The following is a 57389-nucleotide window of genomic DNA, read 5'->3' on the forward strand; positions in this document are numbered from 1 at the left end:
TCGCTTCTACGTGAGCTTCGCCTGCTCCTTTGCTTTCGCCGAGCGTAAACTGATGGAAGGCAACGCCAAAATCATCCGCCTGATCGCCCGCGACGAAGCGCTGCACCTGACCGGCACCCAGCACATGCTGAATCTGCTGCGCTCCGGCGTCGACGACCCGGAAATGGCGGAAATTGCCGAAGAGTGTAAGCAGGAGTGCTACGATCTGTTCGTGCTGGCGGCACAGCAGGAAAAAGAGTGGGCGGATTACCTGTTCCGTGACGGTTCGATGATCGGCCTGAACAAAGATATTCTCTGCCAGTACGTGGAATACATCACCAATATCCGCATGCAGGCGGTGGGTCTCGATCTGCCCTTCCAGACCCGCTCCAACCCGATTCCGTGGATCAACACCTGGCTGGTGTCCGATAACGTGCAGGTTGCGCCGCAGGAAGTGGAAGTCAGCTCCTACCTGGTTGGCCAGATCGACGCCGAAGTCGATGCCGACGATCTGAGCAACTTCCAGCTCTGATGAAACGCATTTTCCTGAAGATTTCTGACACTCGCCTTGAGTGTCAGGATGAACACCCTTCCCTGCTGGCTGCCCTGGAATCACATAATATCGACGTGGAGTATCAGTGCCGCGCCGGCTATTGTGGTTCCTGTCGCACGCGGCTGGTTTCCGGCCAGGTTGACTGGCTGACCGAGCCGCTGGCATTCATCCAGCCGGGAGAGGTTTTGCCCTGCTGCTGCCGGGCGAAAGGCGATATAGAAATCGAGATGTAGTTTTGTCGGGTGGCGCTTCGCTTACCCGACCTACCAAACCGCAGTTCGTAGTTTGTAGGCCAGGTAAGCCACAGTCGCTTGTAGGCCGGGTAAGGCGTAGCCGCCACCCGGCGATTTCAACGTTTATCCTGCAAAAAACTCACCGCCTTATCCGGGATATACGGGTGCACCACCAGTTCGTCGGCCAGGTAGTCACAGTAGCCTGTAGGCCGGGTAAGGCGTAGCCGCCACCCGGCGATTTCAGCGTTTATCCTGCAAAAAACTCACCGCTTTATCCGGGATATACGGGTGCACCACCAGTTCGTCGGCCAGGTAGTCACAGTAGCCTGTAGGCCGGGTAAGGCGTAGCCGCCACCCGGCGATTTCAGCGTTTATCCTGCAAAAAACTCACCGCTTTATCCGGGATATACGGGTGCACCACCAGTTCGTCGGCCAGGTAGTCACAGTAGCCTGTAGGCCGGGTAAGGCGTAGCCGCCACCCGGCGATTTCAGCGTTTATCCTGCAAAAAACTCACCGCTTTATCCGGGATATACGGGTGCACCACCAGTTCGTCGGCCAGGTAGTCACAGTAGCCTGTAGGCCGGGTAAGGCGTAGCCGCCACCCGGCGATTTCAGCGTTTATCCTGCAAAAAACTCACCGCTTTATCCGGGATATACGGCTGCACCACCAGTTCGTCGGCCGGGTAGTCACAGTAGCCTGTAGGCCGGGTAAGGCGTAGCCGCCACCCGGCGATTTCAACGTTTATCCTGCAAAAAACTCACCGCCTTATCCGGGAAATCGGTAAACAGCCCATCGACGTCGGCCTTGTTGTACAGCAGGTCAAACAGCTGATTCACATCGGTGACATAATCAGGCAGCTTGTCTGCACGCACGGTATACGGGTGCACCACCAGACGCTGGCGATGCGCCTCCTTTACCATCGCCGTTAACGTCACGTGGCCCGGCGTTGAACCTCCCGCCACCAGCATAGGGTAGTCCGGACCAATCCCGTCGGCATATTGCGCAATCTGCTTCATCGCGCCGGGCTTAAACATCCAGTCATAGCTGTAGTTAACCCATTGACCGTCCGCCTGACGTTGCCGGGTTTCGTGCCAGTCGGTGTAAGCGATCAGCTGCACCAGCTTCAGGTCCATCCCCATCTTCGGCTCCAGCTCATACTTAATCCGCTTGAGCTCGTTAGCATCAAAGCACTGCAGATAGACCTTATCCTGCTTGCGGGTGTACCCGTATTTCTTCAGCACCTGCAGGACGCTGACGGCGATATCCTTGCCTTCCTGATGGTGGAACCACGGCGCCTTAATTTCCGGGTAGATCCCGATATTTTTCCCCGTTGAGTGGTTCAGCCCCTGAACGAACTCGATCTCCTCTTCAAAAGTATGAATACGGAAGTCCGATTTCCCCATCGGGAAGCGACCGGGGAAGGTCTGTATATTCTTGCCGTCCTTCGGCTCGAAGCCTTCGCTGAACCGCAGCGATTTTATCTCCGCCAGCGTAAAATCGATGGCGTAGAAGCGGCCATCCGGCCGCGCACGCTGCGGGAAACGTTCCGCGACATCGGTCACCCGATCGAGATAGTGGTCATGGAGCACCACCAGCCGATCGTCTTTAGTCATCACCAGATCCTGCTCAAGATAGTCGGCGCCCTGCGCGTAGGCCATCGCCTTTGCCGGCAGCGTATGCTCCGGCAGATAGCCGCTGGCGCCACGGTGGGCGATGACCAGCTTATCCGCGGCGGAGGCGGAAAAGCTCAGAGTCGAACCGGCCAGTAAAATTCCCGTCATTAGCGTCGTGACTACCGTTTTCATGCGCATTCCTTAAGACCGTTTCAGTTGTTGGTGATGGCGTCGTTCACCCAGCATCACGATAACCAGCAGCACAACCGCCAGCACGCTGCCGCCGATCATCACCATGAAGCCGCCGTCCCAGCCGAAGAAGTCAACGGTATAGCCGACGATCGCGCTGGCGGCAACGGAACCGCCGAGATAGCCAAACAGACCGGTAAAGCCCGCGGCGGTGCCCGCCGCTTTTTTCGGCGCCAGCTCCAGGGCATGCAGACCAATCAGCATCACCGGGCCATAGATCAGAAAGCCAATTACAATCATGCAGGCCATATCGATCCCCGGATTACCCGGCGGGTTCAGCCAGTAAACCACGGTGGCTATCGTCACCAGCGTCATAAAGAACACCCCGGTGGCCCCGCGATTGCCCTTAAACACCTTGTCGGACATCCAGCCGCAAATCAGCGTGCCAGGAATCCCCGCATACTCATATAAGAAGTAGGCCCAGGAGGATTTATCCAGAGCAAAGTGCTTCACTTCTTTCAGGTAGGTTGGCGACCAGTCGAGAATGCCGTAGCGCAGCAGATAGACAAAAACGTTCGCCACGGCGATATACCACAGCAGCTTATTCGGCAGGATATACTGCTTAAAGATCTGGCTGGCGGTCAGCTCCTGTTCATGCTTTTCGCTGTAATCATCAGGATAGTCATTTTTGTACTCTTCGATCGGCGGCAGGCCGCAGGACTGTGGCGTATCGCGCATCATCGCGAAGGCGAACACCGCCAGCAGAATCGCGCCGAACGCCGGCATATACAGCGCCGCGTGCCAGTCGTTAAACCACGCCATCCCCAGCAGGAACAGCAGCGGAGGGATCCCGCCCCCGACGTTATGCGCGCAGTTCCATACCGAGACAATGCCGCCGCGTTCTTTCTGCGACCACCAGTGCACCATCGTCCGCCCGCACGGCGGCCAGCCCATCCCCTGGAACCAGCCGCAGAGGAACAGCAGCACGAACATCACCATAATGCTGGAGGTCGCCCAGGGGACAAACCCCATCACCAGCATCACCAGCGCGGCCAGGATCAACCCCGCGGGCAGAAAAATGCGCGGATTCGAGCGATCCGAAACCGACCCCATGATGAATTTCGAAAACCCATAGGCAATCGAAATACCGGAGAGGGCAAAACCCAGATCGCCGCGGGAAAATCCTTGCTCCACCAGATAGGGCATAGCCAGAGCAAAGTTCTTACGCACCAGATAGTAAGCGGCGTATCCAAAGAAAATACCGATAAAAATTTGCCAGCGCAGTCGACGATACAGCGGATCGATTTCCGCCGCGGGCAAACGCGCTTTGTGCGGCGCAGGTTTAAAAATAGTTAACATAGCAGCCTCCGTGGCCATCTCTTCTCTACTGACAGCGATAAGAAAAATCTAATCTAATCACCCACTTCTGATTAAACGGGATGGTAGGCAAAGCTGGCCCTGGATACTGTGAAACATCGCACGCTTTGTTACAAAAATATGACAAAACATTCCATTATGAGCATGAAATCACATAACTCGCTCGAATAACGCGCGAATATGCTCGAAATCAAACAATACGTACTGTTTGTATGGCTAAATGGCGTAAAACGAAAGAAGAAGGACAGGAAGATGGCCGAAACCCGTGAATGCGATGTGATTATCATCGGCGGCGGCGCGACCGGCGCAGGGATCGCGCGAGACTGCGCGCTCCGCGGACTGCAGGTAACGCTGCTGGAGCGTCACGATATTGCCACCGGAGCAACCGGGCGTAATCACGGTCTGCTGCACAGCGGCGCCCGCTATGCCGTCACCGACGGCGAATCGGCCCGCGAGTGCATCAATGAGAACCGGATTCTGCGCCGCATCGCCCGTCACTGCGTTGAAGCGACCAACGGACTCTTTATTACCCTTCCCGAGGACGATCTGGCCTGGCAACGGACCTTCATCAACGCCTGTCAACAGGCGGGGATCGAAACTCAGTCGCTGTCGCCAGCAGAGGCACTGCGTATTGAACCCGCCGTCAATCCGGCCCTGCTTGGCGCCGTACAGGTCCCCGATGGCACCATCGATCCGTTTCGCCTCACGGCAGCCAACATGCTCGATGCCCGGGAGCATGGCGCGACCATTCTGACCGGTTGCGAAATTACCGGTCTCATCCGCCGGGGAGATCGCGTTTGCGGGGTCGAATTTTATGATCATCAACATCGCGAGAAAGGTACGCTGTACGCCGGTGTGGTGGTGAATGCCGCCGGGATCTGGGGGCAGCGGATCGCAGAATATGCCGATCTGCGCATCGCCATGTTCCCGGCCAAGGGATCGCTGCTGATCCTCGACCATCGTATCAACCGGCAGGTCATCAACCGCTGCCGCAAACCCGCCGATGCCGATATTCTGGTGCCCGGTGATACCATTTCGCTGATTGGCACGACGTCGGAACATATCCCTTACGCCGAAATTGATGACAACCGGGTCACAACAGCCGAAGTCGACACGCTGCTGCGGGAAGGAGAAAAACTGGCTCCGGTACTTGGGCGCACTCGCGTGCTGCGCGCCTATTCCGGCGTGCGTCCGCTGGTGGCCAGCGATGATGACCCCAGCGGACGCAGCGTCAGCCGCGGTATCGTTCTGCTCGACCACGCCGAGCGTGATGGCATGGAGGGGTTTATCACCATTACCGGCGGCAAGCTGATGACCTATCGCCTGATGGCGGAGTGGGCCACGGATGCAGTGTGCCGTAAGCTCGACAACCGCGTCCCCTGCTCTACCGCCGACATCCCGCTGCCGGGCTCTACGGAGTCCCCCGAAGCCACGGTAAAAAAAATCATCTCGCTACCCGCGCCGCTGCGCGGTTCCGCCCTCTATCGTCACGGCGACCGCACGCCAGCCTGGCTGGGCGATACCCGCCAGCATCGCAGCTTAATCTGCGAATGCGAGATGGTGACCGCCGGAGAGGTGCAGTACGCGGTGGAAAACTTAGCCGTTACCAGCCTGCTCGATCTACGCCGCCGCACGCGCATCGGCATGGGCACCTGCCAGGGAGAGCTGTGCGCCTGCCGGGCGGCCGGGCTCCTGCAACGGTTTAACATCACCACTCCCGCCCAGTCGCTGGCCCAGCTTTCTGATTTTTTAAACGAGCGCTGGAAAGGCGTGCAGCCTATTGCCTGGGGCGATGCGCTCAGGGAAAGTGAATTCACCCGCTGGGTCTACCTCGGACTGTGCGGCCTGCAACAGGAGTCTCAGGATGAAATTTGATAGCGTGATTATCGGCGGTGGCCTCGCGGGCCTGCTCTGCGGGCTAACGCTTAATCAGCTGGGCCTGCGCTGCGTCATCGTCAGTCGGGGTCAAAGCGCGCTGCACTTTTCCTCCGCTTCACTGGATCTGCTCTGCGCCCTTCCCGATGGCGAGCGGGTCAGCGATGTGGCCCACGGAATCGCCCGCCTGGCGCAACAGCTTCCCGCGCATCCCTACGCGCTGCTGGGCGCCGATCGGGTGATGGCGTACGCCGCGCAAACCGAGGCGCTGCTGGCCGCCAGCGGAATCGCGATGCGTGGCGAGGCCCGCCAGCCGCATGAACGCGTTACGCCGCTGGGCACCCTGCGCCCGACGTGGCTTTCGCCGCCGGAAGTTCCCGTGGCGCCACTGTCCGCACGCAGCGTTGGCGTGGTGGGTATCGGCGGCTTCGCCGACTTCCAGCCGCATCTGGCCGCCGCCTCACTCGCCCGGCAGGGGGTGAAGGCGACGGCAACAGAGATAGACTTACCGATACTGGACGTTCTGCGGGATAATCCGAGCGAATTTCGCGCGGTGAATATCGCCAGAATGCTCGACGAAGAGTGCCATTGGCCCGCGCTCCTCGCCGCGTTGCGTCCGCTGGCACAGGCGCACGATCTGCTGATCATGCCCGCCTGTTTCGGTCTGAATGACGCCGGGCTGTATAGCTGGCTACAGGAACAGCTGCCCTGCCCGCTACGCCTGCTGCCGACGCTGCCGCCTTCGGTTCCCGGCATGCGCCTGCATAACCAGCTTCAGCGTCGTTTTATCCGGACCGGCGGCACCTGGCTGGCTGGCGATGAAGTCACGCGGATCGACCATCAGGAGGGCAACGTCAGCGCAGTCTGGACCCGGCAGCACGGCGATGTTGCGCTACGCCCCCGGTTTACGGTCCTGGCCAGCGGCAGTTTCTTCAGCAATGGATTGATCGCCGATAAAGCGCGCGTTCGGGAGCCGATTCTCGGCCTCGATCTGCAGCAGACCATCCCGCGCGAGAACTGGTATCAGCGCGATTTCTTTGCTTCGCAACCCTGGCAGCGCTTCGGCCTGAAAACCGATGCGATGCTGCGCCCGCTGCTCGACGGCCAGCCGCTGGGCAACCTGTTCGCCATCGGTTCGCTACTGGGCGGTTTTGATGCCATCCAGCTAGGATGCGGCGGCGGCGTTTGCGCGGTCACCGCGCTGCACGTCGCCAGACAGATTCATGACCTTGCCGGAGGCGCGCGATGAACGATACCCGCTTTGAGAGCTGCATTAAATGTACCGTGTGTACCACCAGCTGCCCGGTCAGCCGGGTGAATCCGCGCTATCCGGGCCCGAAACAAGCGGGTCCCGACGGTGAGCGCCTGCGTCTGAAGGACGGGGCGCTGTACGACGAAGCCTTAAAATATTGTATTAACTGCAAGCGCTGCGAAGTCGCCTGTCCCTCTGATGTAAAAATTGGCGATATTATCCAGCGGGCGCGGGCACAGTACAGTCAGCAAAAGCCGACGCTGCGCGATGCTATCCTCAGCCATACCGACCTGATGGGCACCCTCTCCACGCCGTTTGCCCCGCTGGTCAACGCCGCGACGGGGCTCAAACCGGTACGCCGGCTGCTCGATGCGACGCTAAAAATTGACCACCGTCGAACGCTGCCGAAATACGGTTTCGGCACTTTTCGCCGGGCGTACCGTCAGCAGGCGGCCCGCCAGGCGCAGTTCAGCGAGCAGGTGGCGTTCTTTCACGGCTGTTACGTTAACTACAACCATCCGCAGCTCGGCCACGACCTCATCCGCGTGCTGAATGCGATGGGCACCGGCGTCCAGCTGTTAAGCAAAGAAAAATGCTGCGGCGTGTCGCTTATCGCCAACGGCTTTTTTGCCAAAGCCCGCCGCCAGGCGCAGAGCAACGTCGCTGCCATGCGGGAAACCCCGCTGCCGGTGATTGCCACCTCATCAACCTGCACGTTTACCCTGCGCGACGAATATCCGCATCTGCTGGATGTCGATAATCAGGACCTTCGCGACCGGATTGAACTGGCCACCCGCTGGATCTGGCGCCAGCTTGATGCCGGACGCACCCTGCCGTTACGGCCGCTGCCGCTGAAGGTGGTCTATCACACGCCGTGTCATATGGAGAAGATGGGCTGGTCGCTGTATACCCTTGAACTGCTGCGGCTGATCCCGGGTTTACAGCTGGAGGTGCTGGATTCGCAGTGCTGCGGCATCGCCGGCACCTACGGGTTTAAATCGGAAAACTATCCCGCTTCTCAGGCCATCGGCGCTCCGCTGTTCCGGCAAATTGAGGAGAGCGGCGCTGACCTGGTTATCACTGATTGCGAAACCTGCAAATGGCAAATCGAGATGTCCACCAGCAAACGCTGTGAACATCCCATCACTCTACTGGCGCAGGCGCTGGGCGCGCCTGACTGAGGAACATCACTCGATGAACACGCTGTCCACGACGTTAATCCAGCCATGCTCCCCGGCGACCGGCTGACCGTTCAACCAGCGACGCAGCATATTCAGCGCCATCATGGCACAGACTTCCTGGCGAATCGTCAGGCTGTAGCGAGTGGCGCTAAATTTGACCCGCAGCGCATGGGTGCCTTCCGGCGTCGAGAGGACAAAATTCAGGTGATCGGCCTCCTGGCCGCTCACCGCCAGCGCCAGACCCGCGAAATGATTGACCCGCCGTTCTGCGGCCCAGCGGGCGGACTGCGCCAGCGACTCTTCCTGGCAAGGGACCACTTCGCTTGCCAGCAGCGGCGCGCTTGCCCGCGAAAGCTGAAGCGCCAGCAAACCGCCGGTAAACTGCTCACTCAGCGTCAGACTCAGCTGGCGCGCCTGTAAACAACGCGCGATCTGCGCGGGCAGCCCCTCGGTGCCCTCGAAAATCATGCTCTCCCCCGCCACTTTTTTCACTTCCGGCCATATCGCCAGCATCGCTTCGCGCTGCTCTGCCGGACCGGTGAGCTTCAGCTCAATAATCGGCATTGAAGAGCGGTAGCCCATGACCACGCCCGGCGGCAGCGCCAGCGGATCGAGGCTTTGCGCCAGATCGCTTTCCGAGCGGCCAAAAGTCGTCAGACGCAGGCACAGCGGCGGGGCTGGCAGCGGGAAACGCTCACGCAGGCGGGGTAAAATCTCCTGCTCGACCATCACTTTGAATTCCGACGGAACGCCGGGGGTGAAAAACATCAGACAGCGGTTGAGCTGAACGGCAAAACCGCAGGCCGTCCCCACCGGATTGTTGATCATCTCCGCGCTGGCGGGGATCTCCGCCTGCTTACGGTTACTTGCGGCCATCGGGCGACCGCGTTCGGCAAAGAAGCGAGTCATCGTTTCCAGCCACGCTTCGTGCAGAATCAGTCCTTCGCCCTTGGCGGTCGCAGCGGCCAGCGCGCTCAGATCGTCACTGGTCGGCCCCAGGCCGCCGTTGACGATCAGCACATCCGCCTGTTCACTGCGTTCGCGTAACACCGCGACCAGGGAATCAAGGTCGTCACCCACGGTGTTGCGGCGCGTTAACGGTAATCCCTGATTGAAAAAGAAATCGGCCAGCCACGCGGCATTGGTATCGACGATTTGCCCGTGCAACACTTCATCGCCAGTGGACAGCATTTCCACATTTATCATTATTCACTTCACTCCTTGCCTGCCAGATGGCAATACTATAACGCAAGGCGCAGGCGGAGTAGACAGGAATACGGCGCGGGAGACGTTCGCGCCGTGGGGGATTAGAAGCTGGCGCTGACGCCGACGTACGGGCCATCGGCAATCGTGCTGTCTTTGTTGCCGTCTTTCCCTTCGAGGTTCAGATAGCGATAGCCGGCTTCAATGCTCAGAGGGCGCATAATCGTCCAGCTCGCGCCGGCGTTAGCTTCCTGATAGCTCTGAATGCCGCTGGAGAGTGAATCCGGGGAATAGTAGTATTCGCCGAACAGACGGAAACTGTCGCCGATTTTCCACTGCAGGCCGCCGCCGACGGCCGCCGCGTAGCCTTCATTGCCGCTCTTCGGATTGGTGTACACACCCTTACCGCCAACCGTCGCGAGGAATGGCCCCAGCGGAAGATTCAGCCCAAGACCCAAACCCGCCGCGTCGCCGTCATTGTCGCTGTGCATCCAGTTGCCGGTTACTGCCAGACCGGATGACTCAGTTCCGAGACCGACGCCAAGATTGGTGTAGTGCTCGCCAACCTGGCCGGTCACGCTGATGGCATTTGCCGCCGTAGAGCCCAACATCATGCCGGCAAGGCCGAATAAAATGCGCTTTTTCATTTTTACTCTATCCACAAAACAAGAATCAAAAAAGTCCCAAAAACCGCAGAATTGTACTGCCGAATGTTGAGGAATCAATGTATTAAAACGACCTTTACTTTGGTGATTGTAACCAGTTGCTACCGGTAGTATGGTGAAAACAGAGACAATGCAGCTTGCGGTTTAGCGAGACGGCTCGCAAACTTCTCCTCCACACCTTTTTCCTACCGTTTAGTCAAGGAGATCGCCATGCGTCAAAGGACCATCGTCTGCCCGCTGATTCAGAATGAAGGGCACTATCTGCTCTGCAAAATGGCTGACGATCGCGGCGTTTTTCCCGGGCAGTGGGCACTTTCCGGCGGCGGCGTAGAACCGGGCGAACGGATTGAAGAGGCGCTACGTCGGGAGATTGGTGAGGAGCTCGGCGGGGCATTGCGGCTGACGCAGATTACGCCGTGGACCTTCCGCGATGATATTCGGGTCAAAACCTATGCCGACGGCCGTCAGGAAGAAATTTATATGATTTACCTGATTTTTGATTGCTTCAGCGCCAACCGCGAAGTCACCCTTAACGATGAATTTCAGGAGTATGCCTGGGTGAAACCGCAGGATTTGCACCGCTACGACCTGAATGTGGCGACCCGCAAAACGTTAACTCAGAAGGGCCTGCTCTGAACGCCGCGTCGAAGCCAATCCCGGTTAACAGGTCTGGCGGCCTGGCGCCGCATTAACCCAGTCACGTAATGCCCGGCGGGAGATTTTAATCCCGCCGGTTTTCAACGAATCAGGTAACGCCAGCCAGCGTACCGGCTGCTGAAAACGTGCCAGTTTATCCTGGGCCCAGACCGCCAGCGCGGTGACATCGCACTGCGCATCGCACTCCACCACCGCCACCGGACGCTGACCAAACTCCGCATCGTCTAACGGCACGATAAACGCCTGCTGAATCTGCGGATGCGCCAGCAGCACCCGCTCCACCTCTTCAGGCTGAATCCCTTCCCCGCCGCTGAAAAAGAGGTTATCCATCCGCCCAAGCAGCGTCAGTTTGCCCTCCCTGAGCTCGCCGCGATCGCGAGTGGCAAACCAGCCCTGTTCGTTGACCAGCGGCTGCACCCCGCCATCGCGCCAGTAGCCAGCGGCCATGCTGTCGGCACGTAGCCAGACTTCGCCCTCAACGATTTTCAGCGCGCGCCCCGGCAGCGGCTGGCCGACATCCGGCGCGCCATTCGCCTCTTTACCGCATACCGTCGAGGCGAACTCCGTCAGACCATAGCCACACCAGCAGCGAATGCCCCGGGCGCGCGCCTGTTCGGTCAGCGCGACGGGAATCGCCGCACCGCCCAGCAACACCGCCTTCAACGACACATCGGCCTCGCTATTGAGCAACCGCCAGAGCTGAGTGGGCACCAGTGAAGCATGCGTACAGCCTTGCAATGCCTGTTCCAGCGGTTGCCTTTCCCCTACCGTCAGGCGAGCGCCCGCCAGCAGCCAGCGCCAGAGAATACCCTGGCCGGAAACATGAAACAGCGGCAGCGACAGCAGCCAGTCATCATCCGACGCCAGCGGGATCATCGCCAGCACACCTTCGGCGCTGGCAAGATGCGCCCGGCAGCTGTGTACAGCGGCCTTCGGCAACCCCGTAGAACCGGAGGTGAGCGTCATTGACGCCAGACGTTCTTCGCGCCAGAGCAGCGGCGAATCACCCGCCGTCCGTTGCAGCGCCAGCGGTACAAAGTCGAGGGCGAGCGGATCGCCGTTCAGCACCAGCGCATAACGCAGATCGAGGGAGGGTAACAATGCCGCCAGCAGCGAAGGCGGTAGCTGCGGATTGAGGGGAAGCACCCGAGCGCCGCACTGCAGCAGCGCCAGCCATGCCAGCAATGCCGACGGCTGGTTATAGGCTCGCAGCAGCACGCCCTCTCCTTCATTAACCCCCTGGGCGCGGAATCCGCCGGCCAGCGCGTCAACCTCGGCGCACAGCTGCCGCCAGTTCAGGACAACGTCGTTCAGGCGTACCGCCGGGGCCTCGCCACGCAGCCGACGCCAGTGGCGCCATGGCCAGTCGTTAAAGGTCACAGCAGCGGCTCCAGCTCATCACTGTTCAGACAGGGTAACGGGCTGTCAGGCCAGGGGCGAACCAGCTGCGCGCGCATCAATGCCAGCGTATCCAGGCCGGGAAGGGTCTGCGGCGTCAACCAGGCGGCAATCCGCGCCAGCTGCGTCAGTCCAAGGCTTGATTCGATCGATGAGCTGATCACCGCCGTCAGCCCCAGCGCATGAGCCGTGGCAACCTGCTCCCGCACTTTACGCAGGCTACCGGTGAGCGTCGGCTTGATCACCAGCGCACGCAAACCCGGCTCCGCCTGAAAACGAAAATCCGCCTCACGCAGGCTTTCATCCCAGGCAATGGCGATGCCGGTTTCCCGGGCAAAAGCCCGCGAGTCGTCGCGGGTTTTACACGGTTCTTCAAGGAAGGCGATACGGTGGCGGTACTGCGGATGAACATATTTCGCAAACTGCTGCGCTTTGAGCGGCGTCCAGGCGCGGTTGGCGTCCAGACGTAGCTGCAGGTCGGGAATCGCTTCCAGCAGCAGGTTAACCACCATGCCGTCACGCACCGCTTCATACAGCCCGATCTTGACCTTCGCGACCTTGTCACCGGGCAGTGCCGCCAGCCGGGTAAACAGTTCGTCCGGGTCGCCGGTACACAGCGGCACCGCGCGATACTCCGCCTCCTGCGGCAGCTCATCGTTCAGCTCCGCCAGCGCACAGCTGACGCCGAAGGCCACGGAAGGCAGAGACGGCTCGGGCAGGTTCTCGCCCTGCCGCCAGGCTCTCGCCCACGCCACCAGCGCGGACTGCGCCTCCTTCAGCGTTTCCGCGCTAAAGCCCGGCAGAGGCGCAATTTCGCCCCATCCCTGGCGCTCACCCTCCTGCAGGTGAATGAACAGCCCATCGCGAGTTTTTAACCGCCGTTCGCGCAGCACCACGCCCGCGTCCATCGGTACCTGCCAGCGGTAAACCTGCGCCTGACCCATTATGGATTCCGTTTAAATTTGCTGAAGTCCGGCTGACGTTTCTGGTTGAAGGCGTTGCGCCCTTCCTGCCCCTCTTCGGTCATGTAGAACAGCATGGTGGCGTTCCCCGCCAGCTCCTGCAGCCCCGCCTGACCATCGCAATCGGCATTCAGCGCCGCCTTCAGGCAGCGCAGCGCCATCGGGCTGTTTTGCAGCATTTCGCGACACCAGCGGACGGTCTCTTTTTCCAGATCCGCCAGCGGGACCACGGTGTTGACCAGCCCCATGTCCAGCGCCTGCTGCGCATCGTACTGACGGCACAGGAACCAGATTTCGCGTGCCTTTTTCTGTCCGACGATCCGCGCCATGTAGGATGCGCCCCAGCCGCCGTCAAATGAGCCGACTTTCGGGCCGGTCTGGCCGAAGATGGCATTTTCCGCGGCAATCGTCAGATCGCACATCATATGCAGAACGTGACCGCCGCCGATGGAATACCCCGCCACCATCGCCACAATCGGTTTCGGGCAGGTGCGGATCTGGCGCTGGAAATCCAGTACGTTCAGATGGTGGACGCCGGAATCATCCTGATAGCCGCCGTAATCGCCGCGTACCTTCTGGTCGCCGCCGGCGCAGAATGCTTTATCACCTTCGCCGGTGAGGATAATGACGCCGATATTGTCGTCATATCGGGCATCGGACAGCGCCTGAATCATCTCTTTCACGGTCAGCGGGCGGAACGCATTGCGCACCTGCGGGCGGTTAATGGTGATTTTAGCCATCCCGTCCGTCGACTTCTGGTAACGAATGTCGGTGTAGCCTTCGGAGCAATCGTGCCATTCCACAGGGGCGTAGAGCATTGCTTCATCAAGAGAGATCATAGAATGTCCTTTGGTTAACTCGCTAAAAACTGGGCCAGACATGACACCACCGCCGCAGGATTTTCCCGATGCGCGTTATGCCCGGCATGATGAATAATATGTGTCGTGGCGGCGACGTCGCGCGCAATAGCGCGAAACTTCGCATCGCGCTCACCACAAAGATAATGAACAGGGTAGCGCCGGGCGCGGAGTTGCGCGCGCAGGTCGGGCTGTACGGCAAGGGAGGTCGCCTCCAGCATCGCGGCAAGACTGGCGCCGCTGTTGTGGCTGCGCAGCGCAACAAGCGCTTCCCGCTGTGGCGTACTTAAGCTGGCGAAAACCGGCTGCTGGTACCAGTCGGCAAAAACCTGCGCCAGCGGCTCGCGGCGAAAACGCTCCGCCCAGGCGGCATCGCGACAAGCACGCTGGCGGCGTTGGTGCGCATCCTGCAGACCGGGATGCCCCCCCTCGACGACCAGCCCGCACAGCCCGCGCCGCGGCTGACCGGCAAAAAACAGCGCAATACGCCCGCCCAGCGAGTAGCCAATCAACCAGTAGTCCCGGACATGATAGTGTGCCAGCGTTTCCGCCAGCCGCAAACTAACCTCAGCAAACCCGCTGACCCTGACCTCGCGCGAACCACCGTGACCCGGCAGATCAATATACAACCGCGGATAAGCGCTGAACGCGGCACCTACCGTTTGCCACTCCCGGCTGTCGCCGGAAAAACCGTGTAAAAACACCAGCCAGGGATAGCCCGACTGCCCCTTTTCGTACCGGGCGTGCAGACTCATAGTCGGCTGACCTGCGCCAGCAGCTGTTGCAAAGTATGGGTGCCTTCCGTCTCATTCACCACCAGCTCAATCAGCGTGGCGCCAGGAAGCTGCCAGGCGCCAGCCAGCGCCGCTTCCAGAGCCTCCCAGCTGTCCGGACGGTGATAATGAAGGCCAAACATCGCCGCCGCATGGCCGAAATTAACATCCTGCGGCATCAGATAAAACTGCCGCCGTTGATCCTGCGGCGTCGGCAGTAAAGAGAAGATCTGTCCGCCGTTGTTGTTTACCACCATCAGCACCAGCGGCGCAGAGGCCTGACGCAGCAACGCCAGCGAGTTCAGATCGTAGAGCGCGGAAAGATCGCCGACGATCGCCAGGGTCGGGCGGGCGCTGGCTCTCTGGACCCCTGCCGCCGTCGCCAGCAGGCCATCAATACCGCTGGCGCCGCGGTTGCTGTAAACCGGGTATCCCGCCGGCAGCTGCGCCAGGGCATCAATTAACCGAACCACCAGGCTGTTACCGACAAACAGCTGCCCCTGATCCGGAAGATAGCGGCGAATCCGGTGAGCCAGCTGGGCTTCGCCAAATGCCTCGCTGCGGTTGGACGCCGCCTGCCAGGCCTGTCGCGACAGCACAGGGATCGTCGTTGCCCACGGCTGGCGGCTTTCCGCCGGATGCAGATCCAGCCACTGTTCCACCGGGCAAATCAGCCGACGACCGCGGTGATGGGCCGGGTCGAGGCGACCGGGGAGATCGTCCACGACCCAGTATTCTTCCGGTTCACAGGTGGCCTGCCACTGCAGCACGCGTTTACCGGTGAGGCTGCTGCCCAGTTGCACAACGATTTGCGCCTGCTGCAGTTCGCTCACCGCTTTGCCATTCGCCAGCCACAGGTCGGCGCACGGCAGCGGCTGCCCGGTCTGGGAAAGGACATCGCCAATCAGCGGCCAGCCGAGCGTTTTTGCCCACCCGGCAACTTTTTTACCTTCAGCGGCGCTCATGCGGCCCGCGACGACAACGCCCCGCTTTTGCCGCCAGAAAAACCAGTCGCGCTGCTTTTCGCTTTCCAGATGCAGGGACTGGCGCAGCCAGGGTTTATCGCTTTGCCACCACGCGCCGAGCTGCTGCTGCCACTCCACGCCGGTATCATCCATCTCGCCATACAGCGGTTCGGCGAACGGACAGTTGATATGGATACCGCCGGAATGCAGGGCGCCCAGCGCCTGATCAATCGTCGACACCAGCCAGCGCGCGGGCACATCCTGCGACGGGCGCGGCAACGACAGCGTCTGCGAGGGATGAGAGGCAAACATCCCCGGCTGGCGGATAGCCTGATTCGCGCCGCAGTCAATCAGCTCCGGGGGACGATCGGCGGTAAGCAGGATCAGCTTTTCACCGGTCAGGCCCGCCTCAATTAAGGCCGGATAGAGGTTAGCCGTCGCCGTTCCGGACGTGACAATCACCGCCACCGGCTGCCGGCTGGCTTTTGCCAGCCCCAGCGCCAGATGGCCAAGGCCGCGCTCATCGAAATGAGTGTGGGGAATAAACGCGCGGTTTTCCGCCGCAGCCAGCGTAAGAGGTGTCGAGCGCGAGCCCGGCGCAATACAAATATGCTGCACGCCGTGGCGAGTCAATGCTTCGAGGATCACCGCCGCCCAGCGTCGGTTAAATGCGCTTACTGACATGAAATTGTCCGGTATCAAATATTGAGGCTAAGTATAGGTAATACAAAGTAATGGAGTATTGATATGAGTCGTTTATCTACGCTTTTGTCAGTAATAATGAACGCAGCCCCGCCGCCTTATTTTCTATCTCCTGCCACTCCTGGTCAGGATCGGAACCGCTGACAATCCCGGCGCCGGCATACAGCCTGAGCGTGGCGTTTTCGACGAGCGCCGAACGCAGGGCCACACAAAATTCGCTTTGCGCCAGCGCCAGGTAGCCGGCGGAACCGGCGTACCATTCCCGGGTGAAAGGTTCATGGCGGGTAATAAAGGCCAGCGCCGCCCGACGCGGTAATCCTGCGACCGCGGCGGTCGGCTGCAGCTGATGCAGGCAGCGGGTATCATCAGGCCGGTAGAGTTCAGCCCAGATGCAGCGGCGCAGATGCTGTACTTTACGCAGCCGCACCACCTGCGGCGGCAGGACGTCCAGCGAACGGACGTCATCCTGCAGACGCTGGCAGATATCCTCCACCACCAGCATATTCTCGCGCTGGTTTTTATCATCTTTCATCAGCCAGTCGGCCAACAACTGCGCCTGGCGATCGTCGGGATGGCTGGCAACGGTCCCGGCCAGCGCTTCGGTGCGCAGCAGCGTCCCGCGCCGACGCCACAGCCGCTCCGGCGTTGAACCAAAGAATGTCCGCTGCGCGTTAAAAGCCATCATGAAATGAAAACAGCGGTGATTGCTGCGTCGGCTGGCGGCCACGATCGCCAGCGGATCCGGCGGCAGAGCAAACCGGACATCGGTGGCCCGCGCCAGCACCACTTTATCCATCTCCCCTGCGGCAATCGCCTGAGTTGCCTGCTCAATCAACGCATACCATTGCGGATAGTCCGGGGAGTGCTGCTCGCTGAGCACCGGCGGCAGAGTGGCGGGCTGCGCCTGCTCAGGGGTGAGCGCCAGGAGAAATTCCCGGGCCGCGCTGGCCTCTTCGCGCAGCGACGTCTCGCTACTCAGCAGCAGGCGCAGGGTGGCTTTTCCCCCGACCCGACGCCACTCCAGCCGCGGCAAAAATAGCGCCCCTTCCTGCGGGTTAAACGCGTTCAGGCCGCAAATACGTAAATCCGCCAGCCCCTGACGCTGCAAGAAGCCATGAGCCTCGGCCAAAGAGGGGAAGGTTTTGACCGCGCCGAGCGCGGCAAGCTCTTCATCGCCATTGCGCTGCTGCCAGTAAAACTGCGGCCACTGCGCTTGATGACCGCACCACAGAAGGGGGTCAAAAGCGTCATGAAGCGGGAAAGGGATATCGAAAATTCGCGTACCGGACGACGGCGGAAAATCGTCAGACAGGCAGTCACGTAAGCGTTCCAGCGCAGTGGAAACAGACAGCACGCAAACCTCCACAGAATAAAAACCACAGATTATACGGGGTACCGGCGTGAAATTGCAGTACCCATAATGAGGGAGCGGACTTTCCGCATACGGCGGCGGCCAGCCCGGACAGGCTGAAGGGAAAAAAGTATAGATTTTTTAAGCAGTTACGTTAACGACGCTTAACCGGCGACCGCTTCGCGGGCCATGCCGATATGCGCAATACCGTCCTCATCGTAAATGTCGGTCACCGGCTGAAAACCGAAGCTGGCGTAAAAACGTTGCAGGTGCGCCTGGGCGCCGAGATAGATAGCCTTGTGCGGCCAATGACGACGACAGCTGGCCAGCGCCTGCTCCATCAGCTGATAACCCAGTTTCTCGCCGCGCACCGCCGGGCTGACAATGACCCGACCAATCACCACCGGTTCAATATCCTCGTCGCTTTTCAGAATGCGCGCGCAGGCGACCAGCTCATCGCCTCGCCAGCCGAGCAGATGGCGGTTTTCACCAATCAGGTCGTCGCCGTCAATATCCTGATAAGGGCAGTTTTGTTCGACGATAAATACCGCGCAACGCAGTTGCAGCAAAGCGTACAGCTGCGGAACGGTCAGCTCTGCGTGGTGAAGATCCTGCCATGTAATCATTGACTGCTCCTGTATACTTGAGTTTTTTCACCCACGCCCTGAGGACACTGGACGATGGAATTGACATTTTTGGGGACATCCGCAGGCGTGCCGACCCGTGCACGTAATATGACGTCTATCGTGCTGAATTTGCAACAGCCGACGGCAGCGGAGATGTGGTTGTTCGACTGCGGAGAAGGGACCCAGCATCAGTTTCTGCATACCCCGTACCACCCAGGAAAGCTGAATAAGATATTTATTACTCACCTCCACGGCGATCATCTGTTCGGCCTCCCCGGTCTGCTGTGCAGCCGCTCGATGCAGGGTAACTCTCTGCCGCTGACGCTGTACGGTCCGACGGGGCTCAGGGAGTTTGTTGAGACCGCGCTGCGCTTAAGCGGTTCCTGGACCGATTATCCGCTCACCATTATCGAAGTGGGCCCCGGTCTGGTCTTTGATGAAGGGGGCTATCGGGTCAGCGCATATCCGCTGAATCACCCGGTTGAATGCTACGGCTATCGTATCGAAGAGCACCCTCGCCCCGGCACCCTCGATGCCGCGCGGCTGATTGCCGACGGCGTCAGCCCGGGCCCGCTGTTTCAGCGCCTGAAACAGGGAGAAACGGTGGAGCTGGAGGACGGGCGGCGGATCGATGGTCGGCACTATCTCGGCCCGGCGACACCGGGTAAAACGCTGGCGATTTTTGGCGATACGGCCCCCTGCGAGGCGGCGCTTGAGCTGGCGCGCGGCGTTGATCTGATGGTTCATGAAACGACGCTGGAGCAGGCGATGGCGGAAAAAGCCAACAGCCGCGGTCATTCGTCGAGCCAGCAGGCAGCGGCGCTGGCCCGCGATGCCGGCGTCAGGATGTTTATCGCCACCCACTTTAGTTCGCGCTATGACGCCGAAGGCTGTCTGCGCCTGCTGACGGAGTGTCGGGAGGTTTTTCCCCGCACGCTGCTGGCCGAAGACTTTATGGTCTACAGCCTGAGCTAGCCGGGGCAGAGGGCATAAAACAGCACAGCGAGGCAAAAAAATGCCTGCCCGTATCGCTACGGGCAGGCAGGATTGCAGGACCGGCGGTGTGAACCCCGGACCTGGCGATTACATCAGCGGTTTTGCCAGTTGCACAATGCTAATCAGCGGCTGCGGCCAGACGCCGAGCACGAGAACCAGCAGCGCGGAGATCAGCACCACGATACCGCCCGCGCTATACTGCCAGTTCGACGGCGCATCGCGATTCAGTTTATCCGGCGCGCTCAGGTACAGACTCACCGCCACGCGCAGATAGTAGTACAGACCAATCGCCGAACCGATCACCACGGCAGCAACCAGCCACCACAGGTGCGCATGCACACCGACGGCCAGCACGTAGAATTTACCGATAAAGCCCAGCGTCATCGGGATACCCGCCAGCGACAGCATCATCACCGTCATCACCGCCGACAGAATCGGACGGTGCCAGAACAGGCCGCGATAGGAGTACAGCGAGTCGGCATCCGGACCACGGTATGGGCTGGACATCAGGCTGACTACGCCGAACGCGCCGAGGCTGCTGAACAGATAGCCAGCCAGATAGACGCCCACGGCTTCCATCGACATGTCACCGCTCTGCAGGGCAATCAGCGCCACCAGCAGATAGCCAAGGTGCGAGATGGAGGAGTAGCCGAGCAGACGTTTGATATTGGTCTGGCTCAGCGCCATCAGGTTACCGAAGATGATAGAGGCAAAGGCAATCAGGCCCAGCACCACGCGTACCGCTTCACTGTTGCCCACCGGCATGTACAGGAACAGACGCATCACCACGCCGAAGATAGCAATCTTGCTGGCGGTTGCCAGGAAGGTTGATACCGGCGCTGGCGCGCCCTGGTAAACGTCCGGCGTCCACAGGTGAAACGGAACCAGAGACAGCTTAAAGCCCAGACCGACGATCATCAGCCCCAGCCCCGCCAGCAGCAGCGGTTCGTGCAGCGCGCTGTCCGCCAGGCTTTTACCCAGCGCCAGGAAGGACAGGTTGCCCGAGTTCGCATACACCAGCGCCATACCGAACAGCAGGAATGAAGAGGCTGCGGCGGACAGAATGGTGTATTTGATACTCGCTTCCAGCGAACGCTTCTGGCGGAAGGCATAACCAACGAGGCCGAACAGCGGCAGCGAAATCAATTCGATACCGAGGAACAGCGCCGCCAGATGGTTCGCCCCCGCCAGCAGAATGCCCCCCAGCGCGGCGATGAGCACCAGCAAGTAGAACTCTTCTTTATTGTCCTTGTATCCCTCAAGCCACGGGTACGCAAAGGTACAGGTGGCCAGGCTCGCCAGCAGCACCAGCCCGGTGTAGAGCATCGCGTAGCCGTCAACGCGAATCAGCGGCGTGACGTCCATCGCCCCGTTCTGACCCACGAACCAGAGTGAGACCAGCGCGGCATTAAGCCCGAGAACCGACAGCGTGGCATTAAGGAAATGATTGCGTCGCCACGCAATGGAGAGCATCACAACCACCACCGTCAAGCCGACGATCAGCAGCGGTAGCAGTGCGATCAGTTGTTGTGGAGTTATTGTCATGGCGAATTACGGCCTTGTAGTAGAAACAGAATTAACAAACCACTGCTGAATGTTGCTCATCGCAGCATGCGAGGTGTCGAGAATCGGCTGCGGGAAGAAGCCCAACAGCACCAGCAGCACCACCAGCAGCAGGATGATAGACAGTTCACGCAGGGACATCCCCGGCAGATCTTTCGCCGCGACTTCGCTTTTCGCTTTACCGAAGTAAGCGCGATGCAGCATCGACAGCGAGTAAACGGAAGCGAATACCAGACCAAAGGTCGAGATCACGGTAATCAGCGGCACCACTTTATAGCTGCCGAACAGAATCATAAATTCGCCGACGAAGTTACCGGTGCCCGGCATCCCCAGGGTTGCCACGGCGAAGAACATCGACATCGCCGGCAGCCATTTAATTTTGCTCCACAGACCGCCCATCTGGCGCATATCGCGGGTATGCAGACGCTCGTACAGCTGACCGCAGAGAATAAACAGACCCGCAGCGGACAGACCGTGCGCAATCATCTGAATCACCGCGCCCTGATAAGCCAGCTGGCTGCCGGTGTAGATAGCAATCAGCACGAAGCCCATGTGGGAAACGGAGGTGTAAGCAATCAGACGTTTGATATCGGTCTGGGCGAAAGCCATCCACGCGCCGTAGAAGATACCGATAACGCCCAGCCACATGGCGATTGGCGCAAACTCGGCGGAGGCGTTCGGGAACAGCGGCAGCGCAAAGCGCAGCAGACCGTAGGCCGCCGTTTTCAGCAAGATCCCCGCCAGGTCAACGGAACCGGCGGTCGGTGCCTGGGAGTGGGCATCCGGCAGCCAGCCATGCAGCGGAACCACCGGCATTTTCACCGCAAAGGCGATGAAGAAGCCGAGCATCAGCAGATATTCCACGCCGTGGGACATCGGCGTTTTCAGCAGATCTTCGTAGTTGAAGGTCCAGACGCCGGTCGCGTTGAAGTGGACAAATGCCAGCGCCAGGATGGCAATCAGCATCACCAGACCACTCGCCTGGGTATAGATGAAGAACTTGGTTGCCGCCGTGATACGCGTTTTACCGTCGGAAGCCTTGTGGCCCCACAGCGCGATCAGGAAGTACATCGGCACCAGCATCATCTCCCAGAAGAAGAAGAACAGGAACATGTCGATGGCAAGGAACACGCCGATAACGCCGCCCAGGATCCACATCAGGTTGAGGTGGAAGAAGCCCTGGTATTTCTCGATTTCGCGCCACGAACACAGCACCGCCAGCACGCCAAGCAGACCGGTCAGCACCACCATCAGCAGCGACAGGCCGTCGATAGCAAGATGAATGCTAATACCGAAGCGTGGGATCCACGGCATCACGAATTCAGACTGCCACTGCGGAATGCCCGCAGATTGCGTCAGAGAATAGCCGCCCTGCAGCCACAACTGCAGCGAGAGCACCAGCGTCAGCCCCATGGTAATCAGCGCAATCCAGCGCGGCACCTTCACGCCAAAGCGTTCAGTCTGCCAGCACAGAAACCCGCCGATAAAGGGGATTAGTATTAACCAGGGTAATAACATAGCTAAGTATGTCCCTTATATTTATCCTGCTCAGGCGACCTTGCTTGCCCGCCCGAATCCTGCCAGTGTCCACACAAAACGCCTCGCGTTTTGAACGTCCTGAGGACGGCCCCGAAGGGATGAACGTTGCGAAACATCCTCACGTACTCAGTACGCTCCGGCTGCTGCGCGCTGGCGGTATCCGGCCTGACTTCGCCGATGACGCCTGTACTTCAGGAACAGATTTCAACGAATTCTAAAAATTTTTTTGGGTTCATTATGTCGGATGGCGCTTCGCTTATCCGACCTACGGTGCCGTAGGCCCGGCTAGCGCAGCGCCGCCGGGCAAAACAACCCAACCCACAAACTCAGCGCAGTACCATCAGCAGCGCCAGCACGACAACCGCGCCGATGCTCATGGATGCCACATACCAGCGTAAATATCCGTTCTCGCTGAACAGCAGACCTTTGCCTGCAAAGCGGGAGAGAATAGCCGGAATGTTCATCATTGAGTTCAGCGGATCGCTCTTCAGCAGCCACGCGATGCCGAGGAATGGTTTCACGAACACTTTGTCGTACAACCAGTCGAAGCCCCATGCGTTGTACCACCAGGTACCCAGCAGACGGCCCGGCGCGCTGTTGGCGATAGCGGTCACCAGCGTGCGTTGACCCAGCCACAGCCAGGCGGCGATCAGAATACCGGCAATGGCGATAATCCCGGAGGCAATCTCCAGCGTCATCACGCGGCCGTGCTCAAGTTCGGTTGTCTGCGGCAGTACGCCCTGCAGCGGCGGAACAATCAGCGCGCCAACGAAGGTCGACAGAATCAGCAGCACAATCAGCGGCAGGTGGTGGGTAATCCCCTTCCCTGCATGCGCATGGATTTGCTCTTTGCCGTGGAAGACGATGAAGATCATCCGGAAGGTATAGAGCGAGGTCATAAATGCGCCGACCAGACCCGCAACCATCAGATTGATATGGCCATTCGCCATCGCGCCAGCGAGGATTTCGTCCTTACTGAAGAAGCCTGCGGTGATGAGCGGCAGTGCGGACAGCGCCGCGCCCCCCACCAGGAAGCAGACATACACCAGCGGAATCGACTTACGCAGGCCGCCCATTTTGAAGATGTTCTGCTCGTGGTGGCAGGCCAGAATGACCGAACCGGACGAGAGGAACAGCAGCGCTTTAAAGAACGCGTGGGTCATCAGGTGGAAAATCGCCGCATCCCAGGCCTGTACGCCGAGCGCCAGGAACATGTAGCCAATCTGGCTCATGGTGGAATAAGCGAGAACGCGTTTGATATCGGTCTGAACCAGCGCAGCAAAGCCTGCCAGCACCAGCGTCACCGCCCCGACGATACCGACCAGATGGAGAATTTCCGGGGTCATCAGGAACAGGCCATGGGTACGGGCGATCAGGTAGACGCCCGCGGTTACCATGGTCGCGGCGTGGATCAAGGCAGAAACCGGCGTCGGACCGGCCATGGCGTCCGCAAGCCAGGTCTGCAACGGCAGCTGCGCCGATTTACCGACCGCGCCGCCCAGCAGCATCAGCGTTGCCCACCACAGCATATTGTTACCGGCTGCAAAGTGCGCAGGTGCCAGTTCGACCATTTCGCGGAAGTTCAGGGTGCCCAGCTCGTTGTAGAGAATGAACAGCGCGAACGCGAGGAACACGTCACCGACGCGGGTGACCACGAAGGCTTTCATCGCCGCGGCACCGTTCTTCGGATCGGTGTAGTAGAAACCGATCAGCAGATAGGAGCACAGACCCACGCCTTCCCAGCCGAGGTACATCAGCAGCAGGTTATCGGCCAGTACCAGCACCACCATGCTCGCGATAAACAGGTTGGTGTAGGCGAAAAAGCGGGAGTATCCCTCTTCACCGCGCATATACCAGGAGGCGAACATGTGGATCAGGAAGCCAACGCCGGTCACCACGGAAAGCATGGTCAGCGAGAGACCATCCAGCACCAGGTTAAAACCAATGTTGAAATCCCCCACCGACATCCAGGTCCACAGCGGTACGCTGACCGCCTGTTTGCCGTTAGCGAAGAAGTCGACGCCGACAAACGCGGTCACCAGCGCCGCCAGGCCGACTGACCCCATTCCCACGGTGGCGGACAGGTTTTCCGACCAGCGTCCGCGGGAAAAGGCCAGCAGCACAAAGCCAATCAATGGCAAAAGAATGGTTAAGGCAAGCATGTTCATCCACGCAACTCACTTACTGAATCGATGTTCAGGTTCTGGCGGCGACGATGGAGCTGCAGCAGCAGCGCCAGGCCGATACTCGCTTCCGCAGCCGCGAGGCTGATGGCGAGGATATACATTATCTGACCGTCGGTCTGACCCCAGTAGCTGCCTGCCACCACGAAAGCCAGCGCGGCGGCGTTGATCATGATTTCCAGGCTAATCAGCATAAACAGCAGATTGCGGCGGATAACCAGACCGGTCAGGCCGAGCACAAACAGGACAGCGGCGAGGATCAGCCCATGTGTTAAGGGAATCATGCGTGTTCCTCCGTTTTTCTTTTGTCGCTATCGCCCTGACGGTTGCTCAGCACTTCACCGGCGCGCTCTTCGCGGCCAATGTGGAAGGCAACAACCAGACCGGCCAGCAGCAGCATGGAGGCCAGCTCCACCACCAGTACGTACGGGCCAAACAGCGCAATACCCACTTCTTTCGCGCTTATCGCGTTGCCTTCAATGCCCTGATCGTTAAGACCGAGGATGGCATACACCATAACCACCAGCAGCACCGCAGAGAGGATGGCCGGACCAATCCAGATCCCCGGCTGCAGCCACTTGCGTTCCTGCTCGATTTCGCTGCCGCCCAGGTTGAGCATCATCACCACGAACACGAACAGCACCATGATGGCCCCGGCGTAGACGATAATTTCCAGCGCACCGGCAAAGTAGGCGCCCAGAGAGAAGAACACTCCGGCAATCGCCAACAGCGAAATAATCAGGTACAGCAACGCATGCACCGGATTGGTGTGGGTGATGACCCGCAGCGTCGCGAGGATGGCGATGAGGCCACAGATATAAAAAGCGAATTCCATTGCCCTCTCCTTACGGTAACAGGCTCTTGACGTCGATAGGCTTAGCTTCGTTCTCTGCTTCGCCCTTATCTTTGCCGTCGATTGCCATACCCGCCATCCGGTAGAAGTTATATTCCGGGTATTTGCCCGGACCGGAAATCAGCAGATCCTCTTTTTCGTACACCAGATCCTGACGCTTGTATTCACCCAGTTCGAAGTCCGGGGTCAACTGAATCGCCGTGGTCGGGCACGCTTCTTCACACAGACCGCAGAAAATGCAGCGTGAGAAGTTGATGCGGAAAAACTCCGGGTACCAGCGGCCGTCTTTGGTCTCTGCTTTCTGCAAAGAGATACAGCCTACCGGACACGCTACCGCACACAGGTTACAGGCAACGCAGCGCTCCTCACCGTCCGGGTCGCGCGTCAGCACGATACGGCCACGGTAGCGCGGCGGCAGATATACCGGCTCTTCCGGGTACATCTGGGTCTCACGTTTGGCGAAGGCATGCATCCCGATCATCCAGATACTGCGGACCTGGGTGCCGAACCCCACCAATAATTCTTTTAAGGTCATGGTCAATTCACCCCTTATTGCGCCTGCCAGAGAATGACAGCCGCCGTTACCAACAAGTTGATCAGCGTTAACGGCAGGCATACCTTCCAGCCAAAGGACATTACCTGGTCATAGCGCGGACGCGGTAATGATGCGCGGATCAAAATGAACATCATCATAAAGAACGCGGTTTTCAGCGCGAACCAGATGAACGGAGGTAACCATGGGCCATTCCAGCCGCCGAAGAACAGCGTGACGATCAGCGCTGAGACGGTGACAATCCCGATGTATTCACCAACAAAGAACAGACCGAATTTCATGCCGGAATATTCGATGTGATAACCATCGGCCAGTTCCTGCTCGGCTTCCGGCTGGTCAAACGGGTGACGGTGACAAACCGCAACGCCGGCGATAGCAAAGGTGACAAAGCCGAAGAACTGCGGAATCACGTTCCACAGATGCGCCTGGTTATTGACGATATCGCTCATGTTGAACGATCCCGCCTGTGCCACCACGCCCATCAGCGACAGACCGAGGAACACTTCGTAGCTCAGGGTCTGCGCGGAAGCACGCATCGCCCCCAGCAGCGAGTATTTGTTGTTACTCGACCAACCGGCGAACAGCACGGCGTAAACCGCGAGGCCTGCCATCATCAGGAAGAACAGGATGCCGATGTTCAGGTCGGCGACCACCCACGTCGGGCTGACCGGCACGATAGCAAACGCCAGCAGCAGGGAGGTAAAGGCGATAACCGGCGCCAGAGTAAAGATCACGCGGTCTGTAAAGCGCGGAACCCAGTCCTCTTTAAAGAACATCTTGATCATGTCGGCGACGAGCTGCAGCGAGCCGCCCCAGCCGACACGGTTTGGTCCGTAGCGGTTCTGGAACAGACCCAGCAGACGACGTTCGCCAAAACTCATGAACGCGCCGCAGGTCACCACCACCAGCAGAATCACCACTGCCTTGAGGATGCTTAACAGAATGTCGATGAGATCCGGTGTTAACCAACTCATGCTTTCGCCTCCTGCAGAGTGTCAATACGTGCTCCGGTCAGTACCGGCGCAATACCCGGCATGCCCATCGGTAAACCCACCTGCCCTGCCGTCAGTCCCGCAGAAATCACCAGCGGGAGGCTGAGCGTCTGACCGTCAATGCGGAACGAAATCATCGCGCCCTCATTGACGCCAAGCTTCGCGGCATCGGCCGGGTTCAGCTTGATGTACGGCTGCGGCATGCGGCTCTGGAAGACCGGAGAACGCTGCGACAGCTCATCGCTGCCGAACAGATGGTAGTACGGCGCAATCCGCCATTTTCCTGCTTCAGTCTGGAAGCCTGCCGGCACTGCGGTAAAGTACTCAAGACCGCTGGCGGAAGCTTCAATCAGGCGTACGCCCGGATCGCCGTGGCGCAGTTTACCGCCCACTTCATCCTGGAACTTGTTCCACGCCTGCGGTGAGTTCCAGCCTGGAGCCCAGGCGAACGGAATTTGCGAGCGCGGCGCAGACGGCTGGTTGTTCCCTTCCATCGAGAAGGCGAACATGGTGTCTTTATCCTGCGGCTGGCGCGGTTCATGCACGCTGATATTGGCGCGCATTGCCGTGCGGCCGCTATAACGATGCGGTTCGCGAGCCAGTTTCTGCCCGCGGATGCGGAAGGTCGCGTCCGGCGCGGCATCTTTAATACCCGCCAGCTGCGGCAGCTTAGCAATAGCGGCATCAATCACATGATCCAGCTGCGTCCAGTCAACCTGACGGTTGTCGACGGTGCTGTGCAGCGAGTGCAGCCAACGCCAGCTTTCCAGCATCACGGTATTCGCATCGTAGTAAGACGGGTCGTAGACCTGGAAGAAACGCTGCGCGCGCCCTTCGTTATTGACCACGGTTCCGTCGCTTTCGGCGAAACTCGCCGCCGAAAGCACCAGGTGCGCTTTATCCATAATCGCCGTGCGCTGATGGTCAACCACCATCACCAGCGGCGCTTTGGCCAGCGCGGCGTCAACGCGCGCGGCGGAAGCGTGACGATGCAGATCGTTTTCCAGCACCACAACCGCATCGGCGGCGCCGGTTTCCAGCTCGCTCAGCGCCTCTTCCAGAGAGCCGCCGCCAATCATGCCGAGACCGACGCTGTTCACCGCGCGCGCGACCATCGTCACACCGACATCGGCGCCACGGCCTTTCAGCGCTTTCGCCACGTTGGCCGCTGCCTGAATGATCTCAATGCTGCCGGCGTTAGTCCCGGAGACAATCAGCGGTTTCTTCGCCCCGGCCAGCGCCTGAACGATCACGTCAATTTTGCCTTTCAGATCGCTGCTCAGTCCGTCCACCGCCGGAGCGGTTTCGTCCAGCGCATGGGCAATGGCAAAGCCCAGACGCGCCTGATCTTCCACCGGCGCGCGATAGGTCCATGCAGCGACATCGTCAAGACGGGTGTCGTCAATATTGGTGACAAACAGCGGATGCTTCGCGCGTTGACCGATGTTGAGGATTGCGGCTATCTGCCAGTCGGCAACTTTCTGCGCCGCCGCCATTTCACGCGCTTTCCCTTTCACCGCCTGACGCACGGCGAGCGCGACGCGGGCGCCGGTCTGGGTAATATCTTCCCCCAGCACCAGAACAGCATCGTAGGACTCAATGTCGCGCAGCGTCGGGGTATGAATACCGCCATCGCGCAGCACGGTCAGCATCATCTGCAGACGTTCCTGCTCAGCCTTCGCAATGCCGGTATAGAAGTTCTCAACGCCCACCAGCTCGCGCAACGCAAAGTTGCTTTCAATGCTGGCGCGCGGCGAGCCGATACCAATCACTTTTTTCGACTGACGCAGAATATCCGCCGCGCCCTGCATCGCCTGCTCGGCGTTGAGAGTGATGAAGTCATCGCCACGGCGCTGAACCGGCTGACGCGGACGGTCTTTCAGGTTCACATAGCCATAGCCGAAACGGCCGCGGTCGCAGAGGAAGTAACGGTTAACGGTACCGTTGTAACGGTTTTCGATACGACGCAGCTCGCCATAGCGCTCGCCCGGGCTGATGTTACAGCCGATGGAACACTGCTGGCAGATGCTCGGCGCAAACTGCATATCCCATTTACGGTTATAGCGCTCGGAGTGCGTTTTATCGGTGAAGACGCCGGTCGGGCAGACTTCAACCAGGTTGCCGGAGAATTCGCTCTCCAGCGTGCCATCTTCCGGACGACCGAAATAGACGTTGTCATGCGCACCGTAAACGCCCAGGTCGGTACCGTCAGCGTAATCTTTGTAGTAACGCACGCAGCGATAGCAGGCGATGCAGCGGTTCATTTCGTGAGAGATGAACGGCCCCAGGTCCTGGTTGCGGTGGGTACGCTTGGTGAAACGGTAGCGGCGGAAGCTGTGACCGGTCATCACGGTCATATCCTGCAGGTGGCAGTTGCCCCCCTCCTCACAGACCGGGCAGTCGTGCGGGTGGTTGGTCATCAGCCACTCCACCACGCTTTCGCGGAACTGCTTCGCTTCGCCGTCGTCGATAGAAATAAAGGTGCCGTCAGACGCCGGTGTCATACAGGACATCACCAGGCGACCACGCGTGTCTTCCGCGTTTTGATATTGCTTCACCGCGCACTGGCGGCAAGCACCGACGCTCCCGAGCGCCGGGTGCCAGCAAAAGTATGGAATATCAAGACCAAGAGAGAGACAGGCCTCTAACAGGTTGTCCGCTCCGTTGACCTCGTATTCTTTGCCGTCTACATGAATCGTAGCCATTAGCATGCTTCCAAATTAAAAAATCGTTACCACTTTGTCGTTCAGGCCGCCGCGTTGGCGCCGCCTGAACGAGCTTGTGGAGACATTACCAGCGCGTCTTAAGCAGGTTCGGCTGAATCCCGTTGATAGCATGGGTATTACTGAACTGCTGCTTAATGCCTGCTTCGAATTCGTCGCGGAAATATTTAATGGCGCTCTGCAGCGGTTCTACCGCACCTGGCGCATGCGCACAGAAGGTTTTGCCCGGACCAAGGAACCGACACAGTTGCTCAAGTGTCTCGATATCACCCGGCTGACCTTCACCGCGCTCCAGAGCGCGCAGAATTTTCACGCTCCACGGCAGACCGTCACGGCACGGTGTGCACCAACCGCAGGACTCGCGGGCAAAGAACTCTTCCAGGTTGCGCACCAGCGATACCATGCCAATCTCATGGTCAACGGCCATCGCCAGCGCGGTACCCAGACGGCTTCCCGCTTTACCAATACTTTCGAACTCCATCGGCAGGTCAAGATGCGCTTCGGTCAGGAAGTCGGTCCCCGCGCCGCCCGGCTGCCAGGCCTTAAACTTCAGGCCATCACGCATGCCGCCGGCATAATCTTCCAGAATCTCGCGCGCGGTGGTACCGAACGGCAGCTCCCAGACGCCCGGATTTTTCACCCGGCCAGAGAAGCCCATCAGCTTGGTACCAGCATCTTTACTGGTAGAAATGTTCTGATACCACTCGACGCCGTTGGCCAGAATCGCCGGGACGTTACACAGGGTTTCCACGTTGTTGACGCAGGTCGGTTTCCCCCACACGCCGGAGCTCGCCGGGAACGGCGGCTTGGAGCGCGGGTTGGCGCGACGGCCTTCGAGGGAGTTAATCAGCGCGGTTTCTTCACCGCAGATATAACGCCCTGCCCCGGTGTGGACGAACAGTTCGAAATCAAAACCGGTGCCGAGAATGTTTTTGCCCAGCAGACCGGCTTCGGTCGCTTCGGCGATCGCGCGGCGTAAATGCGCCGCCGCTTCAATATATTCGCCGCGCAGGAAGATGTAGCCGCGGTACGCTTTCAGCGCAAACGCGGAAATCAGCATGCCTTCCACCAGCAGGTGCGGCAGTTGCTCCATCAGCAGACGGTCTTTATAGGTGCCCGGCTCCATCTCATCGGCGTTACACAGCAGGTAACGAATGTTCATGGATTCGTCTTTCGGCATCAGGCTCCACTTCAGACCGGTGGAAAAGCCCGCGCCGCCGCGTCCTTTCAGACCGGCGTCTTTCACCTGATTGACTATCTCATCCGGCGCCAGGCCCAGCAGCGCCTTACGCGCGCCGGCATAGCCGTTTTTGCTCTGATACTCTTCCAGCCATACCGGCTGTTTATCATCGCGCAGTCGCCAGGTCAGCGGATGCGTTTCAGGAGTGCGGATCACTGTCTTCATTTATACCGCTCCAACAGGTCAGGAATCGCCTCCGGCGTCAGATAACTATGAGTATCCTCATCAATCATCATCGTCGGTCCCTTGTCGCAGTTGCCCAGACAGCAGGTCGGCAGCAGAGTGAAGCGGCCATCAAAGGTGGTTTGACCCGGTTTGATGTCGAGCTTTTTCTCGATAGCCGACTGAATGCCCTGGAAGCCGGTGATATGGCAAACCACGCTATCGCAATAGCGGATCACGTGACGGCCAACCGGCTGACGGAAGATCTGGCTGTAGAAAGTGGCTACCCCTTCCACGTCGCTTGCCGGGATACCCAGTACGTCGGCGATCGCGTAGATCGCGCCATCCGGCACCCAGCCGCGCTGTTTCTGAACGATCTTCAGCGCTTCGATGGACGCCGCACGCGGGTCTTCGTAGTGGTGCTTCTCGTGCTCAATGGCCTCACGCTCTGCCGCACTCAGCTCAAAAGCCTCGGTTTGTGGTTGTTGATTCTCGTGCATAATTAGCGGTCCACGTCTGACATAACAAAATCGATACTACCCAGATAAACAATCAGGTCGGATACCAGGCTGCCGCGAATCGCCGACGGGATCTGCTGCAGGTGCGCATAGCTCGGCGTACGGATACGGGTACGATAGCTCATGGTGCTGCCGTCGCTGGTCAGGTAGTAACTGTTGATACCCTTCGTCGCTTCTATCATCTGGAAGGATTCGTTGGCCGGCATGACCGGGCCCCAGGAAACCTGCAGGAAGTGCGTAATCAGGGTTTCGATATGCTGCAGCGTGCGCTCTTTCGGCGGCGGCGTCGTCAGCGGGTGATCCGCTTTGAACGGGCCTTCCGGCATGTTATCGAGACACTGCTGAAGAATGCGCAGGCTCTGGCGCAGTTCTTCGACTTTCAGCATCACGCGGGTATAGCAGTCAGAGATACCGCCACCGGTTGGCACTTCAAAGTCAAAGTTTTCATAGCCAGAATAGGGGCGCCATTTACGCACGTCGAAGCCAATCCCCGTTGCGCGCAGGCCGGCACCGGTTGTGCCCCACTCCAGCGCTTCTTTGGCGTTATAGGCGGCAACGCCTTTCGAACGGCCAATCAGAATGGTGTTGCGCAGCGCGGCTTTCTCGTAAGAATCCAGACGCTTTGGCATCCACTCAAGGAATTCGCGCAGCAGGCGATCCCAGCCGCGCGGCAGATCGTGCGCGACGCCGCCGATGCGGAACCACGCCGGGTGCATACGGAAACCGGTAATCGCTTCCACCAGATCGTAGATCTTCTGCCGGTCGGTAAAGGCAAAGAACACCGGCGTCATCGCGCCGACGTCCTGAATAAAGGTGGAGATGTACAGCAGGTGGCTGTTAATGCGGAACAGCTCAGAGAGCATCACGCGAATCACATTCACGCGATCCGGTACGGTGATCCCCGCCAGCTTTTCCACCGCCAGCACGTACGGCATCTCATTGACACAGCCGCCGAGGTATTCGATACGGTCGGTATACGGAATGTAGCTGTGCCAGGACTGACGTTCGCCCATCTTCTCCGCACCACGGTGGTGGTAGCCGATGTCCGGTACGCAGTCGACAATCTCTTCGCCATCAAGCTGCAGGATAATACGGAAAGCACCGTGGGCGGACGGGTGGTTCGGGCCGAGGTTGAGGAACATGAAGTCCTCGTTTTCGGTCCCGCGCTTCATGCCCCATGCTTCCGGCTTAAAGGTCAGCGCTTCCATTTCCAGATCCTGCTTGGCTTTAGTCAGCTCAAACGGATCGAACTCGGTGGCGCGCGCCGGGTAGTCTTTACGCAGAGGATGGCCTTCCCAGGTCGGCGGCATCATGATGCGCGTCAGGTGCGGGTGGCCTTCGATATCAATACCGAACATTTCCCACGTTTCGCGCTCATACCAGTTGGCATTCGGGAACAGTTTGGTAAAAGTCGGCACGCGCAGATCGTTTTCGGACAATGCTACCTTGAGCATAATGTCACGATTGCGTTCAATGGAGATCAGATGATAGAAAACGGAAAAATCCGCGGCGGGGAGCCCGTCACGGTGGGTACGCAGACGTTCGTCCATCCCATGCAGATCGAACAGCATGACGTAAGGTTTCGGCAATTTCTTCAGGAAATCCCCCACCTCCAGCAGCTGTTCGCGCTTGACCCAGACCACCGGAACGCCGGTGCGGGTAGGTTGAACGGTAAAGGCATCCGGCCCAAAACGATTGCGCAGTTCGCCGATCACCGGGTCATCAAGGTGATCGCGGGTTTGCCAGGCTGGTGCGGCGTCATGCGCATGTAAATCGGTCATATTGTTCACCATTGCAAAAGGTCCGTGGTGACTGCCGGGCGAGGCTTCGCTGCTTTAGTAGATTGATTTGCGAAGTGTTATTCCGCCGCCCGCAGGCGCAAGTTAAATCTCGTCCGGTGTCCGCAGATTGGTCACTGCAATGCGTTCACCACGTTTACGCTCGCGTTCCGACTGCATGTTGGCGCGGTATACGCCCTGATCGCCAACCACCCACGAGAGCGGGCGACGTTCTTTACCAATAGACTCCTGCAGCAGCATCAGCGCCTGCATATACGCTTCCGGACGCGGCGGACAGCCCGGGATGTAAACATCAACCGGAATAAACTTGTCCACACCCTGGACGACAGAATAAATATCGTACATCCCGCCGGAGTTGGCGCAGGCGCCCATGGAGATAACCCACTTAGGCTCCAGCATCTGGTCATACAAACGCTGAATGACCGGCGCCATTTTGGTGAAGCAGGTACCAGCGACAACCATCAGGTCCGCCTGACGCGGAGAAGCACGCAGTACCTCGGCGCCAAAACGCGCAACGTCATGCACCGCAGTGAATGACGTTACCATTTCAACGTAGCAGCATGACAGGCCGAAGTTGTAGGGCCAGATTGAGTTCTTGCGGCCCCAGTTCACCATGTCATGCAGCGCATGTTCGAGTTTCCCCATATACACGCTTTTATTGACTTCTTGCTCCAGGGGGTCAGTTACGATCTCCTGTTTCTGCAGGGGGTAACGGTCGTTCTCACCGTTAGGATCTATGCGGGTGAGCGTATAATCCATCTTATTGCCTCGCTTTTACTGCATATGACGGTTAGTGGGACTGTCTGTTTCTGAATTAACCAGCGTGCGACGGGAACGCGCAGGCGTCCAGTCCAGTGCGCCGATACGAACGAGGTAAACCAGACCTGCCAGTAGCACTAAAATGAAAATTGCGGCTTCCACAAAGCCGACCCAGCCGCTTTCGCGGATAGAAGTCGACCATGCGTAGAGATACAGAGCTTCCACGTCGAAGATAACGAAGAACATGGCAACCAGATAAAACTTCGCAGAAAGACGTAAGCGAGCCGAACCAACGGAGTCGATCCCCGATTCAAACGGCGTGTTCTTGCTACGCGCGCGCGCGCGACCGCCGAGGTACCAGCCCCCGACAAGCATCAGGCAGCACAGGCCGATGGCAATGATGAGAAATATAGCGAATGCCCAATGATGAGCGATGACTTCAGTGGATGTTGACATACGCATTGCTTAACCAAAAAAGTGTAGCGCTAAACCCTCTGCTCTTGCTGGCAGATGAACGCCACAGCGTTTCACGGGGAGGAATAAAAAAATAACCTTGCAAAAAAGCGTCCCTACTTAGCGTAGAAGGCTGTATGCGGTGGCTTTTTACCCCTTTCTTTAACCTTTTGTCAACTTCAACAAAAGTTTTAACAACATTAATTTACATTAGATTTTTTTCATTAACATTAAATGCCCTTTTATGCGAAATAACCTTGCATACAAACCGGATTTAGTGTTGTTGAATCGTGTCCGTTTCTGTTGTAAATCAAAATTACCCGTCTATTTTGACAGGATTTAGCCTCGATTCCTCCCCCTAAGGAGGGGTATTTTTTTGATCTGTGACACGGTTTTGTTAATTAAACCTATAAAACGGCAACAATCTAGACGGTTTTTTAACATTAGCATGAAGTATTGAAAGTGCTGGGAAAAGTCGGGGAGCGAGCGCCACATTAAATGCAACTTATTGATAAGTATGCGAATAAAACGAAAAAATATTAAAAATCCCTGTAAAATAAGAAAAAAAAGAACCGCACGGCATAATTCAAACCTTAGCGGCTCTTTTTTGCACTTACAATTTGTTACCAGCTTTTTGTGATCTGTGTAACTAACTCCACTCAGGAAATGAGGGAATTATCTCCCCCTTCAGGGGTAAACGCAGGCTCAGACGACCAGGGGCGATAATCCTGGCTCAGCGACTGGAAAATAGCCTGCGCCGACTCGCTTATCTTGTACGCATTGCAGCTCAGCACATATTGCGTATCCGCCAGAGCAGGAAGCCCCTCATTCTTACCGACAACCCGCAGCTCGGGGCTCATCATTTCTACCGGACGGGCGGTAACCCCCAGCCCCGCCTTTACCGCCGCTTTAACGCCCGCAAGCGTCGAGGCGGAATGGGCCAGATGCCACGGTGCGCTGGCGGCATTCAGCGCGGCAATGATCTCCTCACGAAACGGACCCGGCTCTTCCAGCAGGATCAGCGGGATCGTCTCCTGCCGCGGCACCACATAATCGGCAGCGCAGTACCAGAGGGTTGGCGAAGTGCGCAGTATCAGCGTATCGAATTCCGCCGTCTGGTGAGTCGTCAGCGCGAGATCAATCGCGCCACTCGCCAGCATAGCCACCGCCTCAGCATGCTTAAGAACCTTAATTTCCAGCGTCAGTTTCGGGTAGAAGCTGCCGATCCGGTTCAACAAAAACGGTAAAATAGTCTCGGCTGTTTCATCAGATGCGCCAATCGTTAAGATCCCTTGCAGGCTGCTGAACATCAGCGACATGCAGGCTTCATCATTAAAACGCAGGATTTTGCGGGCGTAGCCCAGCAGTTGAATACCCTGCTCGGTCAGCAGTTTATTGCGCCCATGACGGGCAAAGAGCTCTTTGCCGACCAGTTGTTCCAGACGTTGCATCTGTTGGCTTACGGCAGACTGAGTCCGGCATACCGCCGCTGCAGCGGCGGCAAAAGTATTCAGATCGGCGACAGCAACGAAGGTTCTCAGCAGATCCAGGTCGAGATTCAGTATCGGACGATTTGCATTTATCATATTTGTTCACTTACAGGTGGCGAATGCGAACCTGCCTTGTTGACGCTGTGCTCCAGGTTTCCGGCTATTCCTTGAGCCTTGTGCCATTCACAAACGGAATGTGCATCTGGACGAACGTTATTGCATGTGAAAGTACTCGCCCGCGGCAAGTGCGCGAAACGTCTGAGTCATATATTGTCCGTAGTTCTACGCTTTCTATTACACCGTTCTGATACACCGTTCTGATTTCTGTGATGTTCTTCAAAAAAGGTCTCTACGGCAAGGATGAGGTCATCGCCCCTCATCACAGCCATTGTAAAAAGCGAAAAAAACAAACAAAAAAATCCTGCAATAACAATATATTAATAGCTTAACCTGCGAAAAAACAGGCTCTTAATCGATATTAACGCAGGTATCGTAACCGAAAACCGAATTATTTATAAGGTCTAATCATTATTATTAAAGCCAATTTTAAATTTTTTTTCATGACTTTAATTTAATTAACAAAAAGAAAATCCCGAATTGTGAAAAATAAAATCTTTTTAATTAATTAAATATTCTTATTAAGCATATTTAACATTACCGTTACAGCCACCGCGCTTTACCTGTTATACGCCTTTTCATCCCCCCCTGAGCATCCTGCGCAAAAAATAATCGCTGGCGCCACGCCCAGGAGAATAAACCATATAAATGTTCACGAAATAGCGAAAAAAACACCATTATTGACCATTAAAACAGCCCTTAAAGGCATATTCTATAAAAGACAAAGGCAATCACCAGACAAATCAATTAAACCAAAAAAATCACATAAGCAAAATCTTCTCCTGTTAACCCTTCAAAACCTCGGGGATGAAGAGTACATTGTTCCGTGCTGACTTCCACGGCAGGGAGTGGCGATAACAGCTAAAAGGTCAAAGATTCATGTCCCCTATCGAAAAATCCAGCAAGTTAGATAACGTCTGTTACGACATCCGCGGCCCGGTTCTGAAAGAGGCAAAACGCCTTGAAGAAGAAGGCAATAAAGTCCTGAAACTGAACATCGGCAACCCGGCGCCGTTTGGCTTTGACGCCCCCGACGAAATCCTTGTTGATGTTATTCGCAATCTGCCTACCGCTCAGGGTTATTGTGACTCTAAAGGCCTCTACTCGGCGCGGAAGGCTATCATGCAGCACTATCAGGCGCGCGGTATGCGCGATGTGACGGTCGAAGATATTTATATCGGTAACGGCGTCTCAGAACTGATCGTTCAGGCCATGCAGGCGCTGCTGAACAGCGGCGATGAAATGCTGGTTCCGGCACCGGATTATCCGCTGTGGACTGCCGCCGTCTCGCTCTCCAGTGGGAAAGCAGTGCACTATCTGTGCGATGAATCCGCCGACTGGTTCCCGGACCTTGACGACATTCGCGCAAAAATCACCCCGCGCACGCGCGGCATCGTGATTATCAACCCAAACAACCCTACCGGTGCGGTGTACTCGAAAGAGCTGCTGATGGAGATCGTTGAGCTTGCCCGCCAGCACAACCTGATCATTTTCGCCGATGAAATCTACGACAAGATCCTCTACGACGAAGCCCAGCACCATTCGATCGCCGCGCTGGCTCCCGACCTGCTGACGGTGACCTTTAACGGCCTGTCCAAGACCTACCGCGTTGCCGGTTTTCGCCAGGGATGGATGGTACTGAACGGGCCGAAAAAGCACGCAAAAGGCTATATCGAAGGTCTGGAGATGCTGGCGTCTATGCGTCTGTGCGCTAACGTACCGGCGCAGCACGCAATTCAAACCGCCTTAGGCGGCTATCAGAGCATCAGCGAGTTTATCGTTCCCGGTGGCAGACTGTACGAACAGCGCAACCGCGCATGGGAGTTGATCAACGAGATCCCCGGCGTTTCCTGCGTGAAGCCGCAAGGCGCGCTGTACATGTTCCCGAAAATCGATGCGAAGCGCTTTAATATTCACGATGACCAGAAAATGGTGCTCGACTTCCTGCTGCAGGAAAAAGTCCTGTTGGTTCAGGGAAGCGCCTTTAACTGGCCATGGCCGGATCACGTGCGTATTGTCACCCTCCCGCGTGAGGACGATCTGGAAATGGCGATTTCTCGCTTTGGTCGCTTCCTCTCCGGCTATCACCAGCACGGATAAGTGTTACCCGGCCGCCGGTATTTGCATCCGGCGGCAATCCCTGCGCACAATAGGACCCGATGTTGTCACTGATTAAGGGTTGCTATGAGTCAGAGTCATTTCTTTGCCCACCTCTCTCGCCTGAAGTTAATTAACCGCTGGCCGCTGATGCGTAATGTACGGACCGAAAACGTCTCCGAGCACAGTCTGCAGGTGGCGATGGTTGCTCACGCGCTGGCCGCTATCAAAAACCGGATGTTTGGCGGCAAGGTTAACGCCGAGCGCATCGCCCTTCTGGCGATGTATCACGATGCATCGGAAGTGTTAACCGGCGATCTGCCGACTCCAGTCAAATATTTCAACTCGCAGATTGCGCAAGAATATAAAGCGATCGAGAAGATTGCCCAGCAGAAGCTCATCGACATGGTTCCTGACGAACTGCGCGATGTCTTTGCACCGCTGATCGACGAGCATCGCTATAGCGCAGATGAGCAATCGATCGTCAAACAGGCCGACGCGCTCTGCGCCTACTTAAAATGCCTTGAGGAACTCTCTGCCGGCAACAATGAGTTTTTACTGGCCAAGGGCCGGCTTGAGAAAACGCTGGAGTCCCGGCGTAGCGAGGAGATGGACTACTTTATGCAGGTCTTCGTCCCGAGCTTCCAGCTGTCGCTGGATGAAATCAGCCAGGATTCACCGTTGTGATTTTGTCGGGCGGCGGCTCCGCCTTACCGGACCTCCGGTTTCTGTAGCCCCGGTGTAGCGCCACCGGGGGGCAGTTAAAACGGAAACAGCATCGGCACGAGCAGCACGCAGACCACCATCACCAGGACGGTGAACGGCACGCCAATCTTCACAAAATCGCTGAAGGCGTATTTTCCTGGCCCCAGCACCAGCGTGTTAACCGGCGAAGAGACCGGCGTCATAAAGGCGGCCGAAGCCGCCATCGCCACCACCATGGCAAAAGGATAAGGCGAGACGTCCATGGATTTCGCCGCCGCCAGGGCGATCGGCGCCATCAGTACCGCCGTGGCGGTGTTGGAAATAAACAGACCGATAGTGGCGCACATCACGAACAAACAGCCCAGCATCACGTAAGGCCCTTTGCTGCCGGCAACATCCATCAGCCCCTCCACCACCAAATCGACGCCGCCGGTTTTTTGCAACGCCAGCGCAAAGGGCATCATCCCGACGATTAATATAATGCTTGGCCAGTGAATCGCTTTATAAGCGCTTTCGGCATTAATACAGCGGAATTTGCCCATCAGCAGGCAGGCGATAATCGCCGCTATCGGGTTGGGGATCTCGTCGGTGAGCATCAGGGCGACCATCAGCACCAGGCAAAAGATGGCGTGCGGCGCCTGACTGTGCGCGGGCGAGGCATCGTTCACCTCCACGGGCATATTCAATACGACAAAGTCGCGACCGCGTTTCGCCAGCAGGCTTATCTGGCGCCAGTTTCCGACCACCAGCACGATATCACCAAGCTGCAAAGACTCGTCGACGACCGAACCATCCATCGCTTTACCATCGCGCTTAAGGCCGACAATATTGAGCCCGAAGCGAGTGCGAAAACCTATCTCACGGACCGTTTTCCCGATCAGTTCTGAATCCGGAATCAGCGCGACTTCGGCCATCCCCACATCCAGCGCCTGATCGGAAAAGTATTCGCCGCGCAGCACCATCGGTTCAAGCATTTGCTCGCCGCAGAACTGGCGCAAATCAATATCTGATGCGGACATATCGATCAGCAGCACGTCGCGGGCGCGAAACTCGGACACCCCGTTCACGTTGACGATAACCCGGCGGAAACGGCGCCAGCGCTCTACGCCGATCACGTTGGCGCAGTAGCGTTCACGCAGCTTAAGATCGTCCAGGCGCTGACCAATCATCGGAGACCCCGGACGAATGGCCAGACGACGGGCGCGGCCGGTCAGGTGGTACTCTTTGATTAAATCGCGAAAGGTGCTTCTTTTACGCCCGTCCCGCGGATGGTCATTCTCCCCGCCTCTGAGCATAAAGCGCGCCGCCAGCATATAGAGGACACCCAGCAACAGCACCACAAGGCCAATCGGCGTGACGCTAAAAAAGCCGAATCCCTGCAGACCTTCACGCAACAGTTCGCTGTTCACGACCAGGTTCGGTGGCGTGGCAACCAGTGTCATCATCCCGCTGATTAGGCCAGCAAAGCTAAGCGGCATCATCAGGCGCGATGGCGACGTATTCATCCGCATGGAAACGCTGAGCACCACCGGAATAAAGATAGCGACCACGCCTGTTGAACTCATAAACGCACCAAGCCCGGCGACAGTCAGCATCAAAAAGACCAGCATTTTCGTTTCGCTGTTGCCGGCCACCTTCACCAGCCAGCTGCCGACTTTGGTGGCCACCCCGGTACGGACCAGGCCATCGCCGATAATAAACAGCGCCGCAATCAGAATGACGTTCGGATCGCTAAAACCCGAGAACGCTTCGCTGAGGGTCAGCGTATCGCTGAGGACAAAGGCGACAATCACCAGCAGCGCAACTGCGTCCATGCGCACTTTCCCGCTGGCAAAGAGCACGACCGCAACGGCAAGAAGAGACAACACCCAAATCAGTTCACCGTTCACAACTTATCCTTGTCTGAAGATCGAGCTGGAATTTTTGCATAAAAAAGCCCCGACCATACGGGGCGACGTCATGGGATTAGTCTTTAAGCGAAACATTCACGTTCCCGTCCGGAAGGCGAGCGACCGCGAGGTTTGCGAGGGACGTTAAGATCAAATCCGCCTCGTTCAGACGCGGCGCATCTGCCGGTACGTTGACGGCGATAGTCCGGCAGCCCGCCGCCAGACCGGAAAGCAAACCGGCAGGCGCATCCTCGACCACGACGCACTCCTGCGGCGCCAGCGCTAAACGTTGTGCCCCGAGCAGATAGGCATCCGGTGCCGGTTTCCCCTGCTTCACCTGCTCAGCAGTCACGAAAACGTGGGCATCAGGCAGACCTGCCGCGCGATGACGCGCATGGGCAACAGGCACCGAACCTGAAGTGACGATAGCCCATGGGATCCCGGCTTCATCCAGAGTGGTCAGCAGCGCCACCGCCCCCGGCAGCGCAGTAATGCCATCGGTATCCGTCGCTTCGACCGTTTCAAGCCAGCGGAACTCCGTCTGTAATTCCTCTTCGCTGCGCCCCGGCAGAAAATGGCGTAAAGAGGTTATCGCCTGCTTGCCATGAATGAAGTTCAACACCTCATCGTGCGGGATGCCGAAACGATCCGCCCATTTGCACCACGAGCGCTCCACTACGGGTAATGAATCGACTAACGTCCCGTCAAGATCAAACAGGAAACCTTTACAGTGCACGCAAACCTCCATCAGGCATTAATAATTTGATTAATTTCGTTGCTGCTTAAGTGGTACTGACGCGGGCAAACGTGCCAGGCGCTGAGCATACGCTGGTATTTATCCCACATCGGCGTCTGCGAATTAAAGCCATGGGTGCCGGCATCGAAGTGGCTGTAGCGCCCCTCTACGTTGACGATAAAGCGAACATAGCCAAGGAAGCGCGCTTCGGTTGCGACATCAAATCCGAGGAAGGTAACGCGACGTTCGTCGATTTCACCTGCATCCTTCAGGTTCGTCCAGGAGACATGCAGCGCATGATACATTTCCATAATATCAATGATGGTACGGCAGGTTTCTTCCGTCAGCTGGCCAAACTCGCGATCCAGTTCGCGCATTTGCAATCCGTATCCACGCTCGATGATGGTCTGTAGACGGCGATAACGTTCAGCGTTGTCCGGGTCGAGCATCGTCATCATCTTGTACTGATTAGATAAAATCAGACGCTGCGCATTGGTCATTTCCATGTTTTGACTCCTGTAGCACTTTACGGCGTGAAAAAAGAAGGCGCATTAATTATGCGCCTTCTTTTATATGCGTTTTCCTTAGTGAATTACAAATCATCAAGGAAAGTTTTATCCAGTTGTTTGAAGGCGCGCTTAAGCGTGTCAGCTAAGGCCTGATAATCCGGCTTGCCATCGACCGGCGCCAGCGCCTGTCCCGCCTCCTGCAATTTGCCGCGCACTTCATAAAACCAGTTCAGTACCGACGGCGGCAGCGGCGTCACCGAACGCTTACCCAGCCACCATAATCCCTGCATCGGCAAACTCAAGGCAAACAGCGCGGTCGCCACCGCCGGACCCAGCTGCCCACCCAGCGCAATTTGCCAGCACAGCGTAAAGACCGCGATCGGCGGCATGATGCGGATAGCGTAGCGGGTTGCGCGAATAATGCGGTTTTCAATAAATACCGGAGCGAGGCGTTTGTCCAAAGGCCAGGTCTTTGCGTAGTGCTGCCCGCGACGGAACAAGCTAAAGAAGCTGACGGGACGATTATCGGGGGTCGACATGGCTTTACCTCAACTTTAAATACAAAACTTAAAAAATTCGTGCAAAACACCAACTATGCATGACAACGTTCAAAACATTTTGGCAATGGCTGCGGCAATCAGGTATCCTGTGCCCGCCTGAAAGGGCGATAGACCCTTTAACCAGGTGAGTCAAATTATCGCACATTCTGCCATTGGCTGAAAATTATGCAAAATGGCATAAAATCAAATGTACTTCTCCCATCGTGCCCGAAAACAGAACAAGGCATGATGTTAATCATAAATGTCGGCGTCATCCTGCGCTACGCTTTGTGACACACTGACGTTTTTTTAGCCACGTATCATAAAAGGTACTTCCATGTCGAGTAAGTTAGTACTGGTTCTGAACTGCGGTAGCTCCTCACTGAAATTTGCTATCCTTGATGCCGTCAACGGTGACGAATATCTGTCTGGTTTAGCTGAATGTTTCCATCTTCCTGAAGCGCGTATTAAGTGGAAAATGGACGGCAGCAAACACGAAGCAGATTTAGGCGCTGGCGCCGCTCACAGTGAAGCGCTTAACTTTATCGTTAACACTATTCTGGCACAAAAACCAGAACTGTCTGCTCAGCTGATCGCAATCGGCCACCGTATCGTTCACGGCGGTGAAAAATACACCAGTTCCGTGGTCATTGATGATTCCGTTATCCAGGGCATCAAAGATTCCGCCTCTTTCGCTCCGCTGCACAACCCGGCTCACCTGATCGGTATTGCTGAAGCGCTGAAATCATTCCCGCATCTGAAAGAGAAGAACGTAGCCGTGTTCGACACCGCGTTCCATCAGACTATGCCGGAAGAATCCTATCTGTATGCCCTGCCGTACAGCCTGTACAAAGAGCACGGCGTACGTCGCTACGGCGCGCACGGCACCAGCCACTTCTACGTGACTCAGGAAGCGGCTAAGGTCCTGAACAAACCGGTTGAAGAGCTGAACATCATCACCTGCCATCTGGGCAACGGTGGTTCTGTTTCCGCTATCCGCAACGGTAAATGCGTTGACACCTCAATGGGTCTGACCCCGCTGGAAGGTCTGGTCATGGGTACGCGTTCTGGCGACATCGACCCGGCTATCATCTTCCACCTGCACGACTCCCTGGGCATGAGCGTTGATGCTATCAACAAAATGCTGACCAAAGAGTCTGGCCTGCTGGGCCTGACCGAAGTCACCAGCGACTGTCGTTATGTTGAAGACAACTACACCGATAAAGCCGATGCTAAACGTGCTATGGACGTTTACTGCCATCGTCTGGCCAAGTACATCGGTTCCTACACCGCGCTGATGGATGGTCGTCTGGATGCCGTTATCTTCACCGGTGGTATCGGTGAAAACGCCGCCATGGTTCGTGAACTGTCTCTGGGCAAACTGGGCGTGCTGGGCTTCGAAGTTGATCACGAGCGTAACCTGGCTGCCCGTTTCGGCAAGTCTGGCTTCATCAACAAAGAAGGCACCCGCCCGGCTCTGGTCATCCCAACCAACGAAGAGCTGGTTATCGCGCAAGACGCCAATCGTCTGACTGCCTGATTCCACACCGCCAGTGAAACCCTAAATAATTCGAGAGGCAGGAAGGCGGCGACGCAGAGAATCCCCAGGAGCGTACAGGTAGTACGTGACTGGGGTGAACCAGGAAAACCAACGCACATGCAACTTGAAATATGACGGGCAGCTGGTGGTGCAGTTTTGTCTCCCGCCTGATACTGGCGGTAACGAAAGAGGATATATCGTGTCCCGTATAATCATGCTGATCCCTACCGGAACCAGCGTTGGCCTGACCAGCGTCAGCCTCGGTGTTATCCGTGCAATGGAACGCAAAGGCGTTCGTCTGAGCGTCTTTAAACCTATCGCCCAACCGCGTGCAGGCGGCGATGCGCCGGACCAGACGACCACCATCGTTCGTGCTAATTCAAGCCTTCCGGCCGCTGAGCCGCTGAAGATGAGCCACGTCGAGTCGCTGCTGTCTGGCGACCAGAAAGACGTGCTGATGGAAGAGATTATCGCCAACTATCACGCCGCGACTCAGGATGCTGAAGTGGTGCTGGTAGAAGGTCTGGTTCCGACCCGTAAACACCAGTTTGCTCAGTCTCTGAACTTCGAAATCGCCAAAACGCTGAACGCGGAAATCGTCTTCGTGATGTCTCAGGGTACCGACACCCAGGAACAGCTGAACGAACGTATCGAGCTGACCCGCAACAGCTTCGGCGGCGCAAAAAACACCAACATTACCGGTGTTATCGTCAACAAACTGAACGCACCGGTCGACGAACAGGGGCGTACCCGTCCCGATCTGTCGGAAATCTTCGATGACTCTTCCAAAGCGAAAGTCGTGAAGATCGATCCGGCTCAGCTGCAGAATGGCAGCACTCTGCCGGTTCTGGGCGCGGTGCCGTGGAGCTTCGATCTGATTGCAACGCGTGCTATCGATATGGCACGCCACCTGAATGCCACCATCATCAATGAAGGTGACATCAACACCCGCCGCGTGAAGTCTGTCACCTTCTGCGCGCGCAGCATCCCGCACATGCTGGAGCATTTCCGTGCAGGTTCCCTGCTGGTGACTTCCGCAGACCGTCCTGATGTTCTGGTCGCCGCCTGCCTCGCCGCCATGAACGGCGTTGAAATCGGCGCGCTGCTGCTGACCGGTGCTTACGAAATGGACCCGCGCGTCAGCAAGCTGTGCGAACGTGCATTCGCGACCGGCCTGCCGGTCTTTATGGTGAACACCAACACCTGGCAGACCTCCCTGAGCCTGCAGAGCTTCAACCTGGAAGTTCCGGTTGACGATCACGAGCGCATTGAGAAAGTTCAGGAATACGTCGCCAGCTACATCAACGCTGACTGGATCGAGTCTCTGACCGCGACCTCCGAACGTAGCCGCCGTCTGTCTCCACCAGCCTTCCGCTACCAACTGACCGAGCTGGCGCGCAAAGCCGGTAAACGCGTTGTTCTGCCGGAAGGTGACGAGCCGCGTACCGTTAAAGCTGCGGCGATCTGCGCAGAGCGCGGTATTGCGACCTGTGTCCTGCTGGGTAACCCGGATGAGATCAACCGCGTTGCTGCCGCGCAAGGCGTCGAGCTGGGTGCAGGTATCGAAATTGTCGATCCGGAAGTGGTACGCGAAAGCTATGTCGCTCGTCTGGTCGAACTGCGTAAGAGCAAGGGGATGACCGAAGCGGTTGCCCGCGAGCAGCTGGAAGACAACGTGGTTCTCGGTACGCTGATGCTGGAACAAGACGAAGTCGACGGCCTGGTTTCCGGCGCGGTTCACACCACCGCCAACACCATCCGTCCGCCGCTGCAGTTGATCAAAACGGCACCGGGTAGCTCTCTGGTTTCTTCCGTGTTCTTCATGCTGTTGCCGGAACAGGTTTACGTTTACGGCGACTGCGCAATCAACCCGGATCCGACCGCAGAACAGCTGGCTGAAATCGCGATTCAGTCCGCCGATTCCGCCATCGCTTTCGGTATTGAGCCGCGCGTAGCGATGCTCTCCTACTCCACCGGTAATTCTGGTGCCGGTAGCGACGTCGAGAAAGTTCGTGAAGCGACTCGTCTGGCGCAGGAAAAACGTCCTGACCTGATGATCGACGGCCCGCTGCAGTACGACGCAGCGGTTATGGCTGACGTAGCGAAATCCAAAGCGCCAAACTCGCCGGTTGCAGGTCGCGCTACCGTGTTCATCTTCCCGGATCTGAACACCGGTAACACCACTTACAAAGCCGTACAGCGTTCTGCTGACCTGATCTCCATCGGGCCAATGCTGCAGGGTATGCGTAAGCCGGTCAACGACCTGTCTCGTGGCGCGCTGGTAGACGATATCGTCTACACCATCGCTCTGACCGCGATTCAGTCTTCACAGCAGCAGTAAGTAAAAAGCCCGGTGGCGCTAGCGCTTACCGGGCCTACGGTTTTATAGGCCGGATAAGCGAAACGCCACCGGGCCTACGGTTTTGTAGGCCGGATAAGCGAAGCGCCACCGGGCCTACGGTTTTGTAGGCCGGATAAGCGAAGCGCCACCGGGCCTACGGTTTTGTAGGCCGGATAAGCGAAACGCCATCCGGCAAGAAAGGCGACCACACGGTCGCCTTTTTTATTTACAGCAACTCGCGCGCCGCTGACACAATGTCATGCGCAGTCAGGCCATACTCCTTCTGCAGATAATCCTGCGTCCCAACCTGACCATAACGCTCCTTCACCCCCACACGACGCATCGGTACCGGGCAGGTCTCGGCCAGCACCTCCGCCACCGCCGATCCAAGTCCGTTATGGATACTGTGGTTTTCACAGGTCACAATGCGTCTGGTTTTCTCGGCATAGTTTTTCACCAGCATTCTGTCGATTGGCTTGAGGGTAAACATATCAATAACCGCCGCGCTCCCCCCCTCCTGCTCAAGCTGTCGCGCCGCTTCCAGCGCCTCTGCCACCATAATACCGTTGGCAATCAGGGTGATATCTGTGCCTTCACGCAACACGTTACCCTTGCCGATGGTAAAGGTTGAGCCAGGGGCATAAACGCTCTGTGCCTGTTTGCGGATGGTGCGTACCCAATAAAAGCCGTCGAGATCGACAAGCTGGCGCAGTATATCTTCAAACATCACCGCATCAGTCACTTCCAGCACCACCGAATGCGCCAGGCCACGTACGATCCCCATATCCTCAAACGACATATGCGTCCCGCCGTTATGACAGGCCGTGACCCCCGCATCGGAAGCGATCACCTTCACGTTGTTACGCTGGTAGTCCAGAGACATAAACAGCTGGTCAAAGCAGCGACGGCTGGCAAAAGCGGTAAAGGTGTGGACGAATGGCTTGCGCCCGGTGAGCGACAGCCCCGCCGCCGTGCCGATGACGTTCGCCTCCATGATGCCGCAGTTAATAACATGCTGTGGGTAATCCCGCGCCACGCCGTCCATCGCCATAGAGCTCATCAGATCCGCTTCGAGCGCAATAATCGGACTTCCCGCTTCAATCTGTTTAGCAACAAACCCGGCGTATACCTTACGCATCTCTATCGCATCTTTTTGCCCTGCCGGTATAACCTTAATCATGTGAGGCCTCCAGTTGACGAATCGTCTCGTTGAGCGCGGCTTTGCTCTCCTCCGTCAGTCGCAGATGGTGCGAATTGCTGAGCTGCTCAAGATACGGCACACCCTGACCTTTAATGCTGTCAAGAATCACCACCCGTGGGCGGGCATCGCTAGCCAGAACTGGTTGTACCACCGCCAGCAGCCCAGGAACATCGTCCCCTTTCACGGTAACGACATCAAAACCAAAGGCGCGGAATTTCTCTTCCAGGTTGAAGGCACAGATGATGTCGTCCAGTGTGCCGTCCAGCTGTTGCTTATTCCAGTCAACAAAGACCGTCAGGTTATTCAGGCGATGGTGGGCAATAAACTGAAAGGCTTCCCAGCACTGTCCTTCGTTCAGCTCGCCATCGCCGACAATGCAGAAAACCCGGTTGGGTCGACCTGCCAGCTTATGCGACAGCGCCATTCCGCCTGCAATTGAGATCCCCTGCCCCAGCGAACCCGTGGTGGCATCCACGCCACGCGTTTTCAGACGATCCGGATGACTTGGCAAGCGTGTACCGTTCTGATTCAGCGTGCTCAACTCTTCCATCGGGAAGTAACCTTTGATCGCGAGCGTACTGTACAGCGCCGGGCCAGCGTGCCCTTTTGACAGGACAAAGTAGTCTCGCTCCGGCCAGTCCGGATCGGCGGGGTCAATTTTCATTACCGCACCGTATAGAACCGCCAGCGTTTCAACGACCGACATACTGCCACCGTAGTGACCAAAACCCAGCCGGGTCAGTGACTTCAGGGTCTCGACGCGGATCTCACGCGCCAGATGGGTTATCTCATTCACATTCATGATTTGGCTCCGGTGTTTTCCTGCGAATTACCGCCCGCAGATTTGTTTTTAGCGAACACGTTGTACGCCACCAGCAGCGCGAACAACGCCACAACAAGCCCGGTGATGGCCAGTGGCGACAGGAAGCGCGCCAGGTTGCCCAGCACAATCCCGACCGCGCCGAAATCGGCGTCGGAGAAGGTGGTGTTAGCAAAGCCAATGGCGCCCAGCACCGGCAACAGCAGCACCGGCAGGAAAGTGATCAGCAAACCATTGGCAAACGCGCCAATCATCGCGCCGCGGCGTCCGCCGGTAGCGTTTCCAAACACGCCCGCCGTCGCGCCGGTAAAGAAGTGCGGCACCACGCCCGGCAGGATCAGCACCCAGCTAAACTGACCGCAGATGAACAGCCCCACCAGGCCGCCCAGGAAGCTGAACAGGAAGCCAATCAACACCGCGTTTGGCGCATAGGGGTAGACCACCGGGCAGTCCAGCGCAGGACGCGCATTAGGCACCAGTTTTTCTGAAAAGCCGGTAAAGGCCGGAACGATCTCCGCCAGAATCAGGCGCACGCCCTGCAGGATAATAAACACCCCTGCCGCGAAGGTAATCGCCATGATAATGGCGTACACGAGGTAGTTCTGGCCGCCGCTAAAGGTCGCCTCTACATACTCACGTCCGGCGCTAACCGCCATGATCAGGTAGATAATCATCATGGTCAGCGAGATTGAGATAGAACTGTCGCGCAGGAAGCTTAAATTCTTCGGCAGGTTCATCTCTTCGGTAGAGCGGGAGCCTTTTCCGAACTTGCTGCCAATCCAGCCCGAGAGCACGTAACCTAAAGTACCGAAATGCCCGAAAGCGATGTCATCATTGCCGGTAATACGTTTCATATAACGCTGCGCAATGGCCGGGAAAAAAGCCATAATCAGACCGAGGATCAGCGAGCCGGTAAAGACCAGGCCAATGCCCTCAAAACCGGCTACCGTCAGGATCACACCAATCATGCATGCCATGTAGAACGTATGATGCCCCGTCAGGAAGATGTATTTCAGACGGGTAAAACGGGCAACAATAATATTCGCCACCATCCCGAACGCCATAATCAGCGCAGTAGATGCACCATATTTCTCCAGCGCAATCGAGACAATCGCTTCATTATTTGGAATGATGCCCTGAATATTAAATGCATGTTCAAACATTCCACCTAACGGATTTAATGACCCCACCAGTACCGTGGCGCCACCGCCCAACACAATAAAACCGAGAATGGTTTTAATCGTGCCTTTAACCACATCCGAAAAAGCCTTTTTCTGCGCCACCAGACCGATTAAGGCAATTAAACCCACGAGTATTGATGGGACTTTTAAAATATCAACAACGAAATTCAGCGTTTCAAGGATAAACATATCCACCTCGCCTTATCAGGGTTATTTTCTGTCGAACCAGGTACGCAGCTGCGTTTCGAGTTCGTTGATATCAATGATGTTGTTGATCACCACTAGCTGGTTTTCCGGCACGCTGGCACTGGCCGCAATATCCTTCGCCATGACAAAAAGATCGGCCGCACCGGGCGTGGCGGATGAGAGATCGGAGTGTTCAACTTCGGCCTCGATACCCAGTTTTTTGAGCACTTTTTTAATATTCATCTCGACCATGAAACTGCTCCCCAGGCCGGAACCGCAAATAGCCATAATTTTCATTGTTATCACCTTTTTAGAGTAGAGTTCGTCCCCATCACGCCTGAGCGTAATGTTGAGGAAAATCGGTTCAGGAAATTAAATCAGTAGCGGTCGATAATCTTTTTTATCTCCTCCAGGGTATTTGCCTGATGTAATTCAGCCATATCCTCATCACTGGAAAATAATTCAGCCAGTGTGGCGAGCATGTCGATATGACTATGTTTGTCCGGAGCCGCGAGCATAATAATGACATCCACGGGATCGAATTCTCCGGCAGCAAAAGAGACTCCCTTCTTCAGTTTTAATAACGATAGCCCCAGCCCTTTGACCCCCTCTTCCGGCCGAGCGTGCGGCATTGCCAGCCCTGGTGCCAGCACATAATAAGGTCCCAATGTGCGGTGTTGTTCAACGATTGCCGTAACGTATTCCGGTGAAATCACCTGCAGATCCAGCAGCGGTTTCGCACACAGCTCCAGCGCCTGCGGCCAGTTCTCAACGCTATCCTTAAGGGTGATGGTCGTATCATATATCCAGTTTTTGAGCACTTTTTACTCCCGCTTCAACGCAAAAGATGAGCAAACTCTATTCAACACCTTCGTTCCTGGCTGCGATCAGGCTCACAAAGATAGCGCTACCAATGTTTAACATTCAGAATTGTGATAGCGCTATCAAATTATAATCATGGGATGAAATCACAGCAAAAAAAGGGATTTAAGGCGTATACTGCCTGTCACGTGCAGCAAGGGATCATAATAAAACGCGTCTGGTCAGCAGGAAGGTGTATGTCTCTAACCCGAAAACGGCGTAGTACCGGTAAAGTAACACTTGCCGATGTCGCACAGCTTGCCGGCGTGGGCACGATGACCGTGTCCCGGGCACTCCGCACGCCGGAGCAGGTTTCCGATAAACTGCGTGAAAAAATTGAAGCCGCGGTGCAAGAGCTGGGATATATGCCCAACCTCGCCGCCAGCGCGCTGGCCTCGGCCTCCTCATGGACGATTGCCATGGTCGTCCCCAATCTTTCCGAAGCGGGTTGCTCGGAAATGTTTGCCGGACTTCAGCAGGTGCTTCAACCTGCCGGATACCAGATCATGCTGGCGGAATCGCAGCATCGTCTTGAACAAGAAGAAAAATTACTCGAAACGCTGCTGGCATCAAACATTGCGGCGGCGATTTTGCTCAGCGTCGAACACTCTGATACCGTCCGTCACTGGTTGAAGAATGCCTCTATTCCGGTGATGGAGATGGGTGCCATGCGTGCCGATCCTATTGATATGAATATCGGAATAGATAATGTCGCCGCCATGTATGAGCTAACGGAAATGTTAATCAAGCGTGGCTACCAGAACATCGGCCTGCTGTGCGCTAACCAGGAACAGTGGATTTTTCAGCAACACCTGCAGGGCTGGTATAAAGCGATGCTACGCCATCATCTCTCACCGAATCGGGTGATTAATGCCGCCCTGCCGCCCAGTTTCTCTACCGGTTCTTCGCAATTGCCGGAGTTTTTACTCGCCTGGCCTGAGCTGGACGCTCTGGTCTGTGTTTCAGATGAGCTGGCCTGCGGGGTATTGTATGAATGCCAGCGTCGGCGTATCAAAGTACCTGACGATCTGGCCGTTGTTGGATTTGGCAACCATGATGTGAGCCGGGTTTGCCAGCCCCCATTAACAACAATGACGGTGCCACACCATAAGATCGGCATTGAGGCCGGGAGAGCTCTGCTTGCGCGCCTTAATGACGGAAACTGGAGCGATCAAAAAACGATCGTCTCCAGTTTGTGCCTGCGGGATAGCTGCTAAAATCTATTCAGCTTCGTCCTGCTTTTCGGTTTTCACCTGATCGTTGTTGGCGTTGCGGGTCATCCACAGCGCCAGCGCTTTTAATGAATCCGGGGTGAATTCATCGCAGCGGGCGGTAATCTCTTCCGGCGTCAGCCAGCACACTTCGCTCACTTCCTCTTCCTGCAAGGCAAAGGGGCCGTGCGACACACAGCTAAACAGGCTTCCCCAGACGCGACAGTGTTTATCTTCATAATAAAACTGACCATGGTCAGCGAACGGCACCCCGGCAATCCCCAGCTCTTCTTCCGCTTCGCGGCGCGCTGAGTCCAGCAGTTGCTCATCGGCCTGCACCACACCACCCGCTGTGGCGTCGAGCATACCGGGCTGGAAATCTTTTATCTCGGTACGGCGCTGCACCAGGATTTTGCCCATCCCATCATGAACAACAATATAGGTTGCCCGATGACGCAGGCACTGCGCACGCATTTGCCCCCGGCTGGACTGCGCTATCACCTCATTGTTTTCATTAACAATGTCTACCCATTCTGTGCTTGCCAAATCATTCTGTTCCGCCATCAGGAAACCTTACTTTTGAAAGCGCTCTCGCGGCGCGTCTTTACGGTTGGGGGTAAATTACGGGTTAATTGCCACCTCTGCAATAACCTGATGATCATCAAGTGCTAAAACCTGTAATCGGTCCCCTTCCAGGAGGCCATAGCTGGCGGGAAATCCCCCTTTGGGAATACTGACCGAGCCAGGGTTGAAGAGGAAAATATCGCCGCGCTTCTCGGCTACCGGAATATGAGTATGACCATAAACCAGCACATCGCCAGCGGCGAGAGGCGGCATTTTTTCGGGGCTGTACAGATGCCCGTGGGTCAGAAACAGGCGGGTGCGTTCGCTCAGCACCTGCTGCCAGGGCGCAGTCATGGGGAACTCCAGCAGCATCTGGTCGACTTCGCTGTCACAGTTGCCGCGAACGGCAATCACGCGCTGCGCGACGCCGTTGAGCTTCACGGCGACATCCGCTGGCGCATACCCTTCGGGTAACGCATTACGCGGCCCATGGTTCAACACATCGCCAAGAATAATCAGCCACTGCGCCCCACTTTGCGCGAACCGTTCCAGAACGCGTTCAGTAGCGGGCAGGGAACCATGAATATCCGATGCAAACATCAGCTTCATTTCTTCCGTCTCCACGCATTTCGATGCGCCTATGATAGCGGAACCGCTGCTGCGAATCAGCCCGCGCGTTTAGCTGACAGTGCGACAAAACGCTGAACCGACGCCCGCTGCCACTGGAATGTCGCATAGTCCGCCAGCGACTCCGGGACCGCATCGCCATTGAGCACCAGCCGGTTGATCATCAGGGCAAGGTCAGTATCGGCAATCGACCATTCACCAAACAGATTATTGCCGCCGTGGGCTAACAGCTCCGCAGCGGTTTCGAATAATTTTTCCGCGCTTTTGCGGCCCGCGGCGCTAAGCTCCGGTTTCTTTTGCCCGGCGAAAACCACATCGGTAGAGCGTTCCTCGCGAATGGGCATCAGATCGCTGCGCAGCCAGGCCTGCACCTGGCGCGCCCGGGCCCGCTTTTGCAGATCGTGGGGATAGAGCCGCTCCCACTCTGGCGGCGCGAAACGTTCATCAAGATACTCGCTAATCGCGGACGATTCGCTAAGCGCGAAATCCTCCACCTCTAACAACGGCACGCGACGGGTCACGGTGTAACCTTTCCAGCCAGGCTGCTGGTTTTCACCGCTATTGAGATCGATGGTTTTAAGAGCAAATGGCAGGCTTTTTTCCTGCAGGGCAACGTAGACGGACATCACGTACGGCGAGAAAAAACTCGAATCGGACCACAGGGTAATGACGGGCTGGCTCATGGCATCCTCAATAAATTATGGGGCGATAAGTCAACATATCCTGTCTTTTATGGGATGTCACTTACCGCACCATGAGGATTTTGCATCCCCTGACGGCTAGCCGACCATCACCGTTTTTGGCTCCAGGTAAGCCTGCATACCCCATTTCCCCATTTCACGTCCCAGACCGGATTGCTTGAAGCCGCCGAACGGCGCCTGCGGTTCATGTTCAAGGGTATTGACCAGCACGCGCCCGGACTCTATCGCCAGCGCAACCTCCAGACCACGCTGCCGATCGCCGCTTAATACCAGGGCGCTCAGGCCATAGGTTGTGTCATTGGCAATCGCAATGGCTTGCGCCTGATCCTGGTAGGGGATCAGGACCAGCACCGGGCCAAAGATCTCTTCTCGCGCAATGCGCATCTGGTTATTTACGTCGCTGAATATGGTCGGTTTCACATACCAGCCTTTTGCCATTCCCTGCGGTCGTCCTTCGCCGCCGATGAGCAATCTTGCCCCCTCCTGCTGCCCCAGGCGAATATAATCCTGCACCCGCTGCCACTGTTTCCGGCTGACCATCGGGCCGATCGTCGTCTGCGCGTCGCGTGGATCGCCGGAGATATAGTCCGCCATCGCCTGCACAATAGCCTGTTCAAATTCCGCCAGACGCCCGGCGGGCAGCAGAATTCGCGTCCCGGCGATGCAGGCCTGCCCGCTATTCATAAATCCGGCCGCCAGCGCCAGCGCAACCGCCTGCTGCGCATCGGCATCATCCAGAATGAGGGTCGGTGATTTACCGCCAAGTTCCAGCGTGACGCGTTTCAGCGTGTGCGCGCCGCTGACGATAATATGTTTCCCTACGGCGGTAGAGCCGGTGAAAGAAATTTTAGCGATATCGGGGTGATGGTTAATGATATCCCCCACCACGTCGCCCCGTCCGGTGACGATGTTAACGACCCCGGCGGGGATCTGCGCCGCATGCAGCGCCTCGGTGACGATTTGCGTCTGCCAGGCGCTCATCTCGCTGGGTTTAATCACCGCCGTACAGCCTGCCGCCATCGCCGTCGCCAGCTTGCTACAGATAAAACCAGCATCGCTGTTCCACGGCGTAATCAACCCCGCCACCCCGACTGGCGTCATCACCACCTGTGCGCGCCCTGCCGGTTCAATAAATTCGAAGCGCGCCAGTGTCTCCATCGCCTGTTTAATGGTTTGCGCTGGCCATGCCGCCATCCATTGCGAGCGCGCAGCCGGGGCGCCATATTCGGTGACAATCGCCTCGAGTAAATCCGCCTCGCGCGCGCGGACCACCTGGTACATCCGCTCAAGGACATCCAGACGCTGCTGTTTCGTGGTCCGCGACCAGCAAGGAAAGGCGGCTTTTGCGGCTGCAATCGCCCGTCGGGCATCCTCTTCGTCCGCCAGCCGCACCAGGCCAATCACCTCTTCCGTCGCCGGGTTAAACAGCGTAAAGTTTTCGCTGCCGTGCGGGGTGACAAATTCACCGTTGATATAAATTTTGTCGATGTGCAGCATATTCGTCTTCCTCATGGAGTGGATGCAGGGAAGTATAGAGTCGACGAATTGCCCCGATAAGAGAGTATAATCAACATAACCTGTCACGAAAATCGGGATAATCATGCACCGTAGCGGTCTGACTGAACTGGAAGTCCTCCTTGCCGTTGCCCGCCGCCAGAGCTTCCGTGCGGCCGCCCGGGAACTGGGTATGTCGGCCACCGCCATCAGCAACGCCGTCGCCGGGCTGGAGACGCGGCTCAACGTTCGCCTGTTTAACCGCACCACCCGCAGCGTCGCGCTAACGGAGGCCGGACGACGCTACGTCGAGCGCGTGGCACCTGCGCTGGCAGAAATTCAGCGCGCATCGGAAGAGATTGCCACTCAACCGGAAATGCCGACCGGCACGCTGCGCATCAATGCACCACGCGAGAGCGTTGCCCTGCTGTTCGGGCTGTTCGATACCTTCCTCAAGCGCTATCCGGACATGCGTCTCGACATCACCACCGAATCCCGGCTGGTCGATATTGTCGCCGAAGGTTACGACGCCGGGATCCGTCTGGCGGAGTCGCTGCCGCAGGATATGATTGCCGTTACGCTGACGCCCGATGTACGGATGCGTATCGTCGGTACGGCGGAATATTTCGCCCGTTGCGGCATTCCGCACAGCCCGGAGGATCTTCTGCATCATCAGAGCATCGGGATGCGGATGTCACACGGCGGACTCTATCACTGGGAGCTGGAGCGCCAGCAACAAAAGCTGACGGTTAACGTGCCGCCGCGCATTATCCTCAGCGAAATGGCCGCCATCCATTGTGCGGCACTTGCCGGCCTTGGCCTGGCCTTCATCCCGGACTGGTTTATCCAGCAAGATCTGGCCTGCGGCAGGCTCGTCAGCGTGATGGATGAATGGTGTCCGTCATTTGCCGGGCTACACCTGTATTACCCCGGCCGCCGCCGCGTTCCACCTGGGCTGAAGGCCTTTATCGGGCTGGCGCGTGAATTGCACTACTGTCCCGGTCCCACAGGCAAAATTTAGCGCCCCCTCCTCCCGGATGGCAACAGGTCGCCTATACTCGAACAGGTGCGACCTACGACGGCGGGAGTCACCATGATCGACCTTTACTACGCCCCCACCCCTAACGGCCAAAAAATCATTCTCTTTCTCGAAGAGGCGCAGCTGGCCTGGCGGCTGATTCAGGTCGATATCAGCAAAGGGGAACAGTTTCGCCCGCAGTTTCTCGCTCTCTCGCCGAATAACAAAATTCCGGCCATCGTCGACCACGTCCCCGTCGACGGCGGGGCGCCGCTCGGCCTGTTTGAATCCGGGGAGATTCTTCTTTATCTGGCTGAAAAGTCGGGGAAATTGTTGAGTGGCGAGCTGCGTGAGCGTCACACCACGCTACAGTGGCTGTTCTGGCAAGTCAGCGGATTAGGCCCTATGCTGGGACAGAATCACCATTTCAACCATCGCGCGCCGCAGGCGGTGCCCTATGCCATAGAGCGTTATCAGGTCGAGACCCAGCGGCTGTATAGCGTACTGAACCGTCGTCTGGAGGTCAGTCCATGGCTTGGCGGCGAACATTACAGTATTGCCGATATTGCCTGCTGGCCGTGGGTGCGTGCCCACCCTCGCCAGCGTATTGATCTCGCACATTTTCCGGCAATTCATAACTGGTTTGAACGCATTCGTCAGCGCCCGGCCACCGTTCAGGCGCTGATAAAAATACAACACCAATAACCCCCCTGCTCGCATGGCTTGCTTTCATGTATGATTGCGGAAATGACAACACGGAGGAAGCCTGCAATGTCTCAGCCAGACGCCATTATTCGTATAAAGAACCTACGTTTA

At 57.3% G+C, this 57389-nt stretch carries 54 protein-coding genes (2 of these 54 cut by a window edge); 16 read left to right on the forward strand and 38 right to left on the reverse strand.

The features are described from left to right. Both nrdB and yfaE read left to right on the forward strand, forming a co-directional pair. Nucleotides 1–511: the end of a class Ia ribonucleoside-diphosphate reductase subunit beta gene (nrdB, locus tag CWM52_RS03145; protein WP_100682754.1), read on the forward strand. The gene continues 620 nt to the left of window position 1, outside the view; the window shows 511 of its 1131 coding nt (coding positions 621–1131); its start codon lies beyond the left edge, outside the window; its stop codon occupies nt 509–511. Further along, nucleotides 511–765, forward strand: coding sequence for a class I ribonucleotide reductase maintenance protein YfaE (yfaE, locus tag CWM52_RS03150; protein ID WP_100682755.1), 255 nt, complete (start codon nt 511–513; stop codon nt 763–765). The genes nrdB and yfaE overlap by 1 nt, the downstream gene beginning before the upstream one ends. A gap of 736 nt (nt 766–1501) precedes the next feature. Here yfaE and glpQ read toward each other — a convergent pair. Together glpQ and glpT are read right to left on the reverse strand one after the other, a co-directional pair. Continuing rightward, nucleotides 1502–2572, reverse strand: a complete 1071-nt coding sequence (glpQ, locus tag CWM52_RS03155; protein WP_100682756.1) for a glycerophosphodiester phosphodiesterase — start codon at nt 2570–2572, stop codon at nt 1502–1504. 9 nt (nt 2573–2581) lie between these two features. Beyond that, complete coding sequence (gene glpT, locus CWM52_RS03160; protein WP_100682757.1) at nt 2582–3928, reverse strand: glycerol-3-phosphate transporter; 1347 nt, start codon at nt 3926–3928, stop codon at nt 2582–2584. A gap of 270 nt (nt 3929–4198) precedes the next feature. Between glpT and glpA the strand changes: the two genes are divergently transcribed. From glpA to glpC, 3 genes are read left to right on the forward strand one after another with little or no spacing between them, the layout of a single operon-like run. After that, nucleotides 4199–5821 (forward strand): anaerobic glycerol-3-phosphate dehydrogenase subunit A, encoded by a 1623-nt coding sequence (gene glpA / locus CWM52_RS03165; RefSeq protein ID WP_100682758.1) that lies wholly within the window; start codon nt 4199–4201, stop codon nt 5819–5821. After that, on the forward strand, nt 5811–7070 hold the full coding sequence (glpB, locus tag CWM52_RS03170) for a glycerol-3-phosphate dehydrogenase subunit GlpB (RefSeq protein ID WP_100682759.1): 1260 nt from the start codon (nt 5811–5813) through the stop codon (nt 7068–7070). The genes glpA and glpB overlap by 11 nt, the downstream gene beginning before the upstream one ends. Continuing rightward, complete coding sequence (glpC, locus tag CWM52_RS03175; protein ID WP_100682760.1) at nt 7067–8254, forward strand: anaerobic glycerol-3-phosphate dehydrogenase subunit GlpC; 1188 nt, start codon at nt 7067–7069, stop codon at nt 8252–8254. The genes glpB and glpC overlap by 4 nt, the downstream gene beginning before the upstream one ends. 6 nt (nt 8255–8260) lie before the next feature. Here the strand turns inward: glpC and CWM52_RS03180 are convergent, their stop codons facing one another. Beyond that, the gene (locus tag CWM52_RS03180) at nt 8261–9460 is read right to left on the reverse strand and encodes a nicotinamide mononucleotide deamidase-related protein YfaY (RefSeq protein WP_100682761.1); all 1200 of its coding nucleotides are present in this window, start codon (nt 9458–9460) and stop codon (nt 8261–8263) included. 101 nt (nt 9461–9561) lie between these two features. After that, entirely contained in the window at nt 9562–10104 is a 543-nt protein-coding gene (locus CWM52_RS03185) for a YfaZ family outer membrane protein (RefSeq protein WP_100682762.1), read from the reverse strand. A 228-nt stretch (nt 10105–10332) separates the two neighbouring features. Here CWM52_RS03185 and nudI point away from each other — a divergent pair, with 228 nt between their 5' ends. Then, entirely contained in the window at nt 10333–10758 is a 426-nt protein-coding gene (nudI, locus tag CWM52_RS03190; RefSeq protein ID WP_100682763.1) for a nucleoside triphosphatase NudI, read from the forward strand. Nucleotides 10759–10782: 24 nt separating this feature from the next. Here nudI and menE read toward each other — a convergent pair whose 3' ends face one another. The 7 genes from menE to CWM52_RS03225 form a co-directional block, all read right to left on the reverse strand. After that, nucleotides 10783–12159: an o-succinylbenzoate--CoA ligase gene (menE, locus tag CWM52_RS03195; protein ID WP_100682764.1), complete on the reverse strand. Its 1377-nt coding sequence runs from the start codon at nt 12157–12159 to the stop codon at nt 10783–10785. Continuing rightward, nucleotides 12156–13121 carry an o-succinylbenzoate synthase gene (gene menC, locus CWM52_RS03200; RefSeq protein WP_100682765.1) on the reverse strand — a complete coding sequence of 322 codons (966 nt, stop codon included), beginning with the start codon at nt 13119–13121 and terminating at the stop codon, nt 12156–12158. The genes menE and menC overlap by 4 nt, the downstream gene beginning before the upstream one ends. Continuing rightward, a complete protein-coding gene (menB, locus tag CWM52_RS03205; RefSeq protein WP_100682766.1) occupies nt 13121–13978 on the reverse strand; it encodes a 1,4-dihydroxy-2-naphthoyl-CoA synthase in 858 nt (285 codons plus the stop codon). The genes menC and menB overlap by 1 nt, the downstream gene beginning before the upstream one ends. 14 nt (nt 13979–13992) lie before the next feature. Continuing rightward, entirely contained in the window at nt 13993–14751 is a 759-nt protein-coding gene (gene menH, locus CWM52_RS03210) for a 2-succinyl-6-hydroxy-2,4-cyclohexadiene-1-carboxylate synthase (protein ID WP_100682767.1), read from the reverse strand. Beyond that, the gene (gene menD / locus CWM52_RS03215) at nt 14748–16418 is read right to left on the reverse strand and encodes a 2-succinyl-5-enolpyruvyl-6-hydroxy-3-cyclohexene-1-carboxylic-acid synthase (protein ID WP_100682768.1); all 1671 of its coding nucleotides are present in this window, start codon (nt 16416–16418) and stop codon (nt 14748–14750) included. Before menD ends, menH begins: the two co-directional genes overlap by 4 nt. Nucleotides 16419–16494: 76 nt before the next feature. Next, entirely contained in the window at nt 16495–17790 is a 1296-nt protein-coding gene (gene menF, locus CWM52_RS03220) for an isochorismate synthase MenF (protein WP_100682769.1), read from the reverse strand. A 161-nt stretch (nt 17791–17951) separates the two neighbouring features. Beyond that, nucleotides 17952–18413: a GNAT family N-acetyltransferase gene (locus CWM52_RS03225; RefSeq protein WP_100682770.1), complete on the reverse strand. Its 462-nt coding sequence runs from the start codon at nt 18411–18413 to the stop codon at nt 17952–17954. 54 nt (nt 18414–18467) lie between these two features. Between CWM52_RS03225 and rnz the strand changes: the two genes are divergently transcribed. Further along, nucleotides 18468–19388 carry a ribonuclease Z gene (rnz, locus tag CWM52_RS03230; protein ID WP_100682771.1) on the forward strand — a complete coding sequence of 307 codons (921 nt, stop codon included), beginning with the start codon at nt 18468–18470 and terminating at the stop codon, nt 19386–19388. Nucleotides 19389–19496: 108 nt separating this feature from the next. On the opposite strand, the gene nuoN is transcribed toward rnz, so the two are convergent. Then, nucleotides 19497–20954 carry an NADH-quinone oxidoreductase subunit NuoN gene (gene nuoN, locus CWM52_RS03235; RefSeq protein ID WP_100682772.1) on the reverse strand — a complete coding sequence of 486 codons (1458 nt, stop codon included), beginning with the start codon at nt 20952–20954 and terminating at the stop codon, nt 19497–19499. 6 nt (nt 20955–20960) lie between these two features. Continuing rightward, complete coding sequence (gene nuoM, locus CWM52_RS03240) at nt 20961–22490, reverse strand: NADH-quinone oxidoreductase subunit M (RefSeq protein WP_100682773.1); 1530 nt, start codon at nt 22488–22490, stop codon at nt 20961–20963. Nucleotides 22491–22555: 65 nt separating this feature from the next. On the opposite strand from nuoM, the gene CWM52_RS26240 reads away from it, so the two are divergent. Beyond that, nucleotides 22556–22729 (forward strand): hypothetical protein, encoded by a 174-nt coding sequence (locus CWM52_RS26240; RefSeq protein ID WP_160702884.1) that lies wholly within the window; start codon nt 22556–22558, stop codon nt 22727–22729. Nucleotides 22730–22837: 108 nt separating this feature from the next. Here the strand turns inward: CWM52_RS26240 and nuoL are convergent, their stop codons facing one another. The 12 genes from nuoL to CWM52_RS03305 form a co-directional block, all read right to left on the reverse strand. After that, on the reverse strand, nt 22838–24679 hold the full coding sequence (gene nuoL / locus CWM52_RS03245; protein ID WP_100682774.1) for an NADH-quinone oxidoreductase subunit L: 1842 nt from the start codon (nt 24677–24679) through the stop codon (nt 22838–22840). Beyond that, nucleotides 24676–24978, reverse strand: a complete 303-nt coding sequence (gene nuoK / locus CWM52_RS03250) for an NADH-quinone oxidoreductase subunit NuoK (protein ID WP_100682775.1) — start codon at nt 24976–24978, stop codon at nt 24676–24678. The genes nuoL and nuoK overlap by 4 nt, the downstream gene beginning before the upstream one ends. Next, a complete protein-coding gene (gene nuoJ / locus CWM52_RS03255) occupies nt 24975–25529 on the reverse strand; it encodes an NADH-quinone oxidoreductase subunit J (protein ID WP_100682776.1) in 555 nt (184 codons plus the stop codon). The genes nuoK and nuoJ overlap by 4 nt, the downstream gene beginning before the upstream one ends. Before the next feature lie 10 nt (nt 25530–25539). Further along, the gene (nuoI, locus tag CWM52_RS03260) at nt 25540–26082 is read right to left on the reverse strand and encodes an NADH-quinone oxidoreductase subunit NuoI (protein ID WP_004865092.1); all 543 of its coding nucleotides are present in this window, start codon (nt 26080–26082) and stop codon (nt 25540–25542) included. Nucleotides 26083–26096: 14 nt separating this feature from the next. Next, nucleotides 26097–27074: an NADH-quinone oxidoreductase subunit NuoH gene (gene nuoH / locus CWM52_RS03265; protein WP_004865093.1), complete on the reverse strand. Its 978-nt coding sequence runs from the start codon at nt 27072–27074 to the stop codon at nt 26097–26099. Further along, nucleotides 27071–29797 carry an NADH-quinone oxidoreductase subunit NuoG gene (nuoG, locus tag CWM52_RS03270; protein WP_100682777.1) on the reverse strand — a complete coding sequence of 909 codons (2727 nt, stop codon included), beginning with the start codon at nt 29795–29797 and terminating at the stop codon, nt 27071–27073. Before nuoG ends, nuoH begins: the two co-directional genes overlap by 4 nt. 85 nt (nt 29798–29882) lie before the next feature. Further along, nucleotides 29883–31220: an NADH-quinone oxidoreductase subunit NuoF gene (nuoF, locus tag CWM52_RS03275; protein ID WP_100682778.1), complete on the reverse strand. Its 1338-nt coding sequence runs from the start codon at nt 31218–31220 to the stop codon at nt 29883–29885. Then, complete coding sequence (nuoE, locus tag CWM52_RS03280; protein ID WP_004104075.1) at nt 31217–31717, reverse strand: NADH-quinone oxidoreductase subunit NuoE; 501 nt, start codon at nt 31715–31717, stop codon at nt 31217–31219. Before nuoE ends, nuoF begins: the two co-directional genes overlap by 4 nt. A gap of 2 nt (nt 31718–31719) precedes the next feature. Then, nucleotides 31720–33528, reverse strand: coding sequence for an NADH-quinone oxidoreductase subunit C/D (gene nuoC, locus CWM52_RS03285; RefSeq protein WP_100682779.1), 1809 nt, complete (start codon nt 33526–33528; stop codon nt 31720–31722). Nucleotides 33529–33618: 90 nt separating this feature from the next. Continuing rightward, on the reverse strand, nt 33619–34293 hold the full coding sequence (nuoB, locus tag CWM52_RS03290; protein WP_002913178.1) for an NADH-quinone oxidoreductase subunit NuoB: 675 nt from the start codon (nt 34291–34293) through the stop codon (nt 33619–33621). Nucleotides 34294–34308: 15 nt separating this feature from the next. After that, on the reverse strand, nt 34309–34755 hold the full coding sequence (gene nuoA / locus CWM52_RS03295; protein ID WP_004865103.1) for an NADH-quinone oxidoreductase subunit NuoA: 447 nt from the start codon (nt 34753–34755) through the stop codon (nt 34309–34311). A gap of 650 nt (nt 34756–35405) precedes the next feature. After that, nucleotides 35406–36332 (reverse strand): LysR family transcriptional regulator, encoded by a 927-nt coding sequence (locus CWM52_RS03305; protein WP_100682780.1) that lies wholly within the window; start codon nt 36330–36332, stop codon nt 35406–35408. 900 nt (nt 36333–37232) lie between these two features. Between CWM52_RS03305 and alaA the strand changes: the two genes are divergently transcribed. Together alaA and yfbR are read left to right on the forward strand one after the other, a co-directional pair. Continuing rightward, nucleotides 37233–38453: an alanine transaminase AlaA gene (gene alaA, locus CWM52_RS03310; protein ID WP_100682781.1), complete on the forward strand. Its 1221-nt coding sequence runs from the start codon at nt 37233–37235 to the stop codon at nt 38451–38453. An 84-nt stretch (nt 38454–38537) separates the two neighbouring features. Further along, the gene (gene yfbR, locus CWM52_RS03315; protein ID WP_100682782.1) at nt 38538–39137 is read left to right on the forward strand and encodes a 5'-deoxynucleotidase; all 600 of its coding nucleotides are present in this window, start codon (nt 38538–38540) and stop codon (nt 39135–39137) included. Between the two features lie 74 nt (nt 39138–39211). Here the strand turns inward: yfbR and CWM52_RS03320 are convergent, their stop codons facing one another. The 4 genes from CWM52_RS03320 to yfbV form a co-directional block, all read right to left on the reverse strand. Next, nucleotides 39212–41044 carry an SLC13 family permease gene (locus CWM52_RS03320; protein ID WP_100682783.1) on the reverse strand — a complete coding sequence of 611 codons (1833 nt, stop codon included), beginning with the start codon at nt 41042–41044 and terminating at the stop codon, nt 39212–39214. Nucleotides 41045–41120: 76 nt separating this feature from the next. Next, entirely contained in the window at nt 41121–41792 is a 672-nt protein-coding gene (locus CWM52_RS03325; protein ID WP_304528732.1) for a sugar phosphatase, read from the reverse strand. After that, nucleotides 41792–42286, reverse strand: a complete 495-nt coding sequence (locus CWM52_RS03330; protein WP_100682785.1) for a YfbU family protein — start codon at nt 42284–42286, stop codon at nt 41792–41794. The genes CWM52_RS03325 and CWM52_RS03330 overlap by 1 nt, the downstream gene beginning before the upstream one ends. 86 nt (nt 42287–42372) lie before the next feature. Continuing rightward, nucleotides 42373–42828, reverse strand: coding sequence for a terminus macrodomain insulation protein YfbV (gene yfbV, locus CWM52_RS03335; RefSeq protein WP_004865125.1), 456 nt, complete (start codon nt 42826–42828; stop codon nt 42373–42375). Between the two features lie 337 nt (nt 42829–43165). Here yfbV and ackA point away from each other — a divergent pair, with 337 nt between their 5' ends. Both ackA and pta read left to right on the forward strand, forming a co-directional pair. Further along, complete coding sequence (gene ackA / locus CWM52_RS03340) at nt 43166–44368, forward strand: acetate kinase (RefSeq protein ID WP_100682786.1); 1203 nt, start codon at nt 43166–43168, stop codon at nt 44366–44368. A 199-nt stretch (nt 44369–44567) separates the two neighbouring features. Then, nucleotides 44568–46709, forward strand: a complete 2142-nt coding sequence (gene pta, locus CWM52_RS03345; protein WP_100682850.1) for a phosphate acetyltransferase — start codon at nt 44568–44570, stop codon at nt 46707–46709. Between the two features lie 226 nt (nt 46710–46935). Here the strand turns inward: pta and CWM52_RS03350 are convergent, their stop codons facing one another. The 5 genes from CWM52_RS03350 to CWM52_RS03370 all read right to left on the reverse strand — a co-directional run bounded on the left by CWM52_RS03350 (nt 46936) and on the right by CWM52_RS03370 (nt 50918). After that, complete coding sequence (locus CWM52_RS03350) at nt 46936–47889, reverse strand: transketolase family protein (RefSeq protein ID WP_100682787.1); 954 nt, start codon at nt 47887–47889, stop codon at nt 46936–46938. Further along, complete coding sequence (locus CWM52_RS03355; protein ID WP_100682788.1) at nt 47882–48712, reverse strand: transketolase; 831 nt, start codon at nt 48710–48712, stop codon at nt 47882–47884. The genes CWM52_RS03350 and CWM52_RS03355 overlap by 8 nt, the downstream gene beginning before the upstream one ends. Then, entirely contained in the window at nt 48709–50100 is a 1392-nt protein-coding gene (locus CWM52_RS03360; protein WP_100682789.1) for a PTS ascorbate transporter subunit IIC, read from the reverse strand. The genes CWM52_RS03355 and CWM52_RS03360 overlap by 4 nt, the downstream gene beginning before the upstream one ends. Nucleotides 50101–50121: 21 nt before the next feature. Continuing rightward, a complete protein-coding gene (locus CWM52_RS03365) occupies nt 50122–50394 on the reverse strand; it encodes a PTS sugar transporter subunit IIB (RefSeq protein ID WP_100682790.1) in 273 nt (90 codons plus the stop codon). Between the two features lie 80 nt (nt 50395–50474). Then, the gene (locus CWM52_RS03370; RefSeq protein WP_100682791.1) at nt 50475–50918 is read right to left on the reverse strand and encodes a PTS sugar transporter subunit IIA; all 444 of its coding nucleotides are present in this window, start codon (nt 50916–50918) and stop codon (nt 50475–50477) included. 237 nt (nt 50919–51155) lie between these two features. On the opposite strand from CWM52_RS03370, the gene CWM52_RS03375 reads away from it, so the two are divergent. Further along, nucleotides 51156–52175: a LacI family DNA-binding transcriptional regulator gene (locus tag CWM52_RS03375; RefSeq protein ID WP_100682792.1), complete on the forward strand. Its 1020-nt coding sequence runs from the start codon at nt 51156–51158 to the stop codon at nt 52173–52175. Nucleotides 52176–52178: 3 nt separating this feature from the next. Here CWM52_RS03375 and yfcD read toward each other — a convergent pair whose 3' ends face one another. The 4 genes from yfcD to CWM52_RS03395 all read right to left on the reverse strand — a co-directional run bounded on the left by yfcD (nt 52179) and on the right by CWM52_RS03395 (nt 55558). Then, nucleotides 52179–52733: an NUDIX hydrolase YfcD gene (yfcD, locus tag CWM52_RS03380; protein ID WP_100682793.1), complete on the reverse strand. Its 555-nt coding sequence runs from the start codon at nt 52731–52733 to the stop codon at nt 52179–52181. Nucleotides 52734–52790: 57 nt separating this feature from the next. Beyond that, nucleotides 52791–53342: a phosphodiesterase gene (gene yfcE, locus CWM52_RS03385; protein WP_100682794.1), complete on the reverse strand. Its 552-nt coding sequence runs from the start codon at nt 53340–53342 to the stop codon at nt 52791–52793. A gap of 56 nt (nt 53343–53398) precedes the next feature. Further along, nucleotides 53399–54043, reverse strand: coding sequence for a glutathione transferase (yfcF, locus tag CWM52_RS03390; protein WP_100682795.1), 645 nt, complete (start codon nt 54041–54043; stop codon nt 53399–53401). Between the two features lie 96 nt (nt 54044–54139). Beyond that, complete coding sequence (locus CWM52_RS03395) at nt 54140–55558, reverse strand: aldehyde dehydrogenase family protein (RefSeq protein ID WP_100682796.1); 1419 nt, start codon at nt 55556–55558, stop codon at nt 54140–54142. Between the two features lie 103 nt (nt 55559–55661). Here CWM52_RS03395 and CWM52_RS03400 point away from each other — a divergent pair, with 103 nt between their 5' ends. From CWM52_RS03400 to folX, 3 genes are all read left to right on the forward strand, one after another. Beyond that, complete coding sequence (locus tag CWM52_RS03400) at nt 55662–56576, forward strand: LysR family transcriptional regulator (protein WP_100682797.1); 915 nt, start codon at nt 55662–55664, stop codon at nt 56574–56576. 72 nt (nt 56577–56648) lie between these two features. After that, a complete protein-coding gene (yfcG, locus tag CWM52_RS03405; RefSeq protein WP_100682798.1) occupies nt 56649–57278 on the forward strand; it encodes a GSH-dependent disulfide bond oxidoreductase in 630 nt (209 codons plus the stop codon). Nucleotides 57279–57344: 66 nt separating this feature from the next. Next, nucleotides 57345–57389, forward strand: partial view of a dihydroneopterin triphosphate 2'-epimerase gene (gene folX, locus CWM52_RS03410; protein WP_015583781.1) — the 5' end (the start) only. 318 nt of this gene lie beyond the right edge of the window; 45 of the gene's 363 nt are visible here — the first part of the coding sequence; it begins with the start codon at nt 57345–57347; its stop codon lies beyond the right edge, outside the window.

The organism is Raoultella sp. T31, assembly GCF_002806725.1.
In the GTDB taxonomy this organism is placed as follows: domain Bacteria; phylum Pseudomonadota; class Gammaproteobacteria; order Enterobacterales; family Enterobacteriaceae; genus Klebsiella; species Klebsiella electrica.

What these genes read in the sequence shown, in the direction of transcription:
- CWM52_RS03305 (WP_100682780.1), bottom strand. Translation starts at nt 36,332, where the DNA reads ATGATAAATGCAAATCGTCCGATACTGAATCTCGACCTGGATCTGCTG.
- nuoN (WP_100682772.1), bottom strand. Translation starts at nt 20,954, where the DNA reads ATGACAATAACTCCACAACAACTGATCGCACTGCTACCGCTGCTGATC.
- CWM52_RS03360 (WP_100682789.1), bottom strand. Translation starts at nt 50,100, where the DNA reads ATGTTTATCCTTGAAACGCTGAATTTCGTTGTTGATATTTTAAAAGTC.
- yfcG (WP_100682798.1), top strand. Translation starts at nt 56,649, where the DNA reads ATGATCGACCTTTACTACGCCCCCACCCCTAACGGCCAAAAAATCATT.
- rnz (WP_100682771.1), top strand. Translation starts at nt 18,468, where the DNA reads ATGGAATTGACATTTTTGGGGACATCCGCAGGCGTGCCGACCCGTGCA.
- menD (WP_100682768.1), bottom strand. Translation starts at nt 16,418, where the DNA reads ATGTCAGTAAGCGCATTTAACCGACGCTGGGCGGCGGTGATCCTCGAA.
- nuoM (WP_100682773.1), bottom strand. Translation starts at nt 22,490, where the DNA reads ATGTTATTACCCTGGTTAATACTAATCCCCTTTATCGGCGGGTTTCTG.
- nuoK (WP_100682775.1), bottom strand. Translation starts at nt 24,978, where the DNA reads ATGATTCCCTTAACACATGGGCTGATCCTCGCCGCTGTCCTGTTTGTG.
- CWM52_RS03330 (WP_100682785.1), bottom strand. Translation starts at nt 42,286, where the DNA reads ATGGAAATGACCAATGCGCAGCGTCTGATTTTATCTAATCAGTACAAG.
- glpA (WP_100682758.1), top strand. Translation starts at nt 4,199, where the DNA reads ATGGCCGAAACCCGTGAATGCGATGTGATTATCATCGGCGGCGGCGCG.
- glpB (WP_100682759.1), top strand. Translation starts at nt 5,811, where the DNA reads ATGAAATTTGATAGCGTGATTATCGGCGGTGGCCTCGCGGGCCTGCTC.
- nuoF (WP_100682778.1), bottom strand. Translation starts at nt 31,220, where the DNA reads ATGAAGACAGTGATCCGCACTCCTGAAACGCATCCGCTGACCTGGCGA.
- CWM52_RS03400 (WP_100682797.1), top strand. Translation starts at nt 55,662, where the DNA reads ATGCACCGTAGCGGTCTGACTGAACTGGAAGTCCTCCTTGCCGTTGCC.
- alaA (WP_100682781.1), top strand. Translation starts at nt 37,233, where the DNA reads ATGTCCCCTATCGAAAAATCCAGCAAGTTAGATAACGTCTGTTACGAC.
- menC (WP_100682765.1), bottom strand. Translation starts at nt 13,121, where the DNA reads ATGGGTCAGGCGCAGGTTTACCGCTGGCAGGTACCGATGGACGCGGGC.
- nuoC (WP_100682779.1), bottom strand. Translation starts at nt 33,528, where the DNA reads ATGGTGAACAATATGACCGATTTACATGCGCATGACGCCGCACCAGCC.
- glpT (WP_100682757.1), bottom strand. Translation starts at nt 3,928, where the DNA reads ATGTTAACTATTTTTAAACCTGCGCCGCACAAAGCGCGTTTGCCCGCG.
- CWM52_RS03225 (WP_100682770.1), bottom strand. Translation starts at nt 18,413, where the DNA reads ATGATTACATGGCAGGATCTTCACCACGCAGAGCTGACCGTTCCGCAG.
- nudI (WP_100682763.1), top strand. Translation starts at nt 10,333, where the DNA reads ATGCGTCAAAGGACCATCGTCTGCCCGCTGATTCAGAATGAAGGGCAC.
- nuoG (WP_100682777.1), bottom strand. Translation starts at nt 29,797, where the DNA reads ATGGCTACGATTCATGTAGACGGCAAAGAATACGAGGTCAACGGAGCG.
- yfaE (WP_100682755.1), top strand. Translation starts at nt 511, where the DNA reads ATGAAACGCATTTTCCTGAAGATTTCTGACACTCGCCTTGAGTGTCAG.
- yfcE (WP_100682794.1), bottom strand. Translation starts at nt 53,342, where the DNA reads ATGAAGCTGATGTTTGCATCGGATATTCATGGTTCCCTGCCCGCTACT.
- ackA (WP_100682786.1), top strand. Translation starts at nt 43,166, where the DNA reads ATGTCGAGTAAGTTAGTACTGGTTCTGAACTGCGGTAGCTCCTCACTG.
- nuoJ (WP_100682776.1), bottom strand. Translation starts at nt 25,529, where the DNA reads ATGGAATTCGCTTTTTATATCTGTGGCCTCATCGCCATCCTCGCGACG.
- CWM52_RS03325 (WP_304528732.1), bottom strand. Translation starts at nt 41,792, where the DNA reads ATGGAGGTTTGCGTGCACTGTAAAGGTTTCCTGTTTGATCTTGACGGG.
- yfcF (WP_100682795.1), bottom strand. Translation starts at nt 54,043, where the DNA reads ATGAGCCAGCCCGTCATTACCCTGTGGTCCGATTCGAGTTTTTTCTCG.
- nuoL (WP_100682774.1), bottom strand. Translation starts at nt 24,679, where the DNA reads ATGAACATGCTTGCCTTAACCATTCTTTTGCCATTGATTGGCTTTGTG.
- nuoB (WP_002913178.1), bottom strand. Translation starts at nt 34,293, where the DNA reads ATGGATTATACGCTCACCCGCATAGATCCTAACGGTGAGAACGACCGT.
- CWM52_RS03365 (WP_100682790.1), bottom strand. Translation starts at nt 50,394, where the DNA reads ATGAAAATTATGGCTATTTGCGGTTCCGGCCTGGGGAGCAGTTTCATG.
- menH (WP_100682767.1), bottom strand. Translation starts at nt 14,751, where the DNA reads ATGAGTCTGCACGCCCGGTACGAAAAGGGGCAGTCGGGCTATCCCTGG.
- CWM52_RS03375 (WP_100682792.1), top strand. Translation starts at nt 51,156, where the DNA reads ATGTCTCTAACCCGAAAACGGCGTAGTACCGGTAAAGTAACACTTGCC.
- nuoH (WP_004865093.1), bottom strand. Translation starts at nt 27,074, where the DNA reads ATGAGTTGGTTAACACCGGATCTCATCGACATTCTGTTAAGCATCCTC.
- CWM52_RS03395 (WP_100682796.1), bottom strand. Translation starts at nt 55,558, where the DNA reads ATGCTGCACATCGACAAAATTTATATCAACGGTGAATTTGTCACCCCG.
- CWM52_RS03180 (WP_100682761.1), bottom strand. Translation starts at nt 9,460, where the DNA reads ATGATAAATGTGGAAATGCTGTCCACTGGCGATGAAGTGTTGCACGGG.
- CWM52_RS03355 (WP_100682788.1), bottom strand. Translation starts at nt 48,712, where the DNA reads ATGAATGTGAATGAGATAACCCATCTGGCGCGTGAGATCCGCGTCGAG.
- menB (WP_100682766.1), bottom strand. Translation starts at nt 13,978, where the DNA reads ATGATCTCTCTTGATGAAGCAATGCTCTACGCCCCTGTGGAATGGCAC.
- glpC (WP_100682760.1), top strand. Translation starts at nt 7,067, where the DNA reads ATGAACGATACCCGCTTTGAGAGCTGCATTAAATGTACCGTGTGTACC.
- yfcD (WP_100682793.1), bottom strand. Translation starts at nt 52,733, where the DNA reads ATGGCGGAACAGAATGATTTGGCAAGCACAGAATGGGTAGACATTGTT.
- yfbR (WP_100682782.1), top strand. Translation starts at nt 38,538, where the DNA reads ATGAGTCAGAGTCATTTCTTTGCCCACCTCTCTCGCCTGAAGTTAATT.
- glpQ (WP_100682756.1), bottom strand. Translation starts at nt 2,572, where the DNA reads ATGAAAACGGTAGTCACGACGCTAATGACGGGAATTTTACTGGCCGGT.
- yfbV (WP_004865125.1), bottom strand. Translation starts at nt 42,828, where the DNA reads ATGTCGACCCCCGATAATCGTCCCGTCAGCTTCTTTAGCTTGTTCCGT.
- nuoE (WP_004104075.1), bottom strand. Translation starts at nt 31,717, where the DNA reads ATGCACGAGAATCAACAACCACAAACCGAGGCTTTTGAGCTGAGTGCG.
- CWM52_RS03185 (WP_100682762.1), bottom strand. Translation starts at nt 10,104, where the DNA reads ATGAAAAAGCGCATTTTATTCGGCCTTGCCGGCATGATGTTGGGCTCT.
- nuoI (WP_004865092.1), bottom strand. Translation starts at nt 26,082, where the DNA reads ATGACCTTAAAAGAATTATTGGTGGGGTTCGGCACCCAGGTCCGCAGT.
- CWM52_RS03350 (WP_100682787.1), bottom strand. Translation starts at nt 47,889, where the DNA reads ATGATTAAGGTTATACCGGCAGGGCAAAAAGATGCGATAGAGATGCGT.
- nuoA (WP_004865103.1), bottom strand. Translation starts at nt 34,755, where the DNA reads ATGCGTATGTCAACATCCACTGAAGTCATCGCTCATCATTGGGCATTC.